Source organism: Streptomyces cupreus (genome assembly GCF_014257025.1).
In the GTDB taxonomy this organism is placed as follows: domain Bacteria; phylum Actinomycetota; class Actinomycetes; order Streptomycetales; family Streptomycetaceae; genus Streptomyces; species Streptomyces cupreus.
On record NZ_JACMSF010000012.1, the window covers coordinates 1 to 56,727 of the forward strand.

48 protein-coding genes and 3 pseudogenes are annotated in these 56,727 nt (G+C 70.3%); 18 read left to right on the forward strand and 33 right to left on the reverse strand.

From position 1 onward, the window contains the following. Positions 1 to 13 precede the first annotated feature (13 nt). The 4 genes from gcvH to H4N64_RS13445 all read right to left on the reverse strand — a co-directional run bounded on the left by gcvH (position 14) and on the right by H4N64_RS13445 (position 4,229). On the reverse strand, positions 14 to 439 hold the full coding sequence (gcvH, locus tag H4N64_RS13430) for a glycine cleavage system protein GcvH (protein WP_418896263.1): 426 nt from the start codon (positions 437 to 439) through the stop codon (positions 14 to 16). Continuing rightward, the gene (locus H4N64_RS13435) at positions 436 to 1,617 is read right to left on the reverse strand and encodes an NAD(P)/FAD-dependent oxidoreductase (RefSeq protein WP_186282508.1); all 1,182 of its coding nucleotides are present in this window, start codon (positions 1,615 to 1,617) and stop codon (positions 436 to 438) included. The genes gcvH and H4N64_RS13435 overlap by 4 nt, the downstream gene beginning before the upstream one ends. Before the next feature lie 155 nt (positions 1,618 to 1,772). Continuing rightward, positions 1,773 to 2,906 (reverse strand): aromatic ring-hydroxylating oxygenase subunit alpha, encoded by a 1,134-nt coding sequence (locus tag H4N64_RS13440; RefSeq protein WP_186282509.1) that lies wholly within the window; start codon positions 2,904 to 2,906, stop codon positions 1,773 to 1,775. Positions 2,907 to 3,143: 237 nt separating this feature from the next. After that, positions 3,144 to 4,229 (reverse strand): S-(hydroxymethyl)mycothiol dehydrogenase, encoded by a 1,086-nt coding sequence (locus H4N64_RS13445; protein WP_186282510.1) that lies wholly within the window; start codon positions 4,227 to 4,229, stop codon positions 3,144 to 3,146. 170 nt (positions 4,230 to 4,399) lie between these two features. Between H4N64_RS13445 and H4N64_RS13450 the strand changes: the two are divergent. Both H4N64_RS13450 and H4N64_RS13455 read left to right on the forward strand, forming a co-directional pair. After that, positions 4,400 to 5,060, forward strand: a pseudogene (locus H4N64_RS13450) (formyltetrahydrofolate deformylase). Positions 5,061 to 5,172: 112 nt separating this feature from the next. Beyond that, on the forward strand, positions 5,173 to 5,970 hold the full coding sequence (locus tag H4N64_RS13455; protein ID WP_186282511.1) for an IclR family transcriptional regulator: 798 nt from the start codon (positions 5,173 to 5,175) through the stop codon (positions 5,968 to 5,970). A gap of 15 nt (positions 5,971 to 5,985) precedes the next feature. Here H4N64_RS13455 and H4N64_RS13460 read toward each other — a convergent pair whose 3' ends face one another. The 10 genes from H4N64_RS13460 to H4N64_RS13505 form a co-directional block, all read right to left on the reverse strand. Next, positions 5,986 to 6,132 (reverse strand): hypothetical protein, encoded by a 147-nt coding sequence (locus H4N64_RS13460; protein WP_418896264.1) that lies wholly within the window; start codon positions 6,130 to 6,132, stop codon positions 5,986 to 5,988. Between the two features lie 83 nt (positions 6,133 to 6,215). Further along, positions 6,216 to 6,818, reverse strand: coding sequence for a sarcosine oxidase subunit gamma (locus H4N64_RS13465; protein WP_186282512.1), 603 nt, complete (start codon positions 6,816 to 6,818; stop codon positions 6,216 to 6,218). After that, positions 6,811 to 10,038, reverse strand: a complete 3,228-nt coding sequence (locus H4N64_RS13470; RefSeq protein WP_186282513.1) for a sarcosine oxidase subunit alpha family protein — start codon at positions 10,036 to 10,038, stop codon at positions 6,811 to 6,813. Before H4N64_RS13470 ends, H4N64_RS13465 begins: the two co-directional genes overlap by 8 nt. 12 nt (positions 10,039 to 10,050) lie before the next feature. Beyond that, positions 10,051 to 11,283, reverse strand: a complete 1,233-nt coding sequence (locus H4N64_RS13475) for a sarcosine oxidase subunit beta family protein (protein ID WP_186282514.1) — start codon at positions 11,281 to 11,283, stop codon at positions 10,051 to 10,053. Positions 11,284 to 11,314: 31 nt separating this feature from the next. After that, positions 11,315 to 12,175, reverse strand: a complete 861-nt coding sequence (locus H4N64_RS13480) for a bifunctional methylenetetrahydrofolate dehydrogenase/methenyltetrahydrofolate cyclohydrolase (RefSeq protein ID WP_186282515.1) — start codon at positions 12,173 to 12,175, stop codon at positions 11,315 to 11,317. Positions 12,176 to 12,188: 13 nt separating this feature from the next. Then, positions 12,189 to 14,627 carry a GcvT family protein gene (locus tag H4N64_RS13485; RefSeq protein WP_186282516.1) on the reverse strand — a complete coding sequence of 813 codons (2,439 nt, stop codon included), beginning with the start codon at positions 14,625 to 14,627 and terminating at the stop codon, positions 12,189 to 12,191. 181 nt (positions 14,628 to 14,808) lie between these two features. Next, entirely contained in the window at positions 14,809 to 15,795 is a 987-nt protein-coding gene (locus H4N64_RS13490; RefSeq protein ID WP_186282517.1) for an ABC transporter substrate-binding protein, read from the reverse strand. 13 nt (positions 15,796 to 15,808) lie between these two features. Beyond that, a complete protein-coding gene (locus H4N64_RS13495) occupies positions 15,809 to 17,818 on the reverse strand; it encodes an ABC transporter permease (protein ID WP_186282518.1) in 2,010 nt (669 codons plus the stop codon). After that, a complete protein-coding gene (locus tag H4N64_RS13500) occupies positions 17,818 to 18,903 on the reverse strand; it encodes a betaine/proline/choline family ABC transporter ATP-binding protein (RefSeq protein ID WP_186282519.1) in 1,086 nt (361 codons plus the stop codon). The genes H4N64_RS13495 and H4N64_RS13500 overlap by 1 nt, the downstream gene beginning before the upstream one ends. Before the next feature lie 20 nt (positions 18,904 to 18,923). Continuing rightward, positions 18,924 to 20,393, reverse strand: a complete 1,470-nt coding sequence (locus H4N64_RS13505) for an aldehyde dehydrogenase family protein (RefSeq protein ID WP_186282520.1) — start codon at positions 20,391 to 20,393, stop codon at positions 18,924 to 18,926. Between the two features lie 218 nt (positions 20,394 to 20,611). Here H4N64_RS13505 and purU point away from each other — a divergent pair, with 218 nt between their 5' ends. Beyond that, positions 20,612 to 21,484 carry a formyltetrahydrofolate deformylase gene (gene purU, locus H4N64_RS13510; protein WP_186282521.1) on the forward strand — a complete coding sequence of 291 codons (873 nt, stop codon included), beginning with the start codon at positions 20,612 to 20,614 and terminating at the stop codon, positions 21,482 to 21,484. Between the two features lie 76 nt (positions 21,485 to 21,560). Here the strand turns inward: purU and H4N64_RS13515 are convergent, their stop codons facing one another. The 3 genes from H4N64_RS13515 to betA are packed head-to-tail and all read right to left on the reverse strand — an operon-like array spanning position 21,561 to position 24,926. Continuing rightward, positions 21,561 to 22,403, reverse strand: a complete 843-nt coding sequence (locus H4N64_RS13515; RefSeq protein ID WP_186282522.1) for an alpha/beta fold hydrolase — start codon at positions 22,401 to 22,403, stop codon at positions 21,561 to 21,563. A 12-nt stretch (positions 22,404 to 22,415) separates the two neighbouring features. Then, positions 22,416 to 23,252 (reverse strand): methylenetetrahydrofolate reductase, encoded by an 837-nt coding sequence (locus tag H4N64_RS13520; protein WP_186282523.1) that lies wholly within the window; start codon positions 23,250 to 23,252, stop codon positions 22,416 to 22,418. Positions 23,253 to 23,255: 3 nt separating this feature from the next. Continuing rightward, positions 23,256 to 24,926, reverse strand: a complete 1,671-nt coding sequence (gene betA / locus H4N64_RS13525; RefSeq protein WP_186282524.1) for a choline dehydrogenase — start codon at positions 24,924 to 24,926, stop codon at positions 23,256 to 23,258. A gap of 201 nt (positions 24,927 to 25,127) precedes the next feature. Here betA and H4N64_RS13530 point away from each other — a divergent pair, with 201 nt between their 5' ends. After that, positions 25,128 to 25,874: an IclR family transcriptional regulator domain-containing protein gene (locus H4N64_RS13530; protein WP_186282671.1), complete on the forward strand. Its 747-nt coding sequence runs from the start codon at positions 25,128 to 25,130 to the stop codon at positions 25,872 to 25,874. 1 nt (position 25,875) lies between these two features. Here the strand turns inward: H4N64_RS13530 and H4N64_RS13535 are convergent, their stop codons facing one another. From H4N64_RS13535 to H4N64_RS13570, 8 genes and pseudogenes are all read right to left on the reverse strand, one after another. Continuing rightward, positions 25,876 to 27,006, reverse strand: coding sequence for an SRPBCC family protein (locus H4N64_RS13535; protein ID WP_186282525.1), 1,131 nt, complete (start codon positions 27,004 to 27,006; stop codon positions 25,876 to 25,878). A gap of 164 nt (positions 27,007 to 27,170) precedes the next feature. After that, a complete protein-coding gene (locus H4N64_RS13540; protein ID WP_186282526.1) occupies positions 27,171 to 28,334 on the reverse strand; it encodes an FAD-dependent oxidoreductase in 1,164 nt (387 codons plus the stop codon). After that, on the reverse strand, positions 28,331 to 28,693 hold the full coding sequence (locus H4N64_RS13545; RefSeq protein WP_186282527.1) for a bifunctional 3-phenylpropionate/cinnamic acid dioxygenase ferredoxin subunit: 363 nt from the start codon (positions 28,691 to 28,693) through the stop codon (positions 28,331 to 28,333). The genes H4N64_RS13540 and H4N64_RS13545 overlap by 4 nt, the downstream gene beginning before the upstream one ends. Positions 28,694 to 28,918: 225 nt before the next feature. Continuing rightward, positions 28,919 to 29,548, reverse strand: coding sequence for an MBL fold metallo-hydrolase (locus H4N64_RS13550; protein ID WP_186282528.1), 630 nt, complete (start codon positions 29,546 to 29,548; stop codon positions 28,919 to 28,921). Then, positions 29,548 to 30,633: an S-(hydroxymethyl)mycothiol dehydrogenase gene (locus H4N64_RS13555; protein ID WP_186282529.1), complete on the reverse strand. Its 1,086-nt coding sequence runs from the start codon at positions 30,631 to 30,633 to the stop codon at positions 29,548 to 29,550. Before H4N64_RS13555 ends, H4N64_RS13550 begins: the two co-directional genes overlap by 1 nt. A 223-nt stretch (positions 30,634 to 30,856) precedes the next feature. Then, positions 30,857 to 32,441, reverse strand: a pseudogene (locus H4N64_RS13560) (BCCT family transporter). A 130-nt stretch (positions 32,442 to 32,571) separates the two neighbouring features. Continuing rightward, positions 32,572 to 33,654, reverse strand: a complete 1,083-nt coding sequence (locus tag H4N64_RS13565; RefSeq protein WP_186282530.1) for a chorismate-binding protein — start codon at positions 33,652 to 33,654, stop codon at positions 32,572 to 32,574. A gap of 20 nt (positions 33,655 to 33,674) precedes the next feature. Further along, positions 33,675 to 35,963 (reverse strand): FdhF/YdeP family oxidoreductase, encoded by a 2,289-nt coding sequence (locus tag H4N64_RS13570; RefSeq protein WP_186282531.1) that lies wholly within the window; start codon positions 35,961 to 35,963, stop codon positions 33,675 to 33,677. A gap of 212 nt (positions 35,964 to 36,175) precedes the next feature. Here H4N64_RS13570 and H4N64_RS13575 point away from each other — a divergent pair. From H4N64_RS13575 to H4N64_RS13585, 3 genes and pseudogenes are all read left to right on the forward strand, one after another. Continuing rightward, positions 36,176 to 36,658 (forward strand): annotated as a pseudogene (locus H4N64_RS13575) (NUDIX domain-containing protein); the annotation flags it as partial. Positions 36,659 to 36,736: 78 nt separating this feature from the next. Next, positions 36,737 to 37,096: a DUF779 domain-containing protein gene (locus tag H4N64_RS13580; RefSeq protein WP_186282533.1), complete on the forward strand. Its 360-nt coding sequence runs from the start codon at positions 36,737 to 36,739 to the stop codon at positions 37,094 to 37,096. A gap of 75 nt (positions 37,097 to 37,171) precedes the next feature. Next, positions 37,172 to 38,407 (forward strand): phosphodiester glycosidase family protein, encoded by a 1,236-nt coding sequence (locus tag H4N64_RS13585; RefSeq protein WP_186282534.1) that lies wholly within the window; start codon positions 37,172 to 37,174, stop codon positions 38,405 to 38,407. A gap of 18 nt (positions 38,408 to 38,425) precedes the next feature. On the opposite strand, the gene H4N64_RS13590 is transcribed toward H4N64_RS13585, so the two are convergent. The 6 genes from H4N64_RS13590 to H4N64_RS13615 form a co-directional block, all read right to left on the reverse strand. Beyond that, the gene (locus tag H4N64_RS13590) at positions 38,426 to 38,620 is read right to left on the reverse strand and encodes a hypothetical protein (protein ID WP_186282535.1); all 195 of its coding nucleotides are present in this window, start codon (positions 38,618 to 38,620) and stop codon (positions 38,426 to 38,428) included. 110 nt (positions 38,621 to 38,730) lie between these two features. Next, on the reverse strand, positions 38,731 to 39,594 hold the full coding sequence (locus tag H4N64_RS13595; protein ID WP_186282536.1) for a phosphatidylinositol-specific phospholipase C/glycerophosphodiester phosphodiesterase family protein: 864 nt from the start codon (positions 39,592 to 39,594) through the stop codon (positions 38,731 to 38,733). 180 nt (positions 39,595 to 39,774) lie between these two features. Continuing rightward, positions 39,775 to 40,857, reverse strand: coding sequence for an acyl-CoA dehydrogenase family protein (locus H4N64_RS13600; RefSeq protein ID WP_186282537.1), 1,083 nt, complete (start codon positions 40,855 to 40,857; stop codon positions 39,775 to 39,777). Next, positions 40,854 to 42,035, reverse strand: coding sequence for an acyl-CoA dehydrogenase family protein (locus H4N64_RS13605; protein WP_186282538.1), 1,182 nt, complete (start codon positions 42,033 to 42,035; stop codon positions 40,854 to 40,856). Before H4N64_RS13605 ends, H4N64_RS13600 begins: the two co-directional genes overlap by 4 nt. After that, a complete protein-coding gene (locus tag H4N64_RS13610; RefSeq protein ID WP_186282539.1) occupies positions 42,032 to 42,997 on the reverse strand; it encodes an NADPH:quinone oxidoreductase family protein in 966 nt (321 codons plus the stop codon). The genes H4N64_RS13605 and H4N64_RS13610 overlap by 4 nt, the downstream gene beginning before the upstream one ends. Positions 42,998 to 43,082: 85 nt before the next feature. After that, on the reverse strand, positions 43,083 to 43,670 hold the full coding sequence (locus tag H4N64_RS13615) for a helix-turn-helix domain-containing protein (protein ID WP_186282540.1): 588 nt from the start codon (positions 43,668 to 43,670) through the stop codon (positions 43,083 to 43,085). A 64-nt stretch (positions 43,671 to 43,734) separates the two neighbouring features. Between H4N64_RS13615 and H4N64_RS13620 the strand changes: the two genes are divergently transcribed. The 6 genes from H4N64_RS13620 to H4N64_RS13645 all read left to right on the forward strand — a co-directional run bounded on the left by H4N64_RS13620 (position 43,735) and on the right by H4N64_RS13645 (position 49,719). Next, positions 43,735 to 44,664, forward strand: coding sequence for an NAD(P)/FAD-dependent oxidoreductase (locus H4N64_RS13620; protein WP_186282541.1), 930 nt, complete (start codon positions 43,735 to 43,737; stop codon positions 44,662 to 44,664). Between the two features lie 30 nt (positions 44,665 to 44,694). Then, positions 44,695 to 46,233 carry an ATP-dependent DNA ligase gene (locus H4N64_RS13625; protein ID WP_186282542.1) on the forward strand — a complete coding sequence of 513 codons (1,539 nt, stop codon included), beginning with the start codon at positions 44,695 to 44,697 and terminating at the stop codon, positions 46,231 to 46,233. Then, positions 46,230 to 46,691, forward strand: a complete 462-nt coding sequence (locus H4N64_RS13630; RefSeq protein ID WP_186282543.1) for an NUDIX domain-containing protein — start codon at positions 46,230 to 46,232, stop codon at positions 46,689 to 46,691. Before H4N64_RS13625 ends, H4N64_RS13630 begins: the two co-directional genes overlap by 4 nt. 69 nt (positions 46,692 to 46,760) lie before the next feature. Beyond that, the gene (locus tag H4N64_RS13635) at positions 46,761 to 48,155 is read left to right on the forward strand and encodes an NADP-dependent succinic semialdehyde dehydrogenase (protein ID WP_186282544.1); all 1,395 of its coding nucleotides are present in this window, start codon (positions 46,761 to 46,763) and stop codon (positions 48,153 to 48,155) included. Positions 48,156 to 48,180: 25 nt separating this feature from the next. After that, positions 48,181 to 48,414, forward strand: a complete 234-nt coding sequence (locus H4N64_RS13640; protein ID WP_186282545.1) for a DUF6213 family protein — start codon at positions 48,181 to 48,183, stop codon at positions 48,412 to 48,414. Positions 48,415 to 48,513: 99 nt separating this feature from the next. Next, complete coding sequence (locus H4N64_RS13645) at positions 48,514 to 49,719, forward strand: cytochrome P450 (RefSeq protein WP_186282546.1); 1,206 nt, start codon at positions 48,514 to 48,516, stop codon at positions 49,717 to 49,719. A 14-nt stretch (positions 49,720 to 49,733) separates the two neighbouring features. Here H4N64_RS13645 and H4N64_RS13650 read toward each other — a convergent pair whose 3' ends face one another. Further along, positions 49,734 to 50,999, reverse strand: coding sequence for an acyl-CoA dehydrogenase family protein (locus H4N64_RS13650; RefSeq protein WP_186282547.1), 1,266 nt, complete (start codon positions 50,997 to 50,999; stop codon positions 49,734 to 49,736). A 172-nt stretch (positions 51,000 to 51,171) separates the two neighbouring features. Between H4N64_RS13650 and H4N64_RS13655 the strand changes: the two genes are divergently transcribed. Further along, the gene (locus H4N64_RS13655; protein WP_186282548.1) at positions 51,172 to 51,816 is read left to right on the forward strand and encodes a TetR/AcrR family transcriptional regulator; all 645 of its coding nucleotides are present in this window, start codon (positions 51,172 to 51,174) and stop codon (positions 51,814 to 51,816) included. Between the two features lies 1 nt (position 51,817). On the opposite strand, the gene def is transcribed toward H4N64_RS13655, so the two are convergent. Continuing rightward, entirely contained in the window at positions 51,818 to 52,357 is a 540-nt protein-coding gene (gene def / locus H4N64_RS13660) for a peptide deformylase (protein ID WP_186282549.1), read from the reverse strand. Between the two features lie 83 nt (positions 52,358 to 52,440). On the opposite strand from def, the gene H4N64_RS13665 reads away from it, so the two are divergent. The 4 genes from H4N64_RS13665 (at position 52,441) to H4N64_RS13680 (ending at position 56,726) form a co-directional block, all read left to right on the forward strand. Next, positions 52,441 to 53,679 carry a MurT ligase domain-containing protein gene (locus H4N64_RS13665; RefSeq protein ID WP_186282550.1) on the forward strand — a complete coding sequence of 413 codons (1,239 nt, stop codon included), beginning with the start codon at positions 52,441 to 52,443 and terminating at the stop codon, positions 53,677 to 53,679. Positions 53,680 to 53,703: 24 nt separating this feature from the next. Then, positions 53,704 to 54,432 carry a glutamine amidotransferase gene (locus H4N64_RS13670; protein ID WP_186282551.1) on the forward strand — a complete coding sequence of 243 codons (729 nt, stop codon included), beginning with the start codon at positions 53,704 to 53,706 and terminating at the stop codon, positions 54,430 to 54,432. 214 nt (positions 54,433 to 54,646) lie between these two features. After that, positions 54,647 to 55,672, forward strand: coding sequence for a 6-phosphofructokinase (locus H4N64_RS13675; protein ID WP_186282552.1), 1,026 nt, complete (start codon positions 54,647 to 54,649; stop codon positions 55,670 to 55,672). 103 nt (positions 55,673 to 55,775) lie between these two features. Further along, the gene (locus H4N64_RS13680) at positions 55,776 to 56,726 is read left to right on the forward strand and encodes a cytochrome c oxidase assembly protein (RefSeq protein WP_186282553.1); all 951 of its coding nucleotides are present in this window, start codon (positions 55,776 to 55,778) and stop codon (positions 56,724 to 56,726) included. The last annotated feature ends 1 nt before the right edge of the window (position 56,727 follow it).

The following is a 56,727-nucleotide window of genomic DNA, read 5'->3' on the forward strand; positions in this document are numbered from 1 at the left end:
TGGTTGAACAGGGTCATCGGCGGTCTCCTTGGGTGTGGGCGCAGTGGGCGGCGTAGGCATCGGCGGACAGCGCGCCGGCGATGTTCTCGACCCGCAGCCTGAACAGCCAGCCGCCGGTGTAGGGGGCGGCGTTGACGACGCCGGGGTCGTCGGCCAGCACGGTGTTGACTTCCAGGACCCGGCCCGAGGCGGGGGCGTACAGGCCGCTGACGGCGGTCAGTGACTCGATCCGTCCACAGCTCTCCCCCGCCTCGACCCAGGTGCCGACTTCGGGCAGGCGGAGGTTGACGACGTCGCCGAGGGCCTGTGCCGCGAACGCGGTGATGCCGACGGTGGCGTTGCCTTCGTCCACGACCAGCCATTCGTGGTCCCAGGTGTAACGCAGGTGCCGCGGAATGCTCAGGGCGGACCGCAGGGGTGGTCGGTGCGGGGAACTCATGACACGACGGCCGCGGCGGCGGGGACGAGGGTGCGCCGGAGCCGGTTGAAGAACTTCGGCTGGTTGAGGGAGAGCACGGCGACGGGGGTGCCCTCGCGCCGGTACACGGCCGTGAAGGTGCGGCTGTCGACGTCGCCTTCGACGACCTCGGGCTCGGCGCCGGGGGCGACGTGGCCGGCGACCTGGATGCGTACCTGGTACTGGTCGGACCAGAAATACGGCGCGGTGAGCGGGGCGGGGGCCGCCACACCGGTCAGCAGCGTACGGGCGGCGGTCTTCGCCTGCTCGGTGGCGTTGCTCCAGTGCTCGATGCGGGCGTGCCGACCGGTGAACGGGTTGGGGCAGCGGGCGACGTCACCGACGGCGACCACGCCCGGGACACCGGTCGAGCAGCCGGCGTCGCACACCACGCCGTCGTCCACCCGCACGCCGGAACCGGCGAGCCAGTCGGTGTTGGGCCGGACGCCCACCCCGACGACCACGACGTCGGCGGGCAGCACCCGCCCGTCCACCAGCCGTACGCCGGTGACCCGGCCCGCGCCGATGAGTTCCGCCACGCCGGTTCCGCACAGCAGGCGAACCCCGTGATCGGTGTGGAGAGAGGAGCACACCAGCCCCATCTCGCGACCGAGTTGGCGTTCCAGGGGTATGTCGAGCGCCTCCACGACGGTGACGTGGAGCCGGAGCCGGTGTGCGGTCGACGCCACCTCGGCGCCGATGAACCCGGCGCCGATGACGACGACCCTGGGCAGACCGTCCAGCAGCTCGGCACGCAGGGCCTGAGCGTCGTCCAGGGTGCGCAGGGTGTGGACACCGGCCAGCCCGTCCGTGCCGGGGAGGGTCCGGGGGCTGGCGCCGGTCGCGACGACGACACCGTCGGTGCGCACATGCCGTCCGCCGGTCAGGGTGACGGTGCGGGCGACGGGGTCGAGCCGCACGGCGCGCTCGCCAAGGAGCCACTGCACGTCCAGGGCCTCGAATTCGTCCGCGTCGCTGAGCGCGAGCGCGTCGGCGTCGATGTCTCCCTTGAGGAAGTCCTTGGACAGCGGCGGGCGGTCGTAGGGAGTGTGGCGTTCCTCCCCCACGACGACGATCTCGCCGTCATAGCCCTCTGCGCGCAGCGAGCGGACCGTGCTCAGGCCTGCCAGCGACGCTCCGACGACGGTGATGCTCCTCATGTCGGCTCCAGACGGGGTGTCTCATATCGCACAACGACGCTCGCTATGCGCAACATGGTTTCGATGGAATTCGGGGGTGTCAAGGGAGGAACGCATATCGGTTCCCAGTCGCGCACCCGGTTGCACCACTCGCAACGCCTGGTACGGGGGCGGGATCAGTGCGTGGGCCGCACCTCAAGCTTGTTCTGCAGCCAGGTGTGGAACTCGCCGATGTGGTGCTCGCTGGGCACCAGGACGCCGCCCTTGGCGTACGCCTTCGAGCTCATCGCCGGCTGGGTGCGCTCGCAGGCGTCGAAGTCCTGCTGGTTGACCCGGTGGAACAGCTCCACCGAACGGTCCACGTCCTTGCCGCCCTCCACGACGTGCGGAAGGTACAGCCAGTCGCACTCGACGATCGTGCGGTCCACGGAGACCGGGTACATCCGGTGGAAGATCACGTGGTCGGGCACGAGGTTGATGAAGACCTGCGGCCGGACAGTGATGGCGTAGTAGCGGCGGTCCTGGTCCTCGGCGACGCCCGGGATGCGGTCCAGGCCCTCGGAGCCGTCGACCGTGAAGCCCTGGACCTCCTCACCGAACTCGGCACCGTGGCCGACGTAGTACTGGGCCGCGTAGCCGTCCGCGAACTCCGGGAGCACCTCGGTGAGTTCGGGGTGGATCGTGGCGCAGTGGTAGCACTCCATGAAGTTCTCGATGATGAGCTTCCAGTTCGCCTTCACGTCGTAGGTGATACGGCGGCCCACCTTCAGGTCGTCGATCCCGTAGCGCTCGATCGACTCCAGGTCACCGAGCCGCTCGACGATCGCGCCCTGCACATCCGCCTCGAAGGAGGGCGGCTCGTCGGCCAGGCACACCCACACATAGCCGAGCCACTCCCGCACATGGACGTTGATCAGGCCGTACTCGGTCCGGTCGATGTCCGGCATCGAGGTCAGGTTGGGCGCGGCGACCAGCTTGCCGTCCAGGCCGTAGGTCCAGGCGTGGTACGGGCACTGGAAGGCGCGCTTGACCTCGCCGGACTCCTCGGTGCAGAGCTTGGCGCCGCGGTGCCGGCAGATGTTGAGGAAGCCCTTGATCGAGCCGTCGCGCGAGCGGGAGATCAGCACGCTCTCGCGGCCGACCTGGTAGGTGCGGAAGGCGCCGGGCTTGTCCAGCTCGGCGGCGCGGGCCACGCAGAACCACATGGCCTCGAAGACCCGCTCCTGCTCCTGGGCGAAGACCTCGGTGTCCGTGTAGTACTCGCCGGACAGGGTGGGGATCAGGCTGGGCGGCAGATTCGTCATGGTCATCTCGTCACCTTCGGAAGATGTCACACGCGTACGCGGCGCGGGTCGAACAGGGCGATGGGGTGGTCGGTGGTGCCGACGGTTGCCAGGTCGGCGAGGATCTCGCCGATGACGGGCACGAACTTGAACCCGTGGCGGGGTCGCAGGAGCCGCCCTTGCGGAAGAAGGCGACCTTGGCGCCGCCGTCGCGGCCGTCGAGTTCGAAGGTTTCGGGGGTGACGAGGCGTTCGGTCCGCGCGGTCAAAGGATCACCACTGAGCGCAGTACGTCGCCGTGGTGCATCCTGGCGAAGGCGGTCTCCACGTCTTCCAGGGTGATCGTCTCGGTGATGAAGTCGCCCAGGTCGAAACGGCCCTGGAGGTAGAGGTCGATCAGGGCGGGGAAGTCGCGGGAGGGCAGACAGTCGCCGTACCAGGAGGACTTCAGGGCCCCACCTCGGCCGAAGACGTCCAGCAGGGGAAGGTCGAGCGTCGACTCCGGGGTGGGGACGCCGACCAGGACGGCGGTGCCGGCCAGGTCGCGGGCGTAGAAGGCCTGTTTGAAGGTCTCGGGGCGGCCGACCGCGTCCACGACGACGTCGGCGCCGAAGCCGCCGGTGAGTTCGCGGATCGCCTCGACGGCGTCGGTCCTGGAGGAGTCGACGGTGTCGGTGGCGCCGAACTGCTCGGCCCACTTCAACTTCCGCTCGTCGACGTCCACGGCGATGATGCGGCCGGCACCGGCCACCTTGGCGCCAGCGATCGCGGCCATCCCCACACCGCCGCAGCCGATCACCGCGATGGAGTCGCCGCGGCCCACGCCGCCTGTGTTGACCGCGGCACCGAACCCGGCCATCACACCGCAGCCGAGCAGCCCGGCCGCGGCGGGCGAGGCGGTCGCGTCCACCTTGGTGCACTGGCCCGCGGCGACCAGGGTCTTCTCGGCGAAGGCGCCGATGCCGAGGGCCGGGGAGAGCGGCGTGCCGTCGGCCAGGGTCATCGGCCGGGTGGCGTTGTGGGTGGCGAAGCAGTACCACGGCTTGCCCTTGCTACAGGCCCGGCAAGTGCCGCAGACGGCACGCCAGTTGAGGACGACGAAGTCGCCGGGCGCGACCTCGGTGACACCCTCGCCGACCGACTCGACGACGCCCGCGGCCTCGTGGCCGAGCAGAAAGGGGAACTCGTCGTTGATCCCGCCCTCCCGGTAGTGCAGGTCGGTATGGCAGACGCCGCAGGCCTGCACCCGCACCAGCGCCTCACCAGGGCCGGGGTTCGGCACCAGGATGGTCTCCACCGAGACCGGTGCGCCCTTCTTCCGGGCGACGACGGCGCGTACCTCGTGTGTCACGGTCGATCTCCTCGTCGAGGGGACGGCCGAATGCGATCTTCGGGATCTTCGGCCTGCTGTTCCGGCCGCGCACTCAAGTTGCATATTGCGCAACTTCGTTCGCCATAAGCAACGACCGCCAAAACTGTCTCCCTGCGGACACCCACTGTCAAGGGGTTGACCGAGCGAAGTTGCCATCCCGGCAGAAAACGGACGCCGGACACCCGCGGACGGAGAGCCGGCAGTTCGACGACCGGGTGCAGGACCGCTCCTTCATGCGGGTGCACTTCGACGTCTCGGATCCGGCCAACTCACCGGAGGACCTGCGCACCGGCTTCGGCCCGGTCGCCCAGGCGTACGGGATCAGCTGGCAGCTGCACGACGCGGCCACCCCTCTTCCGCAAGTCCACGGGTGCGCTCAACATCGAGATCCCGGCGATCGCCTCCAACCACCGCGACTTCGAGCCGCTGGCGCAGAGCTACGGCATCCCCTTCCACCACGTCCCGGTCACCAACGACACCAAGGCCCAGGCGGAGGCACGGCTGCTGGAGCTGGTGCGTGAGCTGAACGTCGATCTGGTGGTGCCGAGCTTCAAGGGCGCCCGGCCGTACGTCCAGGCACACGAGCGCGGAGTGAAGCTCGTCGGGGCCACGGCGCACTACGTCACGCCCGACCTCGACGAGGGCCCCATCATCGAGCAGGACGTCGTCCGCGTGGACCACTCGCGCGACCCCGACGAGCTGGTCACCATCGGCCGCGACGTCGAGGCACAGGTGCTCGCCCGCGCCGTCGAGTGGCACAGCGAGAGCCGGGTGCTGGTCAACGGGAACTGCACCGTGGTCTTCCGCTGACGAACGGCCGGCCCTAGGGTGCGGAGGGCGGTCGGCGTCAAGTACCCAACCGGCCTCTTGTCGAGTCACTGCGGCCCCTCGCCGCACACCGACGATTGCGTATAGTTGCGCTATGAGCAACTATACCGCAGATGGCGAAACAGCTGCTCCAGCGGTGAACGGGGTGCAGTCCGTCGACCGCGCCGTCAGCGTCCTGGAGATCCTCGCCCAGCGCGGCGAGGCGGGCGTCAGCGAGGTGGCAGCCGAGATCGACGTCCACAAGTCGACCGCGTTCCGGCTGCTCGGAGCGCTGGAGGCGCGCGGCCTGGTCGAGCAGACGGCCGAGCGGGGCAAGTACCGGCTGGGCTTCGGGATCGTACGCCTGGCCGGTGCGGTCACGGGCCGTCTCGACATCACCCAGCAGGGCCGGCAGGTGTGCGAGCGCCTCAGCGAGGAGATCGGCGAGACGGTCAACATCGCCGTCCTGCAGGAGCACTACGCGGTCAACCTGTATCAGGTACGCGGCCCGGGCGCGGTCGGCACCCACAACTGGGTCGGCCAGCTCACCCCGGTGCACGCCACGTCGAGCGGCAAGATCCTGCTGGCCCATCTGCGGGACAAGGAGCGCGCCGACGTGCTCGCGGCGTCGGGGACGCAGAGGCTGACGCCCCACACCCTGACCGCCCGGACCAAGCTGGAGAAGAATCTCGCCGAGGCGCGCGAGCGCGGGTACGCGGTGGCGCTGGAGGAGCTTGAGATCGGGCTGCACGCCATGGCGGCCCCGATCCGCTCCCGCGACGGCGAGGTGATCGCCGCCCTCAGCGCCTCCGGCCCCACGTACCGCTTCACCGAGGAACGCATGCACGAGCTCGCACCCGCGCTGATCAGCGGCGCGGACGAGATCAGCCGCCGTATGGGCTATCTGGGCTGAGGCTCCACAGGGCGCTCAGCCCAGCGGCGTCCGCGCCGCCACGCCCTGTGCGGCGGCCAGCACGAACACGGCGGTGGTCGCGGCATCGCGCAGCCGCGCGGGGCGGGGCCGTCCCGTCGTCCGGTCCGCCGGCAGACTGCCCAGGAACGACTTGCGTGCCACGCCCACGAGGACGGGGTGCCCTGGCGTCGGCCCTGGCGGTCACGGACGTCCGGCTTTCGCTGCGTACGACGAGAGATGCGTTCTCAGAGGTATTCGGTCGCCGCGTCGAGCAGCCAGTCCGCCAGATAGCCGGCGAACGTCGAGCGCACCAGGACCCAGAACCCGGCCCTGGGCTCGTCCCGGGCGACCAGGACGATCTGTGTGCGGCCCAGTGTCGTCTGGGCGCAGCGGCCGGAGCCGAAGACCCGCGGGTGCAGGTCCAGCGGGCAGCCGTGGGCCAGCAGGTCATGGGCGCGGGGTCCCGTGACGAGGAGCGTGGTGCGCTGCGCGGAGACGTCGATGACGGAGACGGGCTCGTCCCCCGCGGCCTCCCGGATACGGCTCTCCAGGTCCCGCTCGCTCCCCGGCGGCCCCACCAGCAGCCACTCGTCCGGGCCGAGCCACAGCGCGGTCAACTCCCCCGCGCGGACGACGGTGTTCGGCTGGAGCGGCAGTTGCAGGTCCAGTGCGAGCCCCACGGCTTCCGCCGCCGCTCCCTTGGCGTCGAGGCGCACGTTGAGCTGCGCCAGGAACGGGAGTTCGGCCAGCCGGATCGCACCGCCGGACGCGTGTGTCGCGGCGGCCAGGCGGCCGGCGACATGCGACAGCGGGCTGCGGAGCGGGGCGGTAAGGGCGGTGTCAGCCATCGCGGCGGGCTCCTTCGGGGTCGTAGAGGACGGGGCTGGCGACAGTCACCGGGACCAGCTGGTCGCCCACGGGGGCGTACAGCCGCTCGCCGATGCGGTCCCGGCCGCCCTTGATCAGGGCGAGCGCGAACGTCCGGCCGAGAGCGGCGCTGCGATAGCTGGATGTGACATGGCCGAGCATGGGGACGGGCGGGGTCGGCAGGACGCCCTCGGCGATGAGGTGGGTGCCCTCCGGGAGGAAGGTGCCCGGGCCCTCGGGGAGCAGGCCGACCAGGTGCTTGCGGTCGGGGCGGGACGTGTCGGCACGGGCGTAGGACCGCTTGCCGATGAAGTCCGGCTTCTTCTTCGACACCACCCAGCTCATGCCGAGGTCCTGCGGAGTGACGGTGCCGTCGGTGTCCTGGCCGATGATCGGGTAGCCCTTCTCGGCGCGCAGGACGTGCATGGTCTCCGTGCCGTACGGGGTGATGCCGTACGGGGCGCCGGCCTCGTACACGGCCTCCCACAGGGCGAGCCCCTGCCACGGCGACACATTGATCTCGAAGGCGAGTTCACCGGAGAAGCTGATCCGGCAGACCCGGGCCTCGATGCCCGCGACGGTCGTCTCCCGCCAGGCCATGAACGGGAAGTCGTCGTTGGCCACGGCCAGTTGGGGCGCGAGCGAGGCGAGGACCTCGCGGGACTTCGGGCCGACCAGGGCGACCGTGGCCCACTGCTCGGTCACGGAGGTGCAGTGGACCTTCAACTCGGGCCACTCGGTCTGGAGCCACTCCTCCATCCAGTCGAGTACGGCGGCGGCGTTGCCCGTCGTCGTGGTGACCAGGAAGCGGTCCGGGGCGACGCGGATGACCGTGCCGTCGTCGAAGACCATGCCGTCCGGGCGGCACATGACGCCGTAGCGGATCATGCCGACCTTCAGGGTGCTCATCATGTTGGTGTAGAGCCGGTCGAGGAAGACACCGGCGTCCGGGCCCTGCACGTCGATCTTGCCGAGGGTGGAGGCGTCCATGAAGCCCACGCTCTCGCGGGTGGCGGCGCACTCGCGCAGCACGGCGGCTTCCATGTCCTCGCCGTCCTGCGGGTAGTACCAGGGGCGCTTCCACTGGCCGACGTTCTCGAACAGGGCGCCGTGCGCGACATGCCACTCGTGGATGGCGGTGGTGCGGACCGGGTCGCTCAGCGCGCCCCGGTCGCGGCCCGCGAGGGCGGCGAAGGAGACCGGCGTGTACGGCGGGCGGAACGTGGTCGTGCCGAGTGCCGAGATGTCCACGCCGAGCAGTTCGGCGACGACACCGCTGGCCAGGACGCCGGAGGTCTTGCCCTGGTCGTTGGCGGTGCCGGCCGTCGTGTAGCGCTTGGTGTGCTCGACGGAGCGCAGACCGGCGCCGGTCGCGATGGCCAGGTCGTCGACGGTGACGTCACGCTGGAGGTCGACGAAGCAGGGGCCGTCCGTGGCGCCCGGGACGACGTACACGTGCATCGGCGGCGTCTGCCGCGGCTGCGCGGGCACCTCCGGGAGGCGGGGCGTCTCGGGCGTGTACCCCTCGGCCTCGACGGCGCGGGCACCGGCGGCCGCGCCCTGGGCCAGGACCGTGGCCTGGTCGAGGACGCCGCTCGCGCTGCCCGCGACCTCGACCTGCTGGCGGCAGGTGTCGGGGACGAAGGAGCCCAGCGTCTCGTCGTAACGCAGCTTGCCGCCGGACTGGCTGAACAGGTGCGCCACCGGGTTCCAGCCCCCGGAGACCAGCAGCAGGTCGGCGGCGAACTCCCGCTGCCCCGCGGATTCTCCGTGCGGGGCGACCGTCACGGCGGTGAGGCGCGCGTCGCCGCCTTCCGTGCCGGTGACGGCGTGGCCGGGCAGGACTTCGATGCCCGCCGCCCTCGCGCGCTCGGCCCACTCCCCCGGTTCCGGGCGGGTGTCGACGATCGCCGTGACGGCCAGGCCTGCCGAGGCCAGGTCCAGCGCCGCCGCGTACGCGCTGTCGTTGGTCGTGAAGACGACCGCGTGGCGGCCGGGCAGGACACCGTGGCGGTTGACGTGGGTGCGGGCCGAGGAGGCCAGCATCACGCCGGGGCGGTCATTGTTCGCGAAGGCCAGCGAACGCTCGTGGGCGCCGGTGGCGAGGACGACGCGGCGGGCGCGGATGCGCCAGACGCGTTCGCGGGAGACGTTCTCCGGGGCGTCGGCGCCGAGGTGGTTGGTGCGGCGTTCGACGGCGAGGAGATGGTTGTCGTCGTAGTAGCCGAAGACGGTGGTGCGGGGCAGGACGCGGACCTCGGGGGCGGCGTCGAGCTGTGCGGTCACCTCCCGTACCCAGTCGAGGTGTTCGGCCGTGCCCAGGAGGCTGCCGCCGGGTTCCGGCTGGTCGTCGGCGAGGATGACACGGGCGCCGCTCCTCGCTGCCGCCGCCGCTGCCGCGAGGCCGGCCGGGCCCGCGCCCACGATCAGCAGGTCGCAGTGGGCGTGTACGGCGTCGTAGCGGGCGGGGTCCGGGGTGGTGGCGAGGCGGCCCTGGCCGGGGAGGCTACTGGCGACCAGGCCGTCGTAGAGCTCGACGGTCGTCGCGGGGAGCATCGGCTCCGGGAAGGGCTCCTCGATCTGGATGACCGCGTTGGGCTCTTCGACGCCGGCGGAGAAGATGCCGCGGGGGCGGCCGAGCTTGATGCTGGTGCCGGCCTGGATGACGCCGCCCGCGAGGAGGGCGGAGGCGAGGGTGTCGCCGCGGTAGCCCTGGTATTCGGTGCCGTCGAAGGTGAAGGTGAGGGGGGTGTCTCGGTGGATTCGGCCGCGGGTGGGGTGGCGGAACGGTTGGGTTGCCTCGCCCCCTGCACCCCCGCGGGGGTTGTCATTCAGCTGCGGGTGGGTGGGGGCTGGTCGCGCCGTTCCCCGCGCCCCTTCCGGGGCTGCCGCCCCAGACCCCGCTGACAGCACCGGCCTCGGTTCAAGAGTCGCCGGGCGTTCCTCTCCCGCCCGGTACACCGCCAGCACCTCGTTCGTCGCCGTGTCCCGTACCGCGTTGAACCAGCGGCGGCAGCCCGCCGCGTGGCTCCAGCGTTCGGCGAAGGGGCCCTTGGGGTTGTCGCGGAAGAAGAGGTAGCGGGCCCACTCCTCGTCGGAGAGGGACGCCGGGTCCTCCGGGTACGGCACGTGGGCCTGGCCGCCGTAGTGGAACTCGGCCTCGTCGCGGGGCCCGCACCACGGGCAGGGGATGAGCAGCATGGGTTCGGCTCCCTAGTGGGCCACCGCGGCCGCGCCGTGCTCGTCGACGAGCGCGCCGGTGGTGAAACGGTCGAGCGAGAAGGGGGCGTTGAGGGCGTGCGGGGTGTCGTGGGCGATGGTGTGGGCGTAGACCCAGCCGACGCCGGGGGTGGCCTTGAAGCCGCCCGTTCCCCAGCCGCAGTTGAGGTAGAGGTTGTCGACGGGGCTGAGCCCGATGATCGGCGAGGCGTCGGGGCTGACGTCGACGATGCCGCCCCAGGTGCGCAGCACGTGGGCGCGGGCGAAGACCGGGAAGAGCTCCAGGGCCGCCGACATCTGCTCTTCGATGATGTGGAAGGCACCGCGCTGGGTGTACGAGTTGTACGCGTCGATGCCCGCGCCCATCACCAGCTCGCCCTTGTGGGCCTGGCTGACGTACACGTGGACCGCGTTGGACATGACCACCGTGGGGTGCACCGGCTCCAGGAGCTCCGACACCAGGGCCTGCAACGGGTGGCTCTGGACGGGGAGTTCGATGCCCGCCATGGCGGCGAGGACCGAGGTGTGGCCCGCCGAGCAGAGCGCCACCTTGCCGGCCGCGATCGGGCCGAGGTTCGTCCGGACACCCACCACTCGGTTGCCGACCACGTCGAGGCCGGTGACCTCGCAGTTCTGGATGATGTCGATGCCCGCGGCGTCCGCCGAGCGCGCCAGGCCCCAGGCGACGTAGTCGTGCTTGGCGATGCCCGCGCGAGGCTGGTACGTGGCGCCCAGGACCGGGTAGCGCACGTCCTGGGAGATGTTGACGATCGGGCAGACTTCCTTGACGCCGTCCGCGTCCAGCCACTCCGCGTCCACGCCGTTGAGGCGGTTCGCCTCCACGCGGCGCACGCTGTCGCGGACGTCCTGGAGGCTGTGGGCCAGGTTCAGCACGCCTCGCTGGGAGAACAGGATCGGGTAGTCCAGCTCCTCCGCCAGGCCCTCCCAGAGCTTGAGCGCGTGCTCGTAGATGCCGGCGCTCTCGTCCCACAGGTAGTTGGAGCGGATGATCGTGGTGTTGCGGGCCATGTTGCCGCCCGCGAGCCAGCCCTTCTCCAGCACCGCGACATTGGTGATGCCGTGGTTCCTGGCGAGGTAGTGCGCGGTGGCCAGGCCGTGTCCGCCGCCACCGACGATCACTACGTCGTACGACCGCTTGGGCTCGGGATTGCGCCACAGGAAATCGGGGTGGTCGGGGAGGTCGGCGCCGGGGGTGCGGAGGCTCATCGGACGTCTCCGTTGCTGGGCAGGGACAGGTTCATACGGCGTTCGCGTTCCTCTCGGCGGCCTCGACGACGTTGGCCAGCAACATCGCCCGGGTCATGGGGCCCACACCGCCGGGCATGGGGGCGATCCAGCCGGCGACCTGGGCGGCGTCCGGGTGGATGTCGCCGACCAGGCCCTGGTCGGTGCGGGTGATGCCGACGTCCAGGACCGCGGCGCCGGGGCGCAGCATGTCCTTGGTGACCAGTCCGGGCGAGCCGGCGGCGGCGATGACGATGTCCGCCTCGCGTACATGCCAGGCCAGGCCCTTGGTGCCGGTGTGGCACAGGGTGACGGTGGCGTTCTCGGAGCGGCGGGTGAGGAGGAGACCGATGGGGCGGCCTACCGTGATGCCCCGGCCGATCACGCACACCCGTGCGCCCGCGAGGGGCACCTCATGGCGGCGGAGCAGTTCGACGATGCCGCGCGGGGTGCACGGCAGCGGTGCCTCGACCCCCAGGGTGAGCCGGCCGAGGTTGACGGGGTGCAGGCCGTCGGCGTCCTTGGCCGGGTCCATGCGTTCCAGTACGGCGCCCGCGTCCAGGTGGCGCGGCAGCGGGAGCTGGACGATGTAGCCCGTGCAGGCCGGGTCGGCGTTGAGCTCGTCGATCGTCTCCTCGACCTGCCGCTGGGAGGCGTCGGCGGGCAGGTCCCGGCGGATGGAGGCGATGCCGACCTGCGCGCAGTCGCGGTGCTTTCCGGCGACGTAGGCATGGCTGCCGGGGTCGTCGCCGACCAGGACGGTGCCGAGGCCCGGCGGGCGGCCGTCCGTGGCCGTCAACTTGGCCACGCGCTCCGCGAGTTCGCGGCGGATGCCGGCGGCGGTCGCCTTGCCGTCGAGTGTCTGCGCAGTCATCGTCTTCCCTCGGTCAGCCACGGAGGCGGGACATGGTGGGGTCGAAGAGGGGCTCCTCGGCGACGACCGCCTCGACGCGCTGGTCGAAGTAGCCGATCCGCACGGGTGTGCCGGGAGCGGTGAGCTCGGCCGGGAGCCAGGCGTAGGCGATGCCCTTGCCGATGGTGTAGCCGTAGGCGGCGCTGGTGACATAGCCGACCGCGCGGTCGCCGTCGTACACCGGCTCCTTGCCCAGGACGACCGAGTGCGGGTCGTCGATGGTGAGGCAGGTCAGCTTCCGCCGCACGTTCTCCTTGCGGCGCTCCAGTGCGGCCTTGCCGATGAAGTCGCCCTTGTCGAGCTTGACGGCGAAGCCGACGCCGGCCTCGTAGGGGTCGTGCTCGTAGGTCATGTCGGTGCCGAAGGAGCGGTAACCCTTCTCCAGGCGGAGGCTGTTGAAGGCGCCGCGGCCTGCGATGACCCCGCCGAGCGGCTTGGCCGCCTGCCACAGGGTGTCCCACAGCTTCTGGCCCTGGTCGGCGGTGGTGTACAGCTCCCAGCCGAGTTCACCGACGTACGACAGCCGCATCGCGGTCACCGGGACACTGCCGATGTAGGCGCGCTTGGCGCGGAAGTACTTGAGGCCGTCGTTGGTGAAGTCCTCGTCCGTCAGCGGCTGCAGGACCTTGCGGGCCAGCGGGCCCCACAGGCCGATGCAGCAGGTGCCCGGCGTGATGTCGCGGACCTGGACCGTGCCGTCGGCCGGGAGATGGCGGCTGAACCAGTCGAGGTCCAGGTTGCCGTTGGCGCCGACCTGGAAGAGGTCGCGGGCCAGACGGGCGACGGTGATGTCACTGCGGATGCCGCCGTCGTGGTCGAGCAGCAGGGTGTACGTCACCGAGCCGACGGACTTGGCGACCTTGCCGGTGCACAGGCGCTCCAGGAACTCGGCGGAGCCGGGCCCGCTCACCTCCAGGCGCTTGAGGGCCGTCATGTCGTACATGGCGACGGTCTCGCGGGTGACCTGGGCCTCGGCGCCGACGATGGGCGACCAGAACTGGGCGGCCCAGTCGTTCGGGGTGGGGATGGAACGGCCCTCGACGTGCTTCGCGTTGGCCTCGTACCACTGCGGGCGCTCCCAGCCGCTCGCCTCCAGGAAGAAGGCTCCGTGCTCCTGCTGGCGGGCGTGGAAGGGGCTGGTGCGGATCGGGCGCGGGTCCCCGGACGGCTGGAGGGGGTGGAGGATGTCGTAGACCTCGACGAAGTTCTGGCAGTCGCGGGCCAGGACGTACTCCGGGGACAGCTGGTGCGGCTCGAAGCGGTTGACGTCGCACTCGTGCAGGTCGAAGGACGAGCAGTGGCCGTCGACCAGCCACTCGGCCATGGCCCGGCCGACGCCCGCGGAGTGGGTGACCCAGACCGCCTCGGCGACCCAGAAGCCCTTGACGTCCTGGGACTCTCCGAGGAGCGGGAAGTTGTCGGTGGTGAAGGAGAAGAGGCCGTTGATGCCCTCCTCGACCTTCGCCTCGCGCGTCGAGGGGAGCAGGGACTGGGTCTCCGTCCAGGCGTCCTCGAAGTCCTCCTCGGTGAACTTCAGGACCGACGGCATCTCGTCGGCCTCGTCCACGGAGAGGATGTCGTCGGCGGAGATCGGCATCGGGCGGTGGCCGTAGTAGCCGATGCCCAGGCCGTCGAAGCGGTCGCGGTAGTAGAGGTCGGCGTCCTGGTGACGCAGGATCGGGCGGACCGCCTCCTCCGTCTGACCGGCGAGCGCCGGTATCGGGCCGGTCCAGGCGAGCTGGTGCGCAAGCGGGGTCAGCGGCAGGTTCATGCCGGCCATGCGGGCGATCTTCGGGCCCCAGATGCCGGCGCAGCACACGACGATGTCGGCGGGGATCTCGCCCTGGTCGGTCAGGACGCCGGTCACCTCGCCGTCGGCCTTCAGGATGTCGAGGACTTCGTGACGGGCCAGGAAGCGCACACCGCGCTCGGTGGCCCGGCGGATCTGCGCCTCGACGGCGAGGACCGCCTTGGCGAGGCCGTCGGTGGGGACGAGCAGGCCGCCGAGGACCTTGTCGCGGTTGACCAGCGGGTGCTGCTCGACGCACTCGTCGGCGGTCAGGATCCGGGACTCGATGCCCCAGGCGGTGATCCAGCCGTGCCGGCGCTGCAGTTCCGCGAGGCGCTCCGGCGTGGTCGCCACTTCGAGGCCGCCGACCTGGAGGAAGCAGGGCTTGCCGTCGACGTCGAGGGAGCAGAACTTCTCGACGGTGTAGCGGGCCAGTTCCGTCATGGTCTTCGAGGAGTTCGTCTGGAAGACCAGGCCAGGGGCGTGCGAGGTCGAGCCCCCAGTGGCCGGGAGCGGACCCTGGTCGACCACGGTCACCTCGGTCCAGCCCCGCGCCGAGATCTCGTCCGCGAGCGCCGCGCCAACGACTCCCGCTCCGATGATGACCACACGCGGTCCCGCCATCGCCGCACCTCCGGTTGAGTTGCTTTCTGCGCAACATGATTCAGGTTGCGCAACTCAATGTGCCTGCCGTGCAGGTGGGTGTCAAGAGGTGCGGTGACGTCGGACAAAGGCCTGGAAAAACACGAATGCCCGGCGGGCGGTGCGCGTCCGTGCACACCGCCCACCGGGCTCGGTGAGGGGCCTACTTGATCCAGGCCTCCACCTTGTCGCGGTTGGCCTCGACCCACTTCTCGGCCGCGGCCTCGGGGGTCATCTTGTCCACCGCGATGTACTTCGCCACGACGTTCTGGTCGTCGTTGGTCCAGGTGAAGTTCTTCACCAGGTCATAGGCGGGGCTGCCGGACTTGGCGAACTTCGCGCTGACGATCTTGTCCAGCTTGTACACGGGGTAGTCGCAGTTGACCTTCTCGGGGTCGGCGTCACAGCCGTCCTTGTACTCGGGCAGCTTGACCTTCTCCAGAGGCACCTCGGACATGAACCACTGCGGCTCGTAGAAGTAGCCGATCACCCATTCCTTGTCCTTCTCCGCCTTGCGGAAGGCCTGGATGAGCGCGGTCTCGCTGCCCGCGTACACGACCTTGTAGTCCAGCTTCAGGTTCTTCACCAGCGACTCGTCGTTGGTGACGAACGACGGGTCGCCGTCGAGGAGCTGGCCCTTGCCGCCGGACTCGGACGTCTTGAACTCGGCCGCGTACTTGTTGAGGTTGTTCCAGTCGAGGATGTCCGGGTGCTCCTTGGCCAGCCACGGCGGCACGTACCAGCCGATCAGGCCTTCGTTGCCGGTCGGGCCGGCGTCGACGGCGGTCTTCTGGTCGGTGATGTACTTCTTCTTCAGGTCGTCGTGGCCCCAGTTCTCGACGACTGCGTCCACCTCGCCCGTGCCGAAGCCCTGCCAGGCGATCTCCTCCTTCAGGTCCTTCTGGGTGACCTTGCAGCCGAGGTCGTTCTCCGCGACGTACGCGATGACCGCCGCGTTGGCCTCGTAGCCCACCCACGGGTTGACCGCGAGGTTGAAGGTGCCGCACTTGCCGGATCCGCCCGAGCCGCCGGCGTCCGAGGAGCTGTCACCGACCTTCGCACCACCGCAGGCGGAGAGGGTCAGTCCGATAACAGCTACGCCCGCTATGCCGGCCGCGCCGACTCTCCACTGTCTTGCTTGCCTTGCCATGGTCAGTTGCTCCTTACGCGCTGGTACGCCGCGCCGCTGCCTGAGTGATCCGGTCGAACATGACTCCGAGAAGGACGATGGCGAGCCCTGCGGCGAGCCCCTTCCCGAACAGCTGTCCCTGAGAGAAGCCGGCCACGACGTCGTAGCCGAGGGCGCCGGCGCCTACCAGGCCGCCGACCACAACCATCGACAGCACGTAGATCAGGCCCTGGTTGGTCGCGAGAGTCAGGGCGCCGCGTGCCATCGGCAGTTGAACCTTGGTGATGATCTGCCAGGTGTTGCACCCGGCGGAGGTGGCCGCCTCCACGGTCGTCGCGGGTACGTTCCGCACACCGTCCGCGATGATCTTCATGGCGACGGGAGCCGCGTAGACGATGGCCGCGACGATCGCCGTGAAGCGGGTCGCGCCGAACAGCGCGAGGAACGGCACGAGATAGACGAACGGCGGCATGACCTGTGCCGCGTCCAGGCTGGGCCGCAGCATCCGGTCCACGAGCGCGCTGCGCCCCATCCACACGCCGAAGACGATGCCGAGCAGCATCACGAGAATCGTGGCGACGACGGTCGACGCGAGCGTCGTCATGGCGTCCGACCACACCCCGGTGCCGATCAGCACGCCCACGCACACCGTCGTGGTGATGCCGGCGCGCGGGCCGCCGAGGACGACGCCGAGCGCGATCAGCACGGCGCCGACGAGCCACCACGGGGAGTCGGTGAGCAGGGACTGGAACGGGTTGAGCAGCCCGTTGGTGATGACGTCGCGGATGGCGTTGGTGAGGCCCGCGAGGTTGTCCTGCACCCAGGTCGTCGCGGTGTCGGCCGCGCTCGCGATGGAGCTTCCGACACCGCCCTCACCGGGGAACTCCGCCGCCCATATGTAGGTGTGCGACAGGTAGATCAGGACGGCTGTCACCGCCGCGCCCGCGCCAAGCAGCGGCCGCCGCCAGGCGAGGAAGCGGTTCTTCGAGCGCCGGGCCTCCTCCTCGCGCGCGCTGGCCGCGGTGGTGACCCGGTCGAGGACGATCGCCATGACGACGATGGACAGGCCCGCGTTGAAGGCGGTGCCCACGTCGAGGGACTGGAGCGCCTGGACGACGGTCTTGCCGAGGCCGGGCGCGTCGATCAGGGCGGCGATGGTCACCATGGCCAGGGCGGCCATGATGGTCTGGTTGACGCCCATCACCACGGTTCGCTTGGACATCGGCAGCAGGACCTTCAGCAGGGCCTGCCGGCGCGTCGCGCCCAGCGAGTCGGCCGCCTCCACCGTCGTCTGCGGCACGGTACGGATGGCGTGCGCGGTGATACGGATCGCGGGCGGTGCCGCGTAGATCACCGTGGCGATGGTGGCGGAGGCTCCGCCGATGAGGAAGAACAGCGTCAGCGGGGCCAGATAGACGAAGGTCGGCATCGTCTGCATGAAGTCCAGCAGGGGCGTGACGATCCGGTTGAACCGGTCGGACAGCCCCGCCCACACGCCCAGCGGGATCGCGAACAGCAGCGCCACGAAGACTGCGGAGACGGTGAGCGCCAGGGTGTCCATGCTCTCCTGCCACAGGCCCTGCAGGCCCAGGAAGGTGAAGCCGGCCACTGCCAGCAGCGCGACCCGCCAGTTGCCCACGGCCCAGGAGACATAGCCGGCGATGCCGACGACTCCGAGCCAGCCGATCTGCGGGACGGGCCGGTCGGCGGACGGCTGTGAGATCAGCTCCTGGACGAAGGTCACCAGCGAGTCGATGACCAGGCGGATCTCGTTGAAGAAGTAGAGGAAGAGCGGGTTGGAGTTGCGGTTCGCGCCGATGGAGTCGTTGACGTCGTTGAACCACCGGTGCAGATCGGTCAGGTCGGCCGCCGCCAGGGCGAGGGTCTGCTTGCCGCGCAGCAGGGCGAACAGCACCAGCCAGACGACCAGGATGGCGCCGATCACCATGGACCGGCTGATCTTGCGCACGCTCCTGGCGGGAGCGGGCGGCTCGACGGCCCCTGTCTTCTGCGGTTTCTCGGTCTTCTCCATGGCGACGGTCATCACGCGCCGCCTTCCTGCCCGGCGACCACCGCGAGGATCTCCTCGTCGCCGACGATGCCGAGCAGCTTGCCGTTCTCGACGACCTTGACCGGCTTGTCGGCCGCGAGCACCGCCCGGGTGGCCTCCTTCACCACGACGTCCGGGCCCAGCTCGGGACCGTCCAGTTCGTCGCCGTCCTCCGGTGCGCGCATGATCCAGCGCAGGGTGAGCACATCGCCGCGCGGCACGTCCTTGACGAACTCGCGCACGTAGTCGTCCGCCGGGGCGCCGACGAGCTCGTCACCGGTGCCGCACTGGACCATCTTGCCGTCGCGCATGATCAGGATGCGGTCGCCCAGCTTGAGGGCTTCGGAGAGGTCGTGGGTGATGAACACCATCGTCTTGCCGACCTCGTGGTGCAGGCGGATGACCTCGTTCTGCATGTCGCGGCGGATCAGCGGGTCGAGCGCCGAGAACGGCTCGTCGAAGAAGAGCACGTCGGGGTCACCGGCCAGGGCACGGGCGAGGCCCACGCGCTGCTGCATACCGCCGGACAGCTGGTCGGGGTAGGAGTGCTCGTAGCCCGCGAGGCCGACCAGTTCGACGACCTCCTGGGCCCGCTTGGTGCGCTCGGCCCTGCCCATGCCCCGGATCTCCAGCCCGAACGCCACGTTGTCCACGACGCGGCGGTGGGGCAGCAGACCGAAGTGCTGGAAGACCATGGAGAACTTGCGGCGGCGCAGGTCGCGCAGGCGCCCCGCGTCGGCCTGGCGGATGTCCTCGCCCTCGAAGACGACCTCACCGGCGGTGGGTTCGATCAGCCGGGTCAGACATCGCACCAGCGTGGACTTGCCGGAGCCGGACAGGCCCATGACGACGAAGACCTCGCCGGGTGAGACGTCGAAGTTCACGTCGCGTACGGCGGCGGTGCATCCGGTGCGGTCCATGAGCTCGCGGCGGGTGAGGCCGCACAGCTCCTCGGAGTCCGGCACCTGCTCGGCCTTCGGCCCGAACACCTTCCACAGCCTGCGCACGGAGATGACCGGGGTGGAGCCCGAGTCCTGGGGCGTGCCGCGCCGCTGCGGCACCTCGGTCTGTGTGGTCACGTTCGACCTTCTTTCGGCGTTCAGCCGCGGAACCAGTGCTGCGGCCGGGGTTGGATGTTCTGCCAGATGTGTTTGGGCTCTCGGTACTCGTTCAGGCCGGTCGGTCCCAGCTCCCGGCCCACGCCCGAATGCCCGAAGCCACCCCATTCCGCTTGCGGCACATAGGGGTGGTAGTCGTTGATCCACACCGTGCCGTGGCGAAGCCGCCGGGCGACCCGCTGGGCCTTGCCGGCGTCCTGGGTCCACACGGCCCCGGCGAGCCCGTACTCGGTGTCGTTGGCGATGCGTACGGCGTCGTGCTCGTCGGTGAAGCGCTCCACGGTGAGCACGGGCCCGAAGGACTCCTCGTGCACCACACGCATGTCCTGCCGGCACTCGTCGAGCACGGTGGGCAGGTAGTAGTGGCCGCCTCCCAGCGAGGGGTCGTCGGGCCGTGCGCCGCCGCAGCGCAGTACGGCGCCTTCGGCGAGGCCTGCCGCGACGTACGCCTCGACCTTCTCCAAGTGCTGCGCGGAGATCAGCGCGCCGGTCTCGGCGTCGGCGTCGAAGGGCCCGCCGAGGCGGATCTGCCGGGCCCGGCGGACGACCTCGTCGACGAAGCGGTCGTGCAGGGAGTCCTCGACGATCAGCCGGGCCCCGGCCGAGCAGACCTGCCCCGAGTGCAGGAAGACGGCCGTGAGGGCGAAGTCCACGGCCGTCTCGAAGTCGGCGTCGGCGAACACGACGTTGGGATTCTTGCCGCCGAGTTCCAGCGCGACCTTCTTCACGGTCGCGGCGGCGGTGGCCATGATCCGCTTACCCGTCTCCAGGCCTCCGGTGAAGGAGACCATGTCCACGGCCGGGTCCTCGGAGAGCGGTGCGCCCACCTCGGGCCCGGTGCCCAGCACGAGGTTCGCCACGCCGGCCGGGAGCCCCGCCTCCTCCAGTGCCTTCATCAGCAGGATGGAGGTGGAGGGGGTGAGCTCGCTGGGCTTGAGGACGATCGTGTTGCCGGCGAGGAGCGCCGGGGCGACCTTCCAGCTGGCCTGCAGCAGCGGGTAGTTCCAGGGGGTGATGAGCCCGCACACACCGACCGGCTCGTACTCGACGCGGCTCACGGCGTCGTCGCGGCCGGTGTCGATCGCGCGGCCGGCGTCGGTGCCCGCGAGCCCGCCGTAGTAGCGGAAGCAGGAGACGACGTCGGCGATGTCGTACTCGCTCTCCACCAGCCGTTTTCCGGTGTCCAGGGACTCGGCGCGGGCGACATCCTTGGCGTCGCGCTCCAGGATGTCGGCGGTGCGCCACAGCAGCGCGCCGCGCTCACGCTCGGGGGTGTCCGGCCAGTGCCCCGCGTCGAAGGCGCGGCGGGCCGCGGCGATCGCGGCCTCGGTGTCGGGGCGTGTCGCTTCCGAGACGGTCGCCGCGAGCGTGCCGTCAGCGGGACATCGGATCTCCCGGTGCCCGCCGGCCAGCGGGTCCCGCCATTCGCCATCCACGTACAGGTCTGCCACGCGACGAGCCTTTCAATGGAATTTCGTTGCGCATCGTGCACCCGATTGCTTGTGGTGGAACACCCTGGCGAATGTGCAGACCGGCGTCAAGGGGTTGGCCGGTGACGATTTGGCCATGCGATCACTTACCCACCCACCCTTGACCGCAAGCGGCACCGAGCCGACCATGTTGCGTATCGCTCACCATGTTGTGCAATACGCACCGACGGAGGCCGCCCATGTCCCCCCGACCCCGCCCTGGCCGTGAGTACGTCCTGACCCTCTCCTGTCCCGACAGCGCGGGACTGGTCCACGCCGTGAGCGGCTTTCTCGTCAGGAACTCCGGCAACATCCTGGAAAGCCAGCAGTTCGACGACCGACTTCAGGGTCGCTTCTTCATGCGGGTCCACTTCGACGTTTCCGATCCGAACGTCGAACTGGAAAGTCTGCGTTACCGTTTCGGCCCCGTGGCCCAGGCCTACGGCATCTCCTGGGCCCTGAGCGAGGCGGCCACGCCGACCCGGACGCTGATCATGGTGTCCAAGTTCGGCCACTGCCTGAACGACCTGCTCTTCCGCCGGCGCACCGGGGCCCTCAACATCGAGATCCCGGCGATCGTCTCCAACCACCGGGACTTCGAGAAACTCGCGGAGACCTACGGCATCCCCTTCCACCACATCCCGGTGACCAAGGACACCAAGCCGGAGGCCGAGGCGCGTCTGCTGGAGCTGGTACGCGATCTGGACATCGACCTCGTGGTGCTGGCCCGCTACATGCAGATCCTCTCCGACGACCTGTGCAAGCAGCTGGAGGGCCGCGCCATCAACATCCACCACTCCTTCCTCCCCAGTTTCAAGGGCGCACGCCCCTACGACCAGGCCTACGAGCGCGGAGTCAAGCTCGTCGGCGCGACGGCGCACTATGTGACCTCGGACCTGGACGAAGGGCAGATCATCGAGCAGGACGTGGTCCGGGTGGACCACTCCCTCGACCCCGGCGACCTGGTCACGGTCGGCCGGGACGTCGAGGCGCAGGTGCTCGCACACGCCGTGAAGTGGCACAGCGAGAGCCGCGTGATGGTGGACGGCAACCGCACGGTGGTCTTCCGCTGAGCGCACCCACAGGGGGGCGGGACCGGGTTCCGGTCCCGCCCTTGTCGTATACGACCCCGGGCGCGCCGCCCCGCGGTCACAACTGCTGCTGGAGGAAGGCGATGAGTGCGGCCGTGAGTTCTGCGGGGGCGTCCTCCTGGACGAGGTGGCCCGCACCGGCGATCGGTTCGAATCGCGCGCCGGGGATGAGCGCGGCGAGCTCGCGCCCCTTCGCCACCGGGATCCAGGTGTCGTCCTCGCCCCAGCAGACGAGCACGGGGAGGCCGATCTCGCTGTACCGGCCCTGGATCTCATCGGTGTGACGCTGGTCGGCCTGGGCGATCTGCCGGTAGAAGGCCGCTTGGCCGGGGCCGTCCAGCCAGGGCTCGACGAGCCGGTCGAGGACCGCGGGGTGCAGGCCGGGGCTGCTGGCGGAACCGACGTACTCGCGCACCAGGGCGCGGTGGAGCGGCGGCGGTAACTGTTCGAAGACGTGGGAGTGCTCGCCGAGGAGCCGAAAGGACGGGGACCCCCAGGGCGCCAGCGCGACCGGATCCACCACGGCGAGGGCCCGGTAGCGCGCGCCGTGCAAGAGGTGGGCCCGCAGGGCGACGGCACCGCCGAAGTCGTGGGCGACCACGAGCGGTTCCGCAAGGCCCCAGTGGCTCAGGAGTTCGGTGAAGATGCGGCCCTGGGCGGCCAGGGACACATCCTGGCCCGGGGCCTTCTCGGAGGTCCCGTATCCGGGCATGTCCCAGACGAACACCTGGTGGTGACGGGTGAGCGAGCGGGCGACGGCACGCCAGACGTACGAGGAGAAGGGCGTGCCGTGCAGCAGGACGACCGGCGGTCGGCCGGGCTGTCCCAGCCGGTCCCAGCGGACGTCACCCGAGGTGCTGTTGAAGGTTCGGGTCAGCTTCCAGTCGGTGTCCGTTGCCATCCTTCTCCCGGTTCAGCCGCCCAGCCGGTCCAGCAGCGCGCGGCGCCACCGCTCCGTCTCGGCGATCTGGTTGAACGTGAACAGATGAAGGCCGGCCACCCCGGCCGAGGGAGCGGTGAGGGCCTCCTCCGCGCGCGACAGCAGCCGCTCGGGGGCATACCCGCCGGGAGCCGCGAAACGCACGAACCACGAGGCGTGCTTCGTCAGGAAGCGCGTCGACTCCCCCACGCCGATCTTCGTCGCCATGGCCAGCAGCTTCGCCCGTTGCACGGGCCCGGCGACACCCACGTACAGGGGCAGCCCGACGTCCCGGCGTCGTATACGAGCGATCCACTCCCCCAGCACCCGCGGGTCGAAGCACAGGTTGCTCACGATGTACGTGGCGTGCTCGCGCTTGTCCCACATCGCCTGGATGGTGATGTCGTCGTGGATGAGCGGATGGCTCTCGGGATAGCCGGTGACTCCGACGCGGGCGAAGGGCCTGCCCAGCTCGCTAAGCCCGCGCAGCACCGGCAGCGCACCGTCGTAGGCCCCGGCCGGCGGGTCGGAGTCGCCGGCCGGGACGAAGACGTCGTCCACGCCCGACTCGCGGAGCCGGCCCGTGACCTCCTTCAGGTGTACGTCGTCCCGCAGCAGCCGCGCCGGTACGTGCGGGACGACCCGGTAGCCGTGCCCCGCGAGCCGGGCGGCCAGGTCGAGGGTCGGTTCCAGGCCCTTGACCGGCGACGCCGTCACGGTGACGACGACGTCGCGCGGGACATGGGCGAGGACCTTGTCCTCGGTCGCCTTCGCGGGCAGCACCTCGTAGCGGACGGTGTTCAGCAGCGCCCGGAGCCCTGCGGCGCCCAACGCCTACTCCGCCTGCTTCGCGGCGTCACGGTGGCGGTAGTACGCGGCCTTCGACGGCGCCAGCGGCTCCTTGCCGAGGATGAGGTCGGCGGCTTTCTCGGCGACCATCATCACCGGGGCGTAGATGTTGCCGTTGGTGACGTACGGCATCACCGACGCGTCGACCACGCGCAGGCCCTCCACGCCGTGCACCCGCATGCTGGTGGGGTCGACGACGGACATCTCGTCGGTGCCCATCTTGCAGGTGCAGGACGGGTGCAGGGCGGTCTCGCCGTCCTTGGCGACCCAGGCGAGGATCTCCTCGTCCGTCTCCACGGACGGGCCGGGCGAGACCTCGCCGTTGTTGTAGGGGGCGAGCGCGGGCTGGTTGAGGAGCTTGCGCGCGACGCGGATGGCCTCGACCCACTCGCGGCGGTCCTGCTCGGTGGAGAGGTAGTTGAAGCGCAGCGCGGGGTGCTCGCGCGGGTCCCTGCTCTTGATCTTCACGGAGCCGATGGCGTCGGAGTACATGGGGCCGACGTGCACCTGGTAGCCGTGTCCGCCCGCGGGCACGGAGCCGTCGTAGCGGACCGCGATGGGCAGGAAGTGGAACATCAGGTTGGGGTAGTCCACGTCCTCGTTGCTGCGGGCGAAGCCACCGGCCTCGAAGTGGTTGGTCGCGGCCGGGCCCTTCCTGAACAGCCACTGCAGGCCGATGAACGGAGCGCGCCACTTCGCCAGGTACGGCTGCATGGAGACGGGTTGCTTGCAGGCGTACTGGATGTACACCTCCAGGTGGTCCTGCATGTTCTCGCCGACGCCGGGGAGGTCGTGGACGACGTCGATGCCGAGCGCGCGCAGTTCCTCGGCGTTGCCGACGCCGGAGAGCTGAAGCAGCTGCGGGGAGTTGATCGCGCCGCCGCACAGGATGACCTCTTTGGCGCGGACCTGCTGCAGGGCGCCCTTGCCGCGCTGGAACTCGACGCCGACGGCGCGCTTGCCCTCGAAGAGGACGCGGGTGACGAGGGCGCGGGTCCTGACGGTGAGGTTCGGCCGCTTCATCGCGGGCTTGAGGTACGCCTTCGAGGCCGACAGCCGACGTCCACGATGGACATTTCGGTCGAACTGGGCGAAACCTTCCTGCCGATAGCCGTTGACGTCGTCGGTGGGCGCGTAGCCCGCCTCCTGGGTGGCCTTGAGGAAGGCGCCGAAGAGGGGGTTGGTGGCCGGACCGCGTTCGAGCACGAGCGGGCCGTCATGGCCGCGGAACTCGTCGTCGGGGTCGGCCGCCAGACAGTTCTCCATCCGCCGGAAGTACGGCAGACAGTGCGCGTAGTCCCAGGCCTCCATACCGGGGTCGGCGGCCCAGCGCTCGTAGTCCATGGGGTTGCCGCGCTGGAAGATCATGCCGTTGATGCTGCTGGAACCGCCCAGCACCTTGCCGCGCGCGTGGTAGACGCGCCGGCCGCCCATGTGGGGCTCGGGCTCGGACTCGTACTTCCAGTCGTAGAACCGGCTGCCGATGGGGTAGGTCAGCGCCGCGGGCATGTGGATGAAGACATCCCACGGATAGTCCGACCGCCCCGCCTCCAGGACCAGCACCCGGTTGGCCGGGTCCGCGGAAAGCCGGTTCGCCAGTGCACTGCCGGCCGAACCGCCACCGACGATGACGAAGTCGTACTGCACAGGAGCCATGATGCCTCGTCTCGCTCGCGCTGTAGATATGCGAGGCATGCTAAACCCGGTCGCGTTATACGCACCAGGTTGCGAACAGCGCAACTTCAGGATCTTGATTTCCCTCGCGTTACTTGCAGTGGCGTTGTTTACTACGCGTATAGTTTCACTGTGAGCAACTACAGCCCTGACACAGAAACGTCGAATTCACATGCCGGCGGCGTGCAGTCGGTGGACCGCGCCATCAGCGTCCTGGAGATCCTCGCCCAGCGTGGCGAGGCGGGCGTCAGTGAGGTCGCGGGTGAGATCGACGTCCACAAGTCGACCGCCTTCCGGCTGCTCGGCGCCCTGGAGGCGCGCGGTCTGGTGGAGCAGGCCGGTGAGCGCGGCAAGTACCGGCTCGGCTTCGGCATCGTTCGGCTGGCCGGCGCGGTCACGGGCCGTATCGACATCACCCAGCAGGGCCGTCCGGTCTGCGAGCGCCTCGCGGAGGAGATCGGCGAGACCGTCAACATCGCCGTGATGCAGGAGCACTACGCGATCAACCTGTACCAGGTGCGCGGCCCGGGAGCCATCACCGCGCACAACTGGGTCGGTCAGCTGACTCCCCTGCACGCCACCTCCAGCGGCAAGATCCTGCTGGCGTACCTTCCCACCAAGGAGCGCGCCGCGCTGCTCTCCGCGGCAGGTATGAAGAAGGTCACCCCGCACACCATCACCGCGAAGACCAAGCTGGAGAAGAACCTCACCGAGGCGCGGGAGCGGGGCTACGCCTTCACCCTGGAGGAGTTGGAGGTCGGTCTGCACGCGATGGCCGCCCCGGTCCGTAACCGGGACGGCGAGGTCATCGCGGCGCTCAGCGCCTCCGGGCCCGGATACCGGTTCACCGAGGAGCGCCTGCACGAGCTCTCCCCGGTGCTCCTCAAGGGCGCCGAGGAGATCAGCCACCGGATGGGCTACCTGGGCTGAGTCAGGCCTGAGGGATGCCCAGGCGCTCGTTCACCCAGTCGTGGAACGCGCCGATGTGGTGCTCGCTGGGCACCAGCACGCCACCCTTGGCGTACATCCGGGAGCTCATTCCGGGCTGCGTGCGCTCGCAGGCGTCGAAGTCCTGCTGGTTGACGCGGTGGAAGAGTTCCACGGACCGGCTGACGTCCTTGCCGCTCTCGACGACGTGCGGGAGGTACAGCCAGTCGCACTCGACGATCGTGCGGTCCACGGAGACCGGGTACATCCGGTGAAAGATCACGTGGTCGGGCACGAGATTGATGAACACCTGGGGCTTGACGGTGATCGCGTAGTAGCGGCGGTCCTGGTCGTCCGCCACCCCGGGAATGCGGTCCAGCCCTTCGGAGCCGTCGACGGTGAAGCCCTGGACCTCGTCGCCGAACTCGGCACCGTGGCCGACGTAGTACTGGGCGGCGTAACCGTCAGCGAACTCCGGGAGCACCTCCGTGAGTTCGGGGTGGATCGTGGCGCAGTGGTAGCACTCCATGAAGTTCTCGATGATGAGCTTCCAGTTGGCCTTCACGTCGTAGACGATCCGCTTGCCGACGGAGAGGTTGTCGATGTCGTAGTGCTCGATCGACTCGACGTCGCCGAGGCGGGCGACGACCTCACCGATGACGTCCTCGTCGAAGGAGGGCGGGTTCTCCGCGAGGCAGACCCAGACATAGCCGAGCCATTCACGCACGGCCACGCTCACCAGGCCGTACTCGGTCCGGCCCACGTCGGGCATCTTGGTGAGGTTGGGCGCGGCGACGAGCTTGCCGTTCAGGTCGTACGTCCAGGCGTGGTACGGGCATTGGAAGGCCCGCTTGACCTCGCCGGTCTCCTCGGTGCAGAGCTTGGCCCCGCGGTGCCGGCACACGTTGAAGTACGCGCGGATGCTGTTGTCCCTCGCCCGGGTGACGAGGATGCTCTCGCGGCCCACGTCGACGGTGCGAAAGGCGCCGGGCTTGGCCAGCTCGGAGGCCCGCGCGACGCAGAACCACATGTTCTCGAATATGTGTTCCTGCTCCTGGGCGAAGAACTCCGGGTCCGTGTAGGAGGAGCCGGGGAGGGTGGCGATCAGGCTGTCCGGCAGGCTGGTCGAGGTCACGGTGCACTCCTCGGGAGAACGTCGTGGAGGGGTCATTCACGCGCCGGGAAGAGCGACTCCGGACGGCGTTGTGTATGGAGCAACGCTGCGTGCTATATGCAACCGCAGCATGGGGTGCCGCTGGGGCAGTGTCAAGATGTGAGGTGGCAGGATGCGGGCGGTGATCAGGACGCGGTGGCGGCGAGTTGCTTGCGCCAGCGCATGAACAGCCGCGGCTGGTTCATCCCGAGCACGGCTACCGGGTCCCCGGCCCGCCGGTAGACGGCCAGGACGTCGCAGTCGTCCGCGGCGCCTGCCTCGATGGTCACGCTGTCCGCCCCGGCCGCATGGCCGGCGAACTGGATCTTCACGCCGTACTGGTCGGACCAGAAGTACGGCGGCCGGGGCACACCTGGTTCCACCGCACCGCCCGCCAGCAGCGTGGCGATCGCGGCGTCGGGCCGCTCCCGCGCGCCGGTCCAGTGCTCGACGCGACGGTGGAAACCCGCGCGCGGGTCGTACCAGTTGGCGCAGTCACCAACCGCGACGACGCCGGCCAGGCTGGTGCGGCCGTCGGCGCCGCACTTGACGCCGTTCTCGAGAGCGATGCCGGAACCTTCCAGCCACTCGACGTTCGGGCGTGCGCCCACCCCGACCACGACGATGTCGGCGGGGATGCTGCGGCCGTCCTCCAGCAGGACGGCGTCGACACGGGTCTCCCCGCTCAGCCCCTTGACGCCCACGCCGCACTCCAGCCGTACGCCGTGATCGGCGTGGAGAGCGGAGACGACGGCGCCCATGGTCTCGCCGAGCGGTCCGGCGAGCGGTGTCGGGGCGGCCTCGACGACCGTCACGTCGAGTCCGAGGGCGTACGCGGTGGAGGCGACCTCGGCTCCGATGAAGCCTCCGCCGATCACCACCAGGCGTCCGCCGCGGGCCAGTTCGTCGCGCAGGGCGCGGGCGTCGTCCAGGGTGCGCAGGGTGTGCACTCCGGCCAGGCCCTCGGAGCCGGGCAGCGTGCGTGCAGCGGCGCCCGTCGCGATGACGACGCCGTCGGCCTGCACCTGCCGTCCGTCGGCGAGCCGCAGCGTGCGTGCCGCGTGGTCGAGTCCGCTGGCGCGGACGCCGAGCAGCCACTCCGCCCGAAGGTCCTCGTCGTCGGTCTCCAGGGCGAGTTCGGCCTCGCCGAGCGTGCCGGCCAGGAACTCCTTGGACAGCGGGGGCCTGTCGTACGGGCGGTGGAGTTCATCCCCGATGACGACCAGCCGGCCGTCGTAGCCCTGCTTGCGCAGTGAGCGCGCCGCCGACAGTCCGGCCAGCGAGGCGCCGACCACGGCGACGGTCCTCACGCGGGACCCCCGGCGAGCCGGGCTGAGATGCAGGGCGGCAGGTTGGGCGCCTCGGTGGACAGACGGACATAGATCATGCCGTCCTCGACGACGACCTCGTGCGTCCGGACCGGGAGCTTGGCCGGCGGGGCGTCGACCGCGCCGGTCCTCAGGTCGAACTTGGAAGCATGCAGCGGGCATTCCACCTCGGGGCCCTCCAGCCAGCCGTCGGCGAGCGACGCGTCCTGGTGGGTGCAGGTGTCGTCGATGGCGAAGAGCTCGCCGTCGTCGGTGTGGAACACCGAAACCGGCGGATCGATGTCGAGCCGGTGGGCCTCGCCTCGCGGAAGGTCCTCGAGACGGCACGCGGGAATCATCATGACACCTCGGTGCGTATAACGAAACGGATTGCGGTAAGCGCAACATCAGTCTGAGGTCGCCCCGAACCCTTGTCAAGGCATTCAGAGGGCACTCTGGGTCGCTGATTTCGTTGCGCCATAGAAAACGCAACTCATATAGAACAACAGCAGCCCGCCGCATCGGCTCGCGGTGGCCGCGAGCCGAGGGCGGGCGTGTTCGCAGGCTCTCTGCGTCGCCGGTGGGCGTCAGAAGCCGCGGTCGATCCACTCCTGGAGGTGCGGGGCCTCGGCGGCGAGGGTGGTCGTGTCTCCGTGTCCGGTGTGCACGACGGTGTCTCCCGGCAGCGTCAGCAGCCGGTCCCGGATCGAGTCGATGATGGTCGGGAAATGGCTGTACGACCTTCCTGTCGCCCCCGGACCGCCGGAGAACAGGGTGTCGCCGCTGAAGAGCGCCTTCAGGGCCGGTGCGTACAGGCAGACCGCCCCGGGGGCATGGCCCGGCGTGTGCAGCACCGTCAGCTCGATGCCGGCCACCATGAGGCCCTGGCCGTCGGTCAGTTCGGCGTCCGGCGCCCGGTCGGGGTGGGTCTGCTTCCACAGCGGCAGGTCGTCCGGGTGGAGGAGGACCGGGGCGCCGGTGCGCGCCGCGAGTTCGGGCGCGGCGTCGATGTGGTCGTTGTGCGCGTGCGTGCACACGATGGCCCGCAGACTGCGCCCGCCGACGGCCTGGAGGATGGCCTCGGCGTCGTGCGCGGCGTCGATGACGATCGCCTCGGTGTCGTCGCCGACGATCCACACGTTGTTGTCGACGTCCCAGGTGCCGCCGTCCAGCGAGAACGTGCCTGAGGTGACGAGGTGTTCGATGCGGGCGGCCATCAGAGGACCACCACCGAGCGCAGGACGTCGCCGTGGTGCATCCGCTCGAAGGCCTTCTCGACCTCGTCGAGCTGGATGGTCTCGGTGACGAAGGCGTCCAGGTCCAGGCGGCCCTGGAGGTAGAGGTCGATGAGCATCGGGAAGTCACGGGAGGGCAGACAGTCGCCGTACCAGGAGGACTTCAGCGCGCCGCCGCGTCCGAAGACGTCCAACAGCGGCAGTTCGAGCTTCATCTCCGGGGTGGGGACGCCGACGAGAACGACGGTGCCGGCGAGGTCGCGGGCGTAGAAGGCCTGCTTGTACGTCTCCGGGCGGCCGACCGCCTCGATGACGACGTCGGCGCCGAAGCCGCCGGTCAGCTCGCGGATCGCCTCGACGGCGTCGGCGTCCTTGGAGTTGACGGTGTGGGTCGCGCCCAGCTTCGAGGCCGTCTCCAGCTTGCGGTCGTCGATGTCGACCGCGATGACCTTCGCCGCGCCCGCGAGGTTCGCCCCGGCGATCGCCGCGGCCCCGACACCGCCGCAGCCGATGACGGCGACCGAGTCGCCCCGGCCGACGTTCCCGGTGTTGATGGCGGCGCCGATGCCCGCCATCACGCCGCACCCCAGCAGACCGGCGGCGGCCGCCGAAGCGGTCGGGTCGACCTTGGTGCACTGCCCGGCGGCGACCAGCGTCTTCTCCGCGAAGGCGCCGATGCCCAGGGCCGGCGACAACTCGGTGCCATCCAGCAAGGTCATCTTCTGCTTGGCATTGTGGGTGTTGAAGCAGTACCAGGACTCCCCGCGCTGACAGGCACGGCACTGGCCGCACACCGCACGCCAGTTGAGGATCACGAAGTCGCCGGGCGCGACATCGGTGACCCCCTCCCCCACCGACTCCACGACACCCGCGGCCTCGTGGCCCAGCAGGAACGGGAAGTCGTCGTTGATGCCGCCCTCGCGATAGTGCAGATCGGTGTGGCAGACCCCGCAGGCCTCGATCTTCACCAGCGCCTCACCCGGACCCGGGTCGGGCACGATGATCGTTTCCAGGCTGACGGGGGCGCCCTTGCCCCGCGCGACTACAGCACGGACCTGGTGCGTCATGGCCACTCCTCGGCTGGTTCGAGACTTGAATCGATGTTGCTCATTACGGCACACATCTCACGTGTCGCAACACAGCATCGTTGAGCGCCGACCAGGGGTCAAGCAGCGGGACGAGGGTTCCCTCAGCCGGTAGGAATCGTGGCCCAGCAGCGCGAAACGCCCGGTGGGGCCGTGGCCGCACAGGGCGGTTCCACGACCCCGCCGGGCGCGGGTGCCGCCGCTCTCAGTGAGCGGAGGAGGTGGGCTGCGCGGGTTGGGCGGATTCCGTGGACTGCGCGAACTCCGTGCCGTCGGTGGGCGCGCAGGGACCGATGCGGAGTTCGAAGTCGCCGTCGTACTTCTCGTGGCCGGCGATGACGGCCGATTCGATGGCTTCCTTGCCCTTGCGCCCGCGGATGATGAGCGGGTCCTGGCGCAGATCGCGGGTGAGCGCGACACACAGTCCGACCATCACCAGGGTGAACGGTGCCGCGGCGAGGATGGTGAGGTTCTGCAGTCCGGTGAGCGCGTCTCCCTTGCCGCCGCCGATGAGCAGCATGATCGCGGCGACCGCACCGGTCAGTACGCCCCAGAAGACGACGATGCCCCGGGTCGGTTCCAGGGATCCGCGCTGCGAGAGCGTGCCCATGACGATCGAGGCGGCGTCGGCGCCGGAGACGAAGAAGATCCCGACGAGGATCATCACCACCACGCTGGACACCGTGGCGATCGGGTACTGCTGGAGCACGTCGAAGAGCTGGCCCTGGGCCGTCGAGGCGTCGCTGAGACGCTTCTCGTCCTGCAGGTGCGTCGCCGAGCCGCCGAAGACGGCGAACCACAGCAGGCTGACGGTGCCGGGCACCAGGATGACTCCGCCGACGAACTGCCGGATGGTCCGGCCGCGGCTGATGCGCGCGATGAACATGCCGACGAAGGGCGTCCAGGAGATCCACCAGGCCAGTAGAAGACCGTCCAGCCGGCCAGCCAGTCGGCGACACCCGCACCGCTCGACGCCTCGGTACGCCCGGCCATCTGGGTCAGGTCGCCGAGGAAGGCGCCGATGGAGGTGGGCAGCAGGTCGAGGATGAAGATGGTCGGCCCGACGAGGAACACGAAGACCGCCAGGGTCACCGCCAGCACCATGTTGATGTTGGACAGCCACTGGATGCCCTTGGCGATCCCGGACACCGCCGAGGCGACGAACGCCACGGTCAGCACCGCGATCACGGCGACCAGCAGGCCGGTGCCGACGGATCCCAGCCAGCCCAGTCCGGTGAAGCCGCTGCCGATCTGCAGGGCGCCGAGACCCAGGGAGGCCGCGGAGCCGAAGAGGGTGGCGAAGATGGCGAGGATGTCGATGACCCTGCCGCCCCAGCCGTTCGCCCGCTTCTCGCCGATCAGCGGGGTGAACACGGCGCTGATCAACTGCCGGCGTCCGCGCCGGAAGGTGCTGTAGGCGATGGCCAGACCCACCACCGCGTACATCGCCCACGGGTGCAGCGTCCAGTGGAAGAGGGTGGTGGCCATGGCGGTCTCCATGGCCCGTACTTGCTCATCGCCAGCCAGAGGGCGAAGACGACGAAGCCCGAGGCGGCGAGGACGAAGGCCCAGCCGCCGTTGCGAATGGTCCCGTCCAGCAGCTTCCCGGACACGCTCTCCAGGGTGTCGGTCGCTGTGGCTCCCCACACGACGAGGGCGAGGGTGAGGACCGCGGCGACACCGAAGACGACCAGGTCGGTCCGGGGACCACCGCGCGCCTCGGGACGTTCGGACGGATCCGTCCCGACGGGAGGGCTTCGGCTCCCGCTCCTTTCGCGGCTTTCGTTCATCGGCTGGTCCTTTCGTTGGGAACGCGTCGGCGACCACGACCGTGACCGGCAGGCACACCGGATCGGATGGGAGACCGACACGGGGAGCGATGGAGCGGTCAACATCGCGACGCGGTTGCGATCGAAACCGTCACCGGCCTGCTCGGGAGGGCGCCGAGGGGCGGCTGCGGTCCACACCGGACGCCACCGTCAGCAGTCGCCGCGCCTTCAGCTGCGTCTCGGCCCACTCACGCCCGGGGTCGGAGTCCCAGGTGATCCCGGCCCCCGTACCGAAGCGCAGCACCGGGCCGACGGGTGCGGTGCGGTCGATCCAGAAGGTGCGGATGCCGACCGCGAGTTCACCCGTGCCGCGGTCGGCGTCGACCCAGCCGACGCCACCGCAGTACGGGCCGCGGGGCGCGGTCTCCAGCGCCGTGATGATGCGCATCGCGCTGGACTTGGGGGCGCCGGTGACGGACCCGGGCGGGAAGGCCGCGGCGAGCAGTTGCGGCCATCCGGCGCGTTCGGCGAGCGCGCCCCGCACGGTGGACACCAGGTGCACCAGACCGGGGTGTTCCTCCACTGCGCACAGGTCGGGGACGGTCACGGAGCCGGTGGCGCAAACGCGTCCCAGGTCGTTGCGGACAAGGTCCACGATCATGACGTTCTCGGCGTGGTCCTTCTCCAGAAGGTCCGCGGCGGTCCGGCCGGTGCCCTTGATGGGGCCGGACTCCACCGTACGGCCGGCACGGCGCAGGAAGAGCTCGGGCGAGGCCGTGGCGATCTCCACGCCGTGTGCCGGGAGGCGCACCGTGCCCGCGTACGGCGCCGGATTGCCGCGCGCCAGCAAGGCGGTGAGGGCGTCGACGTCGGCGCGCTCCGGGTCGGGCAGCGCTGCGGACAGCACCCGGCACAGGTTGGCCTGGTACACCTCCCCGGCCGCGATGTGTTCGCGGATGCGCCGGACGCCGGCCAGGTAGGCGGCCCGGTCGAGGGACGACGTCCAGGCGTCCGGGGCCGGGCCGTGCCACGCGCCGGGCTCGGGGGCGGGCACGGGCGCACGGCGTACGTCCCCGAAGCGCGCGCAGACCAGGCGCCCCTCGAAGTCGGCGACCACGGCCCAGAAGCCCGAGGAGTCCAGGGCCGCGGGATCGTCGGTCACATCCCGGAGGTCGGTGGCGAGGAGACCGCCGAAGCGGGCCAGCGGGGCGAGGTCGTATGCCCTTGCGCGCATCGAGCTCACCTCCCTGCGGGTCAGGCCGGTTCCAGCCGGACGACGACGGACTTCGACGTGGGCGTGTTGCTGACGGCGGCCGTGGAGTCCAGCGGCACCAGGACGTTGGTCTCGGGGAAGTAGGCGGCGCAGCAGCCCCGTGGTGTCGGGTACGGCACGACCCGGAAGGCCGGCGCCCGGCGCTCCACGCCGTCCTCGTACTCGCTGACGATGTCGACCGTGTCCCCTTCGGAAAGGCCCCGCTCGGTCAGGTCGTCGGGGTGCAGGAAGAGCACCCGGCGTCCCTGGTGGATCCCGCGGTAACGGTCGTCCAGGCCGTAGATGGTGGTGTTGTACTGGTCGTGGGAGCGCAGTGTCTGCAGCAGCAGCCGGCCCGGCGGGACCTTGGGACTCTCCAGCGGGTTGACGGTGAAGTTGGCCAGACCGGTGGCCGTCGTGAACCGGCGTTCGTCGCGGGGCGGGTGGGGCAGGGCGAAGCCGCCCGGCTGCCGTACGCGGGCGTTGAAGTCCTCGAAGCCGGGGATCACGCGTTCGATGCGGTCGCGGACGCGGTCGTAGTCCGACTCGAAGTCGTCCCAGGGAGCTTGCGGGCCGGTTTCGCCGAGGGTGGCCCAGGCCATCCGGCAGATGATCGCGACCTCGCTCAGCAGGTGCTCGGACGCCGGCGTGAGCCGTCCCCGCGAGAGGTGCACCATACCCATGGAGTCCTCCACCGTGACCAGTTGGGGCCCGCTCGGCCGCAGATCGGCCTCGGTGCGGCCGAGGCAGGGGAGGATGAGGGCCTGCTCCCCGGCGATGACATGGGAGCGGTTGAGCTTGGTGGAGATCTGGACGGTGAGCCGGCACCTGAGCAACGCCTGCTCGGTCAGCTCGGTGTCGGGGGCCGCGGCGACGAAGTTGCCGCCCAGCGCGACGAAGACCTTGACTTCGCCGTCGCGCATGGCGCGGATGCTGTCGACCGCGTCGTGCCCGTGATGGCGCGGGGGCGTGAAGGCGAACTCGGCGCCGAGCCGGTCCAGGAACGCGCCGTCCGGCTTCTCGTAGATGCCCATCGTGCGGTCGCCCTGCACGTTGGAATGGCCGCGCACCGGGCAGAGGCCGGCTCCCGGGCGGCCGATGTTGCCACGCAGCAGAAGGAAGTTGACGACGTCCCGGATGGTGGGCACGGAGTGTTTGTGCTGGGTGAGTCCCATCGCCCAGCAGACGACGATCTTCTCGGCGGCGAGCACCTGGCGGAAGGCTTCCCGGATCTCCTCTTCGGACAGGCCGGTGGCCGCCAGGATCTCGTCCCACGACGCCTTGCGGGCGTGCTCGGCGAACTCCTCGAAGCCGTGCGTGCAGCGCTCGATGAAGGAGGTGTCCAGGGTGCCGGGGGTCTCGTCCTCGGCCTCCAGCAGCAGGCGGTTGAAGGCCTGGAAGAGGGCCTGGTCGCCGCCCAGCCTGATCTGCAGGAACTGGTCCGCCAGCCGCGTACCGCCGCCGATGACGCCGGAGGGCTTCTGCGGGTTCTTGAACCGCAGCAGCCCGGCCTCGGGCAGCGGGTTGACGGCGATGACGCGAGCACCCCGCCGCTTGGCCTTCTCCAGCGCGGAGAGCATGCGGGGGTGGTTGGTGCCGGGGTTCTGGCCGACCACGAGGATGAGGTCGGCCTCGTAGAGATCCTCCAGGCTGACGCTGCCCTTGCCGATGCCGATGGTCTCCACCAGCGCCGAACCGCTGGACTCATGGCACATGTTGGAGCAGTCCGGCAGGTTGTTGGTGCCCAGGCCGCGGACGAAGAGCTGGTAGAGGAACGCGGCCTCGTTGCTCGCCCGTCCGGAGGTGTAGAAGGCGGCCTGGTCCGGGTGGTCGAGCGCGGCGAGTTCGCGGGCGATCACGGCGAACGCGTCGTCCCAGGAGATCGGCCGGTAGCGGTCGGCGCCGGCCGGGCGGTACATGGGGTGGGTGAGGCGTCCCTGCTGCCCGAGCCAGTAATCGCTGCGGGGGAGCAGATCCTCCAGGGTGTGCTCGGCGAAGAAGTCCGGGGTGACCCGCCGTACGGTGGCCTCCTCGGCCACGGCCTTGGCACCGTTCTCGCAGAACTCCGCCCGGTGCCGGTGGTCGGGCTCGGGCCAGGCGCAGCCGGGACAGTCGAAGCCCTCCTGCTGATTGACCCGGAGCAGTGTGAGCAGGCCCCGGCGGGCCCCCATCTGTTCGCCGGCGTGCCGCAGCGAGGAGGTGACCGCGGGAAGACCGGCGGCGTACTCCTTCGGCGGGCCGACCCGCAGACGCGTGTCGCCGGGGTCCTCGGCAGGTGGCTTGCGAGTCATCTGTAGCACTACTCCGCGGTGTAGGGAATCAGAAGCCCGGTGTTGCGAACTGCACAACAGTATCGCTATGCGCAACTGATCTAAGAAAGCCCGACTGCCGACCTCCTGTCAAGGGAACGGCCCACGTGCTGGGGCGCTGGAAGAGGTCACCTGTCTCGTTGGAGGATCCATCTGCCACAAGCTCTGCCCCTCCACATGTCAGGAGCCCGATGACACCCCCGCACCGCGTCTCCTCGCGACCCCGCACTCCCCTCCCGCCGGTTCCCCAGACGGCCCTCGGTGTCGGCGCGATCCTGCACGGCCCCCGGGGTCTGCTCCTCGGCCGTCACCGGCACGGCACCTGGGAGCTGCCGGGCGGCATGGTGGAACCCGGCGAGTCGTTCCAGGAGACGGTCGTGCGCGAACTGGCCGAGGAGACCGGACTGACCGCCCGCCCGACGGACGTACGCCTCCTCGGCACGCTCCTGGACCAGGTCGACGGGGTCGTACGGGTCACCGTCGCCGCCCGGGTCACCGCCTGGCGCGGAGAGCCGGCCGACCAGCCCGACGAGAAGGTCGGCGACTGGCGCTGGTATCCGCTGGACCGGCTGCCGCAGGAGCTGTTCGTGTGCAGCGCCCAGGCCCTCACCGCCTGGCGCCCCGGTCTGCCGGTCGACCACACACCGGCCCACTTCACCCCGTACGCACAGCCGTAGTGCAACCCTCTCGCAACCTCCGGTGTGGTGTCCTGGCCCGTCCGTGACCCGGATCCGGTTCCCCTGGGGATGGTTGGCATGTACGAGGAGATCCCGCGCGTCGAACTCACGCCCGCGGCGGCCGATCTGGTGCGGCGGCTGCACGCGGCGCACGGCCCGCTGATGTTCCACCAGTCCGGCGGCTGCTGCGACGGCAGCGCGCCCATGTGCTACCTGAAGGGCGAGTTCCGCACCGGCGGCTCGGACGTGCTGCTCGCGGAGCTGTACGTGGACGGCGTCGATGAGCCCGTCAGTTTCTGGATGTCCCGCAGCCAGTACGCGGCGTGGAGCCACACCCGGCTGATCGTCGACGTCGTCGAGGGCCGGGGCAGCGGTTTCTCGCTGGAGGCACCCGAGGGGGTGCGTTTCCTCACCCGTTCTCGCATCGTCGGCGCATAGCCACCCCGCCGTCCGCCTCCATCTGATGCACTTCCCCTGAGTCCTGGGACAGTTGACGAGCCCTCAGGGGGGACTGTGACATTACGTCAGAAACGGTTCACGGCAGGCAGAACGGCACTGACCTTTCTCACCGCACTCGGCGCGCTGGCCGGTACCGCCCTGGTGGGGGCGGCACCGGCCAGCGGCCTTCCCGGCGGCACCAGGATCGCCCCCGGTGTCGTCTACGAGCAGTTCGACATCCAAGGCGCCCGAGGCACCGCGCACGGCCATCTGCTGCGCGTCGACCTGACCGACCCGCACGTCACCCTGGACCTGCTGTATCCGGGCAAGGTGGCCGCGCGGGCGCCCGTCTCCCGGCTGGCCGACGCCCAGGGCGCCGTCGCCGGGGTGAACGGCGACTTCTTCAACATCACCGAGACCCAGCACCCGGGCGTCGAGGCGACCGGCGCGAGCGTGGGTCCGGCCGTGGCGAGCGGCCGTACGCTCAAGGCGGCCGTGCCGAACGGTCAGCGTTTCGGGCCCGCGCTGCCGCCCGGCACCTCCACCGAGGACGTCATCGGCATGGGCGTGGACCGCCGGGCCCGGCTGGACGACATGGCGCTGGACGGCTCGATCCGCACGGCGACCGGGAGTCTGAAGCTCGGCGGGCTCAACCAGTACGCGCTGCCGGTGAACTCCATAGGCGCGTTCACCTCCGAGTGGGGTGTCGTCTCCCGGGTGCGCGCGACCTGCGGCACCGACACCGACCGGGCCGCGCCGTGCAGCGGGGACACCCATGAGGTGACGATCCGGGGCGGCCGGGTGGTGTCGACGGCCGACAGCCCGGGCGGCGGTGTCATCGAACCCGGGACCACCGTGCTGGTGGGCCGGGAGGCGGGGGCGCAGGAGCTGCGGAAGTTCGTCATCGGTCAGCCGGTGAAGGTGCGGCACCGGCTGGTGGTGGCCGCCTCACAGGTCGCGTACCGGTTCGCGGTCGGCGGGTATCCGGTGCTCGTCGGCGGACAGCCGCTGGCAGGCCTGGACAACAACACCTCGGCGGTGCGCAGCGCCGTCGGCATCGGGGGCGAGGGGAAGCAGGTGCTGCTGTTCTCGCTGGACGGCGGATCGGCCTACCGCGGTCTGACCATCGCCGAAATCGCGGCCACCATGCGGACGTTGGGTGCGGCAGACGCCTTCAGCCTGGACGGTGGCGGGTCCTCGACCCTGGTCGCCCGCGCTCCGGGGGCCTCGGCGGTCACGGTCCGCAATCACCCCTCGGGCGGGGTGGAACGCCCCGTCCCCAACGGAATCGGGGTCTTCACCACCCCATGACGCGGCACCACGACGGCCTCACGGTCTCAGACTGCTGACGATGTCGGCGGTGGCCGTGAGGCCGCTCTGGATGGTGGGCGCGATGCTCGTGCTGGCCAGGTAGAAGCCGAGCAGCATGCACACCAGGGCGTGGGAGATCTTCAACCCGCCGTTGCGCAGGAAGATCACCGCAAGGATCAGGAGCAGCAGCACCACAGAGATGGAAATCGCCATCGTCAACCTCCTCCGCCACGCCGTCACGTCCGGTTCACGGCGTTCGGCCGTAAGTGTGGCGTAGCGGAGGGTTCGTCCGGGCGGCTGACCTGTCCGCCGAACGTGTGGTGTCACGCCCGGTCGTTCGCCTCCAGGAAGGCTTGCAGGCCGGCCAGGTCGTCGGTGTTGAGGTGGTCGACGTCGGCGGCGACGAGTTCGGTCCACAGCGCGTCGCGCTCCGGGCCCGGGAGGTCCGGGGTGGCCCAGAACCGCACCCGCTGCCCGCGGGAGTGCGCCGCCTGCATGATCGTCGTGAGCTTCTGCCGCTCGGCGTCGGGGAAGGCGCCGGCGCCCCGCCAGCTGAAGTGGTTCGTCCAGTTGTCGCTGATCAGCGGGATGAAGGAGGCGGGGGCCGCGCTGCCGAGGTCGGCGAGCCGGCCGTCGTAGAAGGCGCGGCGCACGGTCTGCGCCTGCATCGGGACGCGGGCGGCGCGGTCGCCGGAGATCACGGCGGTCACCGGGCCCGGGAAGACACGGCCGTGGGCGTAGGTGGTGAACAGGTGCTTGTAGCGCTTGAGGTGCCGGTCGAGTTCGAGGTACGTCGATGAGCCCTCGGTCTTGATGTCGATGAGCAGCTGGAGCGGCCTGCGGTAACCGCGGTACACGGAGCCGTGGTTGGCCTTGACGCGGGCGGCGAGCGGGTCGAGGTAGAGGGACTCCAGGGTGCGCGCGGGGTCGAGGTCCTCGGGGTCGTGGGCGACCAGGAGTTGGTCGCCGACGAGGAAGATGTCGGCCTCCAGGCTGCCGAAGCGGTGGTCGAGGGCGTCGAGGAGGGGGCGCGGGTGCTCGTAGTCGTTGTGGGCGTGGGCGCGCCACAACGGGCGGGGACGGTGCTTTTGTTCGGTGGCGAACGCGCTGCCGACGGGCGGGGCGAGGACGCCCGCGAGTGCGGCGCCGACCGTGGTGAGGGCTCTGCGACGAGTGATGAGCGCCATGTTCTGCCTCCCTGTGGGCCGATCTGAACCACAGGGAGTATGAGGCGGTCCGGCCCTCAAGGAACCTGTACATGCCAGGAGTTGGCCGGACTGCCGTCACCCGTTCACTCCTTCCGCCGAGCCGCACGAAAAAGCCCGCCCCAGGCAGGGCGGGCTTTTCCTGGTGAACTCCGGTGTACGTCAGGGGGCCCGGAGGTCGACCAGTTCGGCCAGCGCCGCCCGGTGGGCGCCCGCCGTGCCGTACGCGATCGAGTCCGCCTTGGCCCGCTTCAGATACAGATGGACGGGATGCTCCCAGGTCATCCCGATGCCGCCGTGCAGTTGCAGCGCCTCCTCGGCGGCATGGACGGCGACGGACGCCGCGTACGCCTGGGCGACGGCGACCGCCACTTCGGCGTCCGTGCCGGTCGCCAGCGCGTCGGCGGCGTTCCGGGCGGCGGCACGCAGGTTGACGACCTCCAGCCACAGCTGGGCGAGCCGGTGCTTGAGCGCCTGGAAGCCGCCGACGGGCCGGTTGAACTGCTTGCGCTCCTTCAGATAGCGGACCGTCTCGGTCAACGTCCAGTCGGCGAGACCGAGTTGCTCGGAGGCGAGCAGCCCGGCACCGGCGAGCAGGGCCCGCCGTACGGCAGGCTCGGCGTCACCCAGCAGTCGGCCGGAAGCGCCGTTCAGGGTCACCGTCGCCACCGGCCGGGTCAGGTCCAGGGACACCTGCGGAGTGACGGTCACGGCGTCGGCGTCCACGGCGTACAGTCCGCCGTCGTCCGCGGGCACGAGCAGCACATCGGCGACGGCCGCGTCCGCGACGCCGGTCAACTCCCCGTGCAGAGAGCCGCCTTCATGGCGTACGACCTTGAAGGCGCCGCCCGTGGCCACGTTCAGGGCGACGGCGAGGGCGCCGATGCGGCGGCCGGTGGCGAGGTCGGCGAGGAGGTCGAAGGCGTCGCAGGCCAGCAGTGCCTCGGTGGCGACCACCGCGCTGGTGAGGTAGGGCACGGGGGCTACCGCGCGGCCCAACTCCTCCAGGACCACGGCGGCTTCGCGGTGCGTGGCGCCCTGGCCGCCGTGTTCCTCGGGGACCAGGAGGCCCGCGAGGCCCATGCCGTCGGCGAGCGCCTTCCAGGCTTCCAGGTCGTGCGGGGTGTCGGACTCGGTGCGGGCGATGACGCCGGGCGCGTCGCAGTGGTCGGCGAGCAGGTCCCGGACGGCGGCGCGCAGCGCCTCTTCCTCCTCCGAGTACAGCAGGTCGGGCTGTGTGCTCATCGGGCGAGGTCCTTCCAGGCGACGTCCTTGTCGGTGCGCGGCTCGGCGGGCAGGCCGAGGACCCGCTCGGCGACGATGTTCAGCAGGACCTCGCTGGTCCCGCCCTCGATGCTGTTGCCCTTGGAGCGCAGATAGCGGTAGCCGGCGTCGCGGCCGACGAAGTCCACCAGCTCGGGGCGGCGCATGGTCCAGTCCTCGTACAACAGACCCTCCTCGCCGAGGAGTTCGACCTCAAGGCCGCTGATCTCCTGGTTGAGGCGGGCGAAGCCGAGCTTCATGCCGGCGCCCTCGGGTCCCGGCTGGCCCTGGACGAGCTGCTGACGCAGACGCTCGCCGGTCAGGCGGGCGACCTCGGCGTCGACCCACAGCTTCAGCAGGCGCTGGTGGAGTTCATGGGTGCGCAGTTCGGGGCGCTCACGCCAGGTCTTCGAGACCGGGCTGATCATGCCGCCCTCGCGGGGCAGCCGCATACCGCCGATGGCGACGCGCTCGTTGTTCAGCGTGGTCTGCGCGACCCGCCAGCCGTCGCCGACCGCGCCGAGGCGGCAGGAGTCGGGGATGCGGACGTCGGTGAGGAAGACCTCGTTGAACTCGGCCTCGCCGGTGATCTGGCGCAGCGGCCGCACCTCGACGCCGGGGTCGGTCATGTCGCACAGGAAGTAGGTGATGCCGGCGTGCTTGGGCGCGTCCGGGTCGGTACGGGCGATGAGGATGGCCCAGCGGGAATTGTGCGCGCCGGACGTCCACACTTTCTGCCCGTTGACCACCCAGCCGTCGCCCTCACGGACGGCCCGCGTGCCGAGCGCGGCGAGGTCGGAGCCGGCGCCGGGCTCGCTGAACAGCTGGCACCAGACCTCCTCACCGGTCCACAGGGGCCGCAGATAGCGCTGCTTCTGCTCCTCGGTGCCGTACTTGAGGATCGTCGGCGCGGCCATGCCGAGCCCGATGCCGTTGCGGCGCGAATCGTTGTCCGGGGCGCCGACCGCCTCCAACTCGGCGTCCACGACGGCCTGGAGGGAGCGCGGGGCGCCCAGGCCGCCGAGACCCTCGGGGTAGTGCACCCAGGCGAGTCCCGCGTCGAAGCGGGCCCTGAGGAAGTCCAGCCGCTCGGTGGTGGCGGGCGGATGCGCGGCGAGGAACTCCTGGGTGAGGCTGCGCAGTTCGGCGGCGTCGGTCATGCTGCTCCCTCCGTCAGAACGGCGATCCGGCCGGTGGTGACACCCTCGCCGACCCGCTGCACGGCGGCCGCGGCCTCCGCGAGGGGCACGCGCTCGCTCACCAGCGGCTTGATCGCACCCCGGGCGGCCAGTTCGGTGAGCTGCTCGTGGCAGTGCTGGACCAGCTTGGGGTTCTTGGTGTTGTACAGGCCCCAGTGCAGGCCGACGATCGAGTAGTTCTTCACCAGCGCGTGGTTCAGGCCCGGGCTGGGGATCGTGCCGCTGGCGAAGCCGACAACCGCGATCCGGCCCTCGAAGGCGACGACCTTGGTGGACTGGGTGTACGCCTCACCGCCCACGGGGTCGTAGATCACATCGGCGCCCCGGCCGCCGGTGGCCTCCTTGACCGCGGCCACGACATCCTCGCCGCGCCGGTCGATCACCACGTCACAGCCCAGTTCCCGGGCGACCGCGGCCTTCTCGGCGCCGCCGACGACACCGATGACGGTGGCGCCGGCGGCCTTGCCGAGCTGCACGGCCGCGCTGCCGACCCCTCCGGCGGCAGCGTGGACGAGCAGCGTCTCACCGGCTTCGAGCCCGGCCCGCCGGTGCAGGCCGAACCAGCCCGTCTGGTACCCGATGTGCAGCGCGGCGGCCTCTGCGTCGTCCAGCGAGTCGGGCGCGGGCAGAAGAGCGGCCGCATCGGCCACGGCGTACTCGGCGAAACCGCCGTACGGCAGCGCGGGGTTGGCGATGACGCGGCGGCCGTCCTCGGTCTCGCCGCAGATCTCCACCCCCGGGGTGAACGGCAGCGGCGGCCTGACCTGGTAGTGGCCCCGGCACATCAGCACGTCCGGGAAGTTGATGTTGGCGGCGCGCACCTTCAGCAGGACCTGGCCGTCGCCGGGCGTGGGCCGCTCCACCTCCTGGAGCCGCATCACCTCGCTCGGCTCGCCGTTCTCGTGCACTTGCCATGCCTGCATGCGGGCCTCCACGGACTGCGTCTTCTGACCGGGGTCGGTTCGCATACTAAGCGGTCGCTTGCCGATCAGGGAACAGTCAGATGGGTCACGCCTCCCGGTCACGCCCCTTGGGCCGTGCCCGCACATGCATCCGCTCCCCCTGAGGCCCGAACAGGCTCAGGAACTCCACCGGCCCCTCCCCCGTCGACCCGAACCAGTGCGGCACCCGGGTGTCGAACTCGGCGGCCTCTCCCGCAGTCAGCACCACGTCGTGCTCACCGAGCACCAGCCGCAGCTTCCCGGAGAGCACGTACAGCCACTCGTAGCCCTCGTGCGTGCGCGGTTCCGGCTCCAGCCTGCGCTGGGGTTCGAGCACCTTGAAGGCCTGGAGGCCGCCGGGCTGGCGGGTGAGCGGCCAGTGCGTACGGCCGTAGCGCTCGATCGGCTTGCCGCCCCGCACCCGGGGGTCACCGACCGCGGGGGCGCCGACCAGTTCGTCCAGCGGCACCTGATGGGCCTGCGCGATCGGCAGCAGCAGCTCCAGGCTGGGCTTGCGCAGCCCGGACTCCAGGCGGGAGAGCGTGCTCACCGAGATCCCGGTGGCCTCGGACAGCGCGGCAAGGGTCACCTCCCGCTCCTTACGCATCTGCTTCAGCCTCGGTCCGACACCTGCCAGGACTTCTTCGGTACTCATGCTCGTATTGCAGATTCGGCAAAGACATTTGTCAATCCCGCGTGTGCGGAGCGACCGTGGCGGCATGACCGAGACATACGAAGTGATCGTGATCGGCGGCGGAGCTGCCGGCCTGTCCGCCGCCCTGGTCCTCGGCCGCGCCCGGCGCCGCACCCTGGTCGTCGACGCGGGCGAGCCGCGCAATGCGCCCTCCGCCCATATGCAGGGCTTTCTGTCCCGGGACGGGATGCCGCCTGCCGAGTTCCTGGCGATCGGGCGGGAGGAGATCGCCCGGTACGGCGTGGAGCTCGTCCGGGACCGGGCGGTGGACGTCACGAAGGACGAGGACTTCACCGTGGTCCTGGAGAGCGGGCGTAGCGTCCGGGCCCGGCGGCTGGTGATCGCCACCGGCCTCAAGGACGAGCTGCCAAAGGTGCCGGGGCTCGCGGAGCGGTTCGGGCGGGACGCGCTGCACTGCCCGTACTGCCACGGCTGGGAGGTGCGCGACCAGGCCTTCGGGGTGCTCGCGACCAGCCCGCTCAGCGTGCACCAGGCGCTGATGGTCTCCCAGTGGTCGAAGGACGTGACGCTCTTCCTGCACGAGGTCGACGAGAGCGAGCTGTCGGACGACGATCTGCGCCGGCTGGCCGCGGCCGGGGTGCGGGTGGTGCCCGGCACGGTCGCCGAGGTGCTGGTCGAGGACGACCGGCTCACCGGCGTACGCCTCGCGGACGGCTCGGCGCACGCGCGTGAGGTGCTGTTCGTGGCGCCCCGGGCCGTCCCGCAGACGGATCTGCTCCAGCGGCTGGGCGCGGAGCTGAACGAGACACCGTTCGGCGCGTATCCGGTGGTCGATCCGACCGGTCTGACGAGCGTGCCCGGTGTGTGGGCGGCGGGCAATGCGATGGGGTTCGCCGAGCAGGTCGTGAACGCCGCCGCCGGCGGCTACCGGGCGGCGGCCACCCTGAACGGGGAGCTGCTGATGTCCGACCTGGACACCGCCGTCCGGGTGTAGACCGGCCGCCCGGGGTGCACCATGGGCTGCATGCTGCTGAGCCGGCTGGCCCGTGTGTCCCAGGAGGTCGCCGCTGCCTCGGCGCGGTCCCGGAAGGTCGCCCTGTTGGCGGAGCTGTTCCGGGACGCCGAGGCGGCGGACGTGCCGATCGTCATCCCGTATCTGGCGGGACGGTTGCCGCAGGGGCGGCTCGGCGTCGGTTGGAAGGTGCTGAGCCGTCCGGTCGCCCCGGCCGCCGAACCGACCCTGACGGTGGCCGGGGTCGATGCCCTGCTCACCGAGCTCGGCAAGGTGTCCGGCGCCGGTTCCCAGGCCGAACGGGCCCGGCTGGTGGGCGAGTTGATGGGCGCTGCCACGGCGGACGAGCAGCGGTTCCTGCTCGGTCTGATCACCGGCGAGGTGCGGCAGGGCGCCCTGGACGCGGTGGCGGTGGAGGGCCTGGCGGAGGCGACCGGCGCTCCCGCGGCGGACGTACGGCGGGCGGTGATGCTGGCCGGCTCGCTCCAGACGGTGGCCGAGGCCCTGCTCGCCGACGGCCCCGCCGCGCTCGACCGCTTCCGGCTCACCGTGGGCCGCCCGGTCCTGCCAATGCTCGCGCACAGCGCGTCCTCGGTCTCCGAGGCGGTCGACAAGCTCGGCGCCTGCGCGGTGGAGGAGAAGCTCGACGGCATCCGCGTCCAGCTCCACCGGGACGGCGATGTCGTACGGGTCTACACCCGCACCCTCGACGACATCACCGACCGGCTGCCCGAACTGACCTCCGCGGCCATGGAGTTGCACGGCGAGCGCTTCATCCTGGACGGCGAGGTCATCGCCTTCGACGAAGAGGGGCGACCCCGTTCCTTCCAGGAGACCGCGGGCCGCGTCGGCTCACGGGTGGACGTGGCGACGGCGGCGCGCACGGTCCCTGTCTGCCCCGTCTTCTTCGACGCGCTCTCCGTCGACGGCCACGACCTGCTCGACCTCCCCTTCACCGACCGCCACGCGGAACTGGCCCGCCTCGTCCCGGAGCCGATGCGGGTGAGGCGCACCCTGGTCTCCGGCCCCGAGGACGTCCAGCGGGCCGAGGACTTCCTGGCCGAGACCCTGGAGCGCGGCCATGAGGGCGTGGTGGTGAAGGCCCTGGACGCCGCCTACAGCGCGGGCCGGCGCGGCGCGTCCTGGCTGAAGGTCAAGCCGGTGCACACCCTCGACCTGGTCGTCCTGGCCGCCGAATGGGGTCATGGCCGGCGCACCGGCAAGCTCTCCAACCTCCACCTCGGCGCCCGCACCGCCGAAGGCTCCTTCGCCATGCTCGGCAAGACCTTCAAGGGTATGACCGACGCGATGCTCACCTGGCAGACCAAGCGCCTGAAGGAGCTGGCGGTACAGGAGAGCGACTACGTGGTCACCGTACGCCCCGAACTCGTCGTCGAGATCGCCTACGACGGCCTGCAGAAGTCCACCCGCTACCCGGCCGGCGTCACCCTGCGGTTCGCCCGCGTGGTCCGCTACCGGGAGGACAAGCGCCCCGAGGAGGCGGACACCGTGGAGACCCTGCTGGCGGCCCATCCCGAGGTGAAGCCGTGAAGTACAGCGCGGGCCTGCTGCTGTTCCGCCGGACCGGCGAGGGCGTGGAGGTGCTGCTCGGCCACATGGGTGGCCCCTTCTTCGCGCGGCGCGAAGCGGGGGCGTGGGGCGTGCCGAAGGGCGAGTACGAACCGGAGTCGGAGACCGCCTGGGACGCGGCCCGGCGCGAGTTCCAGGAGGAGCTCGGACTGCCGCCGCCCGACGGTGACGCCGTACCGCTCGGCGAGGCCCGCCAGTCGAACGGCAAGCGGGTCACCGTGTGGGCGATCGAGGCCGACCTCGATCCGGACACCGTCACCCCCGGCACCTTCCGGATGGAGTGGCCCCCGAAGTCGGGCCTGACCGAGGAGTTCCCCGAGCTCGACCGAGTGGCGTGGTTCGCCCTGGACCGTGCCCGGGAGGTGATCGTCAAGGCGCAGGGCGCGTTTTTGGACCGGCTGGCGGAGCACTCGGGCTGAACCGCCGCGTTGCGGCCACCGGCGACGCGCGGGAAGGTCGAAACACATCAGCACCCAGGGAGGTCAGTCATGCCCATCGCAACGGTGAACCCGGCGAACGGCGAGACACTCAAGACGTACGAGGCCATGGGCGCCGAGGAGATCGAGCGCCGCCTCCAGCTCGCCGAGGCCACGTTCCGTACGTACCGGACGACGACGTTCGACGAGCGGGCGCGGCTGCTGAACCGGGCCGCGGACCTCCTGGACGAGGACCAGCGGGACATCGCACGGGTGATGACCACCGAGATGGGCAAGCCGGTCAAGCAGGCCCGCGCCGAGGCCGCCAAGTGTGCCAAGGCGATGCGCTGGTACGCCGGACACGCCGAGGCGCTCCTCGCCGACGAGGAACCCGGCGACGCCGATGTGCGCGACTCCGGCGCCTCCCGGGTCCGGATCCGCTACCGCCCGCTCGGCCCGGTGCTCGCGGTGATGCCGTGGAACTTCCCGCTGTGGCAGGTGGTGCGCTTCGCCGCGCCCGCGCTGATGGCGGGCAACGTCGGCCTGCTCAAGCACGCCTCCAACGTGCCGCAGACCGCGCTGTATCTGGAGGACCTCTTCCACCGGGCGGGCTTCGCGGAGGGCACGTTCCAGACGCTGCTGATCGGCTCAGGCGCGGTCGAGGAGATCCTGCGCGACGAGCGCGTCAAGGCGGCCACGCTCACCGGGAGCGAGCCCGCGGGCCGGGCGGTCGCCTCGGTCTGCGGGGACATGGTCAAGAAGACGGTGCTGGAACTGGGGGGCAGCGACCCGTACGTCGTCATGCCCTCGGCCGACCTCGGCCGGGCCGCCGAGGTCGCGGTCACCGCGCGGGTGCAGAACAACGGGCAGTCGTGCATCGCCGCCAAGCGGTTCATCGTGCACACCGATGTCTACGACGCCTTCGCCGAGCGGTTCACGGCCGGCATGAAGGCACTGAAGGTCGGCGACCCGATGGAGGAGGACACCGAGGTCGGGCCGCTCTCGACCGAGCAGGGACGGTCGGATCTGGAAGAACTGGTCGACGATGCCACACGCAGCGGCGCCACGGCGCTGTGCGGCGGACATCGGCTGCGCCGGCCCGAGCTGCCCGGCTGGTACTATCCGCCGACCGTCCTCGCAGGCATCACCCGCGAGATGCGCATCCACCGCGAGGAGGCGTTCGGCCCTGTCGCCACGCTGTACCGCGCGGGCGATCTCGACGAGGCCGTACTCATCGCCAACGACACACCGTTCGGACTGAGTTCCAACGTGTGGACGCGCGACGAGGGCGAGGTCGACCGGTTCGTCCGGGACCTGGAGGCGGGCAGCGTGTACGTGAACGGGATGACCGCCTCCCATCCGGCGTTCCCGTTCGGCGGGGCCAAGCGGTCCGGATACGGGCGTGAGCTGTCCGGGCACGGAATCCGCGAGTTCTGCAACATCACGACGGTTTGGCACGGGGCGTGACCCCTGCGCGGCTACCATCCCGTTTGTGAACCGCGAAGTGACTCTGCCTCTGATCGTCGACGACCGCGGGACCTTGCAGGTGGCTGCCGCCGATGTGAGCAAGTTGTTGCGGACCGTGGGTGGGCGGTGGCTGCATCTTGTCGAGGCCGGGGAGCAGCTCGATGAGGACACGGTGGCCGCGTTGACGATCGAGCTGGCCAAGCTTGCCGATCGTATTGATGTGGCGTGTATTGCGCACAGCAGTGGAAGCGCTCCGTAGGGGGCTCGCCCATACCGTCGTCCCGCGTTCGGAGCAGCCCCGCGCGAAGTCGTCGCTCTCTCGGGTGATCGTGGACTGGACCACCCTCTGAGAGGCGGCATGACCGAAGAGACGCTCATCGAGATCCTCCCCCCGATCCGGCACTGGCCGGCCCTCGATCTGACCGGCGTCGACTTCGACCCGGTACTGACCGAGCTGATGCGGGAAGGCCCCATCACCCGGATCCAGCTGCCCAACGGCGAGGGCTGGGCCTGGCTGGTCACCCGGTACGAGGACGTACGCATGGTGACCAACGACCCCCGGTTCAGCCGTGAGGCCGTCATGGACCGGCCGGTCACCCGGCTCGCCCCGCACTTCATCCCGGCCCGCGGCGCGGTCGGCTTCCTCGACCCGCCCGACCACAGCCGGCTGCGCCGCTCGGTTGCCGCCGCGTTCACGGCGAAGGGCGTTGAGCGCATCCGCGACATGTCCCGCCGGGTGCTGGACGAGCTGGTCGACGAGCTGCTCCAGGACGGGCCGCCGGCCGACCTCACCGCAACCGTCCTCTCGCCCTTCCCCATCGCGGTGATCTGCGAGCTGATGGGCGTGCCGGCCGGGGACCGCCACATCATGCACACCTGGACCCAGCTGATCCTGTCCTCCGCGGACGTCAGCGAGAAGGCCAGGAACGAGATGGGCGCCTACTTCGCCGATCTCATCGGGCTCAGGGAGGGCAGCTCCGCCGAGGACGTCACCTCCCTGCTGGGCGCCGCCGTGGGCCGGGGCGAGGTGACACTGGAGGAGGCCGTGGGCCTCGCGGTGCTCCTCCAGATCGGCGACGAGGCGGTCACCAACAACAGCGGGCAGATGTTCTACATCCTGCTGACCCGCCCCGACCTCGCCGAACGCCTGCGCGCGGAGCCGGAGATCCGGCCCCAGGCCATCGACGAGCTGCTGCGCTACATCCCGCACCGCAACGCGGTCGGCCTGTCGAGGATCGCCACCGAGGACGTGGGCGTCCAAGGTGTACGGATCCGGGCCGGAGACGCGATCTATGTGTCGTACCTGGCCGCCAACCGTGACCCGGACGTCTTCCCGTTCCCGGAGACGATCGACTTCTCTCGCTCGCCGAACCCGCATATGTCCTTCGGCTGCGGTCCGCACTACTGCCCCGGCGGCATGCTGGCGCGCATGGAGTCGCAGCTCCTGGTGGACGCGCTGCTGGACCGGCTGCCCGGGCTGAAGCTTGCCGTGCCGCCGGACAAAGTGCCGTTCAAGAAGGGCGCGTTGATCCGCGGGCCCGAGACCCTGCCCGTGATGTGGTGAGCGGTATTTCACCGTCAGCGGATCGGCATCCCCGAGAGAGTCCGGGCGATCACCAGTCGCTGGATCTCACTGGTCCCTTCGAAGATCGTGTAGATGGCCGCATCCCGGTGCATCCGCTCCACCGGATACTCCCGCGTGTAGCCGTTCCCGCCCAGGATCTGGATCGCCTGGGCGGTCACCTTCTTCGCGGTCTCGCTCGCGAACAGCTTCGACATCGAGCCCTCGGCCGCCGTGAACGGCTTCCCGCTGATCGCCATCCAGGACGCCCGCCACACCAGCAGCCGCGCCGCGTCGATGGACGTACGCATGTCCGCGAGCTGGAAGGCGACGCCCTGGTTGTCGATGATCGGGCGGCCGAACTGCTCACGCGTCGTGGCGTACTCCAGAGCCACCTCGTACGCGGCCCGAGCGGTGCCCACCGCCATCGCACCGACGGCCGGGCGCGAGGCCTCGAAGGTCGCCATCGCCGCGTTCTTCACCCTCCCCCAGCCTCCGGCCGGGGGGACCCCCATCTCGCTTCGCTCGCCGCCCGCCTTCGCCCTCTCTCGGGCACGGGCCAGGCGCTCGTCGAGCTTCTCCTTGCCGCCGAGCAGGCAGGAGCCGGGCACCCGGACGTTCTCCAGGACGACCTCGGCGGTGTGCGAGGCGCGGATGCCGTGCTTCTTGAACTTCTGGCCCTGGGACAGCCCTGGCGTGTTCGGCGGGACGATGAACGAGGCGTGGCCCTTGGAGCCGAGCTCGGGGTCGACGACCGCGACGACGACATGGACGTTGGCGATACCGCCGTTGGTCGCCCAGGTCTTCGTGCCGTTGATCACCCACTCGTCCTTGGCCTCGTCGTACACGGCACGCGTGCGCATGGAGGCCACATCGGAACCGGCGTCGGGCTCGGAGGAACAGAAAGCGGCGACCTTGACATCGCCCGCGTCGCCGTACATCTGGGGGATCCAGGTGCCGATCTGCTCCTCGGTGCCGTTGGCGAGGACGCCCACGGCGGCGAGGCCGGTGCCGACGATGGACAGGGCGATGCCCGCGTCGCCCCAGAACAGCTCCTCCATCGCCATGGGTATGCCGAGGCCGGTGGGGTCGAAGTACTGCTGGGCGTAGAAATCGAGGGAGTAGATGCCGACCTTCGCGGCCTCCTGGATGACCGGCCAGGGAGTCTCCTCACGCTCGTCCCATTCGGCGGCCGCGGGGCGGATGACATCGGCGGCGAAACCGTGCAGCCAGTCCCGGACCTCCTTCTGTTCGTCGTTGAGCTCCATGGTGAACTCGGCCATGTCCCCTCCAGCGGCTGCGCACGTGCATGTTACTTGCGGTAACCGCAGTCTGTTACCGACGGGTAGGAAAAGTCAACTCCTGATGACCGGTCGGCAGCCCGTTCGATGTCAGGAGCGTGTTGAGTGTTAGTTTGCGCAGGCGTCACCGAAACAGCACGGGTGGGGAGAGCACATGGACACCACACAGCGGACCGAGCAGCAGCGGTCCGCGGATCGCCGTCGGCGCGAGCTGCTGGAGGCCGCCGACCGGGTGGTGCTGCGCGACGGCCCGGGGGCCTCGATGAACGCCATCGCGGCCGAGGCCGGCATCACCAAGCCGATTCTCTACCGGCACTTCGGCGACAAGGGCGGCCTCTACGCGGCCCTGGCCAAGCGGCACACCGACGCGTTGCTGGACTCCCTGCGGGCCGCGCTGGACGCTCCGGCGGGGAGACGGGAGCGGGTGGAGGCCACGCTGGACACCTACCTCGCCGCGATCGAGGCGCGTCCTCAGGTGTACCGGTTCCTGATGCATCCGGCCGAGGGCGGGCAGAGCGGGGACCAGGGGTTCGACGTCGGCAAGCACTCGGCGCCTCTGCTGCGGCGGATGGGCGAGGAGTTGGCGCAGGTCATCGAGGAGCGGCTGGACCTCGGGCCCGGAAGCCAGCAGTTGGCCCGGGTGTGGGGGCACGGGATCGTCGGCATGATGCATGCCGCCGGTGACTGGTGGCTGGGGGAACGGCCCTGTTCCCGGGCCGAGTTGGTGCGGAGTCTGGCGGATCTGCTGTGGGGTCGTCTCGCGGCGGCCGGCGACAGGATGGGTGGCCCCGGTTTCTGAGTCACCTGCCCCAGGAGGCTCGCGCCACCTGCCGCATCAGCCGCCGGTGCCGCCAACCCGTCACACGGTCCGCGTACACCGTCCCCTCCACGTGGTCGCACTCGTGCTGCAAACACCTCGCGAAGAAACCCGTCCCGTGCACCGTCACCGGCTCGCCCGTCATCGTGAAACCCTCGACCACGGCGTGGTCGTAGCGTTCCGTCCCCGCTTCAAGACCCGGCAGGGACAGGCAGCCCTCGGGACCCCGTACCACCACCCCGTCGGCCTCCACCAGCCGCGGGTTCACCACATGGCCCAGATGCCGTACGTCCTCGTCGTCGGGGCAGTCGTAGACGAACACCCGCAGCGGCTCGCCGACTTGGCTCGCCGCGAGGCCCACGCCCTGGGCCGCGTACATCGTCGCGAACATGTCCTCGACGAGCCTCGCCAGTTCGGGGCCGAAGTCGATGACCTCCTTCGCGGGGGTGTGCAGAGCCGGGTCGCCGAGCAGGGTGAGGGGCCGGACACGCCCATGGGCGCCCGGAATCGAGCCGTGTCGCATGGGCGCAAGATTACGGCCGATTCGGGAGTGCGAATGGATCTCGATAGGCTGACCACCTACGACGTTGGGAGGATCGAGGACTGATGGCAGGCAACTCGGACCCGCTCACTCCGCGGGCCAAGATCGCCGTTACCGCGGGCAAGGCGGTCGCGGCGGCATCGCGCGCCGCTGGGCGCGGCAGCGGTTCGGTGATCGGTGGCCGGGTGGCGCTCAAGCTCGACCCCGACCTCCTCGCACGGCTCGCGCAGAACCTGGACGTGATCCTGGTGTCGGCGACCAATGGCAAGACCACGACCACCCGGCTCATCGCGGAGGCGCTGCGCGCCGCGGGCCCGGTCGTCTCCAACGCGCTCGGCGCAAACATGCCCGCCGGAATCACCTCCGCGCTGGCGGGTGGCTCGGACGCCCGCTACGGCGTCATCGAGGTCGACGAGAAGTACCTCGCCGGCGTCGCCCGGGACACCGACCCCAAGTGCATCGCCCTGCTGAACCTCTCCCGCGACCAGCTCGACCGTGCCGCCGAGACCCGCATGCTCGCCGAGAACTGGCGTGAGGGGCTCGCCGGGTCCAAGGCCGTGATCGTCGCCAACGCCGACGACCCGCTGGTGGTGTGGGCCGCGTCCTCCTCCCCCAATGTGATCTGGGTCGCCGCCGGGCAGATGTGGAAGGACGACGCCTGGTCCTGCCCGTCCTGCGGCGGCGTGATGCAGCGTCCGGGCGACGACTGGTTCTGCGGCGAGTGCGGATTCCGGCGGCCGACGCCGAGCTGGGCGCTGTCGGGGGACCATGTCCTCGACCCGCACGGCTCCGCCTGGCCCATCCATCTCCAGCTGCCGGGCCGCGCCAACAAGGCCAACGCCGCCTCCTCGGCCGCCGTCGCCGCCGTGTTCGGGGTGCCGCCGCAGGTGGCCCTGGAGCGCATGTACCAGGTACAGGCCGTCGCCGGACGCTATGACGTCGTCCAGTTCCAGGGCCGCGACCTGCGCCTGCTGCTCGCGAAGAACCCGGCCGGCTGGCTCGAAACGTTCTCCCTGATCGACCCGCCGCCCACCCCGGTGATCCTCTCGGTCAACGCGCGCGGCGCCGACGGCACCGACACCTCCTGGCTGTGGGACGTCGACTACACGCGTCTGACCGGGCATCCGATCTGTGTCATCGGTGACCGCAAGCTCGACCTCGCGGTGCGGCTTGAAGTGGCGAACCAGCACTTCCAGGTCTGCGAGAACCTCGACCAGGCCGTGCAGCAGTGCCCGCCGGGACGGATCGAGGTCATCGCCAACTACACCGCGTTCCAGGACCTGCGCCGCCGCGTCGGCAACTGAACCGAGAGACTTCAGGGGACTTAAGTGAGCGACAACCAACTGCGCGTCGTCTGGGTCTATCCCGACCTGCTGAGCACCTACGGCGACCAGGGCAACGTCCTCGTGGTGGAGCGCCGGGCCCGGCAGCGCGGCCTGGACGTGGCCCGCCTCGACGTGCGCAGCGACCAGCCGATCCCGACCTCCGGGGACATCTACCTGATCGGCGGCGGCGAGGACCGGCCGCAGCGGCTCGCGGCCGAGCGGCTGCGCCGCGACGGCGGCCTGTACCGAGCCGTGGAGAACGGCGCGATCGTGTTCTCCGTGTGCGCCGGATACCAGATCCTCGGCCACGAGTTCGTCAACGACCTCGGCCAGCGCGAGCCCGGCCTCGGTCTGCTGGACGTGGTGTCGGTGCGCGGCGAGGGCGAGCGGTGCGTCGGTGACGTGCTCGGCGACATCGACCCGCGCCTCGGCCTGCCCCCGCTGACCGGCTTCGAGAACCACCAGGGCGTCACCCACCTCGGCCCGACCGCCCGCCCGCTCGCCCAGGTCCGCCTCGGCAACGGCAACGGCACGGGCGACGGCACGGAAGGCGCGTACAACGACACGGTCTTCGGTACGTACATGCACGGCCCCGTTCTCGCCCGGAATCCGCTCATCGCCGATCTGCTGCTGAAGCTGGCGCTGGACGTCAACGCACTGCCGCCGACCGACGACCGCTGGTACGAGGCGCTGCGCAACGAGCGCATCGCGGCAGCCCAGCAGCCGGCGTGACCCGGGTGCTCCAGAGGTACTGAAGCCGCCTTCCAGCGCGCCCTGCCACCGTGCTCACCGGGCCCGCCTGACGGCACGTCCGCTCACATGTGCGGGCGCGTCCAGCAGGCGGACGCCCGGTACGGTGCCACCCCCTCACGCCGGTAGGGTGGCCGGGATCAAGCCGGACAGCGTGGTCCGGTCCCCGGCCCACGTTGAGAAGGTATTTCGGGCTATGCGCATTGGTGTCCTCACGTCCGGCGGCGACTGCCCCGGCCTGAACGCCGTCATCCGGTCCGTCGTGCACCGTGCCGTCGTCGACCACGGCGACGAGGTCATCGGTTTCCGGGACGGCTGGAAGGGCCTCCTGGAGTGCGACTACCTCAAGCTCGACCTCGACGCGGTGGGCGGCATCCTCGCCCGCGGCGGCACCATCCTCGGTTCCTCCCGGGTCCAGCCCTCGCATCTGCGGGACGGCGTGGAGCGGGCCAAGGGCCATGTGGAGGAGCTCGGGCTCGACGCGATCATCCCGATCGGCGGTGAGGGCACGCTGAAGGCGGCCCGGCTGCTGTCGGACGCCGGCCTGCCCATCGTGGGCGTGCCGAAGACCATCGACAACGACATCGCCGTCACGGACGTCACCTTCGGCTTCGACACCGCGGTCGGTGTCGCGACCGAGGCGCTCGACCGGCTGAAGACGACCGCCGAGTCGCATCAGCGGGTGCTGGTCGTGGAGGTCATGGGCCGCCACACCGGCTGGATCGCGCTGCACTCCGGCATGGCGGCCGGCGCGCACGCCGTCGTCGTCCCCGAGCGGCCCTTCGACATCGAGGAGTTGGCCCGCAAGGTCGGCGAGCGGTTCGAGGCGGGCAAGCGGTTCGCGATCGTGGTCGCGGCCGAGGGCGCCAAGCCCGCGCCGGGCTCCATGGAGTTCGACGAGGGCGGCAAGGACGTCTACGGCCACGAGCGCTTCGCGGGCATCGCGCGGCAGCTCTCCATCGAGCTGGAGCACCGGCTCGGCAAGGAGGCGCGGCCGGTGATCCTCGGGCATGTGCAGCGCGGCGGCACGCCCACCGCGTACGACCGTGTGCTCGCCACCCGCTTCGGATGGCACGCGGTGGAGGCCGTGCACCGCGGCGAGTTCGGCATGATGACCGCGCTGCGCGGGACCGACATCGTGATGGTGTCCCTGGCCGAGGCCGTGGAGACGCTGAAGACGGTGCCGGAGGACCGGTACACCGAGGCGGAGTGCGTCCTGTAGTCCAGCCGAGAACAAACCGCCCCCGGTCACGAGTGTGGCCGGGGGCCGTTCTAATGTGGGGCCGGACAGACTTGCACAACCCCCACGAAACAGGAGCCGTCGGATGGATCACAGCGGGCACGGCATGATGATGGATCTGCCGCCGTTCACGCTGGGGCGGGGGCTCCAATGGTCGCCGGATCCGTTCTTCCTCGTCGCCTGTCTGCTCGGGCTCGCCCTGTACGGCTGGGGGGTCGTGCGGCTGCGGCGGCGCGGGGACTCCTGGCCGGTGGCCCGCACGGTGTCGTACGTCGTCGGTGTGCTGACCGTGGCGCTGGTGATGTGCACCAAGCTGAACGACTACGGCATGGTCATGTTCAGCGTGCACATGGTGCAGCACATGGTGATCAGCATGCTCTCGCCGATCCTGATCCTGCTCGGCGCCCCGGTCACGCTCGCGCTGCGCGCGCTGCCGGTCGCGGGCAGGGGGCGCAAGGGGCCGCGCGAACTGCTGCTGGCGCTGCTGCACAGCCACTACATGCGGATCATCACGCATCCGGCCTTCACCATTCCGCTGTTCATCGCGAGCCTTTACGCGCTGTACTTCACCCCGCTCTTCGACTTCCTCATGGGCTCCAAGGTCGGGCATATCGGGATGATGGTGCACTTCCTCGCCGTGGGTGTGGTGTTCTTCTGGCCGATCATCGGCGTCGACCCGGGACCGCACCGGCCCGGTTATCTGATGCGGATGCTGGAGCTGTTCGCGGGCATGCCGTTCCACGCCTTCTTCGGCATCGCGCTGATGATGGCGTCCACGCCCATGGTCGAGACGTTCAAGAACCCGCCCGCCTCGCTCGGCATCGACGCGCTCTCCGACCAGAACGCCGCCGGCGGTATCGCCTGGGCGTTCAGCGAGATCCCGTCCGTCCTGGTGCTGATCGCGCTGCTGTTCCAGTGGTACGCCTCCGAGCAGCGGCAGGCCCGCCGCGAGGACCGCGCCGCGGCCCGCGACGGCGACAAGGAGCTTGAGGCCTACAACGCCTATCTGGCCTCACTCAACGCACGGGGGAACTGAA

What these genes read in the sequence shown, in the direction of transcription:
- H4N64_RS13480 (WP_186282515.1), bottom strand. Translation starts at nt 12,175, where the DNA reads ATGACTGCGCAGACACTCGACGGCAAGGCGACCGCCGCCGGCATCCGC.
- H4N64_RS13650 (WP_186282547.1), bottom strand. Translation starts at nt 50,999, where the DNA reads ATGGCCGAGTTCACCATGGAGCTCAACGACGAACAGAAGGAGGTCCGG.
- H4N64_RS13470 (WP_186282513.1), bottom strand. Translation starts at nt 10,038, where the DNA reads ATGCTGCTCATCCCCTGCCCGTGGTGCGGGCCCCGCGACGAGGCCGAG.
- H4N64_RS13615 (WP_186282540.1), bottom strand. Translation starts at nt 43,670, where the DNA reads ATGAGTACCGAAGAAGTCCTGGCAGGTGTCGGACCGAGGCTGAAGCAG.
- H4N64_RS13655 (WP_186282548.1), top strand. Translation starts at nt 51,172, where the DNA reads ATGGACACCACACAGCGGACCGAGCAGCAGCGGTCCGCGGATCGCCGT.
- H4N64_RS13485 (WP_186282516.1), bottom strand. Translation starts at nt 14,627, where the DNA reads ATGGCGGGACCGCGTGTGGTCATCATCGGAGCGGGAGTCGTTGGCGCG.
- gcvH (WP_418896263.1), bottom strand. Translation starts at nt 439, where the DNA reads ATGAGTTCCCCGCACCGACCACCCCTGCGGTCCGCCCTGAGCATTCCG.
- H4N64_RS13665 (WP_186282550.1), top strand. Translation starts at nt 52,441, where the DNA reads ATGGCAGGCAACTCGGACCCGCTCACTCCGCGGGCCAAGATCGCCGTT.
- H4N64_RS13515 (WP_186282522.1), bottom strand. Translation starts at nt 22,403, where the DNA reads ATGGCAACGGACACCGACTGGAAGCTGACCCGAACCTTCAACAGCACC.
- H4N64_RS13675 (WP_186282552.1), top strand. Translation starts at nt 54,647, where the DNA reads ATGCGCATTGGTGTCCTCACGTCCGGCGGCGACTGCCCCGGCCTGAAC.
- H4N64_RS13680 (WP_186282553.1), top strand. Translation starts at nt 55,776, where the DNA reads ATGGATCACAGCGGGCACGGCATGATGATGGATCTGCCGCCGTTCACG.
- H4N64_RS13645 (WP_186282546.1), top strand. Translation starts at nt 48,514, where the DNA reads ATGACCGAAGAGACGCTCATCGAGATCCTCCCCCCGATCCGGCACTGG.
- H4N64_RS13625 (WP_186282542.1), top strand. Translation starts at nt 44,695, where the DNA reads ATGCTGCTGAGCCGGCTGGCCCGTGTGTCCCAGGAGGTCGCCGCTGCC.
- H4N64_RS13570 (WP_186282531.1), bottom strand. Translation starts at nt 35,963, where the DNA reads ATGACTCGCAAGCCACCTGCCGAGGACCCCGGCGACACGCGTCTGCGG.
- H4N64_RS13590 (WP_186282535.1), bottom strand. Translation starts at nt 38,620, where the DNA reads ATGGCGATTTCCATCTCTGTGGTGCTGCTGCTCCTGATCCTTGCGGTG.
- betA (WP_186282524.1), bottom strand. Translation starts at nt 24,926, where the DNA reads ATGGCTCCTGTGCAGTACGACTTCGTCATCGTCGGTGGCGGTTCGGCC.
- H4N64_RS13475 (WP_186282514.1), bottom strand. Translation starts at nt 11,283, where the DNA reads ATGAGCCTCCGCACCCCCGGCGCCGACCTCCCCGACCACCCCGATTTC.
- H4N64_RS13455 (WP_186282511.1), top strand. Translation starts at nt 5,173, where the DNA reads ATGAGCAACTATACCGCAGATGGCGAAACAGCTGCTCCAGCGGTGAAC.
- H4N64_RS13595 (WP_186282536.1), bottom strand. Translation starts at nt 39,594, where the DNA reads ATGGCGCTCATCACTCGTCGCAGAGCCCTCACCACGGTCGGCGCCGCA.
- H4N64_RS13565 (WP_186282530.1), bottom strand. Translation starts at nt 33,654, where the DNA reads ATGCGCGCAAGGGCATACGACCTCGCCCCGCTGGCCCGCTTCGGCGGT.
- H4N64_RS13440 (WP_186282509.1), bottom strand. Translation starts at nt 2,906, where the DNA reads ATGACCATGACGAATCTGCCGCCCAGCCTGATCCCCACCCTGTCCGGC.
- H4N64_RS13555 (WP_186282529.1), bottom strand. Translation starts at nt 30,633, where the DNA reads ATGACGCACCAGGTCCGTGCTGTAGTCGCGCGGGGCAAGGGCGCCCCC.
- H4N64_RS13610 (WP_186282539.1), bottom strand. Translation starts at nt 42,997, where the DNA reads ATGCAGGCATGGCAAGTGCACGAGAACGGCGAGCCGAGCGAGGTGATG.
- H4N64_RS13580 (WP_186282533.1), top strand. Translation starts at nt 36,737, where the DNA reads ATGTACGAGGAGATCCCGCGCGTCGAACTCACGCCCGCGGCGGCCGAT.
- H4N64_RS13545 (WP_186282527.1), bottom strand. Translation starts at nt 28,693, where the DNA reads ATGATGATTCCCGCGTGCCGTCTCGAGGACCTTCCGCGAGGCGAGGCC.
- H4N64_RS13495 (WP_186282518.1), bottom strand. Translation starts at nt 17,818, where the DNA reads ATGACCGTCGCCATGGAGAAGACCGAGAAACCGCAGAAGACAGGGGCC.
- H4N64_RS13605 (WP_186282538.1), bottom strand. Translation starts at nt 42,035, where the DNA reads ATGACCGACGCCGCCGAACTGCGCAGCCTCACCCAGGAGTTCCTCGCC.
- H4N64_RS13465 (WP_186282512.1), bottom strand. Translation starts at nt 6,818, where the DNA reads ATGGCTGACACCGCCCTTACCGCCCCGCTCCGCAGCCCGCTGTCGCAT.
- H4N64_RS13490 (WP_186282517.1), bottom strand. Translation starts at nt 15,795, where the DNA reads ATGGCAAGGCAAGCAAGACAGTGGAGAGTCGGCGCGGCCGGCATAGCG.
- H4N64_RS13620 (WP_186282541.1), top strand. Translation starts at nt 43,735, where the DNA reads ATGACCGAGACATACGAAGTGATCGTGATCGGCGGCGGAGCTGCCGGC.
- H4N64_RS13600 (WP_186282537.1), bottom strand. Translation starts at nt 40,857, where the DNA reads ATGAGCACACAGCCCGACCTGCTGTACTCGGAGGAGGAAGAGGCGCTG.
- purU (WP_186282521.1), top strand. Translation starts at nt 20,612, where the DNA reads ATGTCCCCCCGACCCCGCCCTGGCCGTGAGTACGTCCTGACCCTCTCC.
- H4N64_RS13635 (WP_186282544.1), top strand. Translation starts at nt 46,761, where the DNA reads ATGCCCATCGCAACGGTGAACCCGGCGAACGGCGAGACACTCAAGACG.
- H4N64_RS13435 (WP_186282508.1), bottom strand. Translation starts at nt 1,617, where the DNA reads ATGAGGAGCATCACCGTCGTCGGAGCGTCGCTGGCAGGCCTGAGCACG.
- H4N64_RS13550 (WP_186282528.1), bottom strand. Translation starts at nt 29,548, where the DNA reads ATGGCCGCCCGCATCGAACACCTCGTCACCTCAGGCACGTTCTCGCTG.
- def (WP_186282549.1), bottom strand. Translation starts at nt 52,357, where the DNA reads ATGCGACACGGCTCGATTCCGGGCGCCCATGGGCGTGTCCGGCCCCTC.